The 57,671-nt window shown below is 71.0% G+C and carries 47 protein-coding genes and 1 riboswitch (1 of these 48 running past the window's edge); of the genes, 16 read left to right on the top strand and 31 right to left on the bottom strand.

The window, feature by feature from the left end:
- The 4 genes from ACWBNA_RS40360 to ACWBNA_RS40345 form a co-directional block, all read right to left on the bottom strand.
- On the bottom strand, positions 1 to 86 hold the beginning of the coding sequence (locus ACWBNA_RS40360) for a hypothetical protein (RefSeq protein ID WP_482709534.1). It extends 847 nt beyond the left edge of the window; only the first 86 of its 933 coding nucleotides appear in the window; the start codon lies at positions 84 to 86; its stop codon lies beyond the left edge, outside the window.
- A gap of 13 nt (positions 87 to 99) precedes the next feature.
- Positions 100 to 396: a DUF4193 domain-containing protein gene (locus ACWBNA_RS40355; protein ID WP_005481602.1), complete on the bottom strand. Its 297-nt coding sequence runs from the start codon at positions 394 to 396 to the stop codon at positions 100 to 102.
- Positions 397 to 801: 405 nt separating this feature from the next.
- Positions 802 to 2,034 carry a sensor histidine kinase gene (locus ACWBNA_RS40350; RefSeq protein WP_482709533.1) on the bottom strand — a complete coding sequence of 411 codons (1,233 nt, stop codon included), beginning with the start codon at positions 2,032 to 2,034 and terminating at the stop codon, positions 802 to 804.
- 6 nt (positions 2,035 to 2,040) lie between these two features.
- Positions 2,041 to 2,694: a response regulator transcription factor gene (locus tag ACWBNA_RS40345; protein WP_007385219.1), complete on the bottom strand. Its 654-nt coding sequence runs from the start codon at positions 2,692 to 2,694 to the stop codon at positions 2,041 to 2,043.
- A 417-nt stretch (positions 2,695 to 3,111) separates the two neighbouring features.
- On the opposite strand from ACWBNA_RS40345, the gene ACWBNA_RS40340 reads away from it, so the two are divergent.
- On the top strand, positions 3,112 to 3,285 hold the full coding sequence (locus ACWBNA_RS40340) for a hypothetical protein (protein WP_403958224.1): 174 nt from the start codon (positions 3,112 to 3,114) through the stop codon (positions 3,283 to 3,285).
- A 97-nt stretch (positions 3,286 to 3,382) separates the two neighbouring features.
- Here the strand turns inward: ACWBNA_RS40340 and ACWBNA_RS40335 are convergent, their stop codons facing one another.
- Together ACWBNA_RS40335 and ACWBNA_RS40330 are read right to left on the bottom strand one after the other, a co-directional pair.
- Positions 3,383 to 4,198 carry an inositol monophosphatase family protein gene (locus ACWBNA_RS40335; protein WP_482709532.1) on the bottom strand — a complete coding sequence of 272 codons (816 nt, stop codon included), beginning with the start codon at positions 4,196 to 4,198 and terminating at the stop codon, positions 3,383 to 3,385.
- Positions 4,199 to 4,206: 8 nt separating this feature from the next.
- Entirely contained in the window at positions 4,207 to 5,334 is a 1,128-nt protein-coding gene (locus ACWBNA_RS40330) for a ferrochelatase (protein ID WP_482709531.1), read from the bottom strand.
- Between the two features lie 213 nt (positions 5,335 to 5,547).
- On the opposite strand from ACWBNA_RS40330, the gene ACWBNA_RS40325 reads away from it, so the two are divergent.
- From ACWBNA_RS40325 to sepH, 3 genes are all read left to right on the top strand, one after another.
- The gene (locus ACWBNA_RS40325) at positions 5,548 to 6,786 is read left to right on the top strand and encodes an MFS transporter (RefSeq protein ID WP_482709530.1); all 1,239 of its coding nucleotides are present in this window, start codon (positions 5,548 to 5,550) and stop codon (positions 6,784 to 6,786) included.
- Entirely contained in the window at positions 6,746 to 8,065 is a 1,320-nt protein-coding gene (locus ACWBNA_RS40320) for a D-arabinono-1,4-lactone oxidase (RefSeq protein ID WP_482709529.1), read from the top strand. Before ACWBNA_RS40325 ends, ACWBNA_RS40320 begins: the two co-directional genes overlap by 41 nt.
- Positions 8,066 to 8,514: 449 nt before the next feature.
- Positions 8,515 to 9,570, top strand: a complete 1,056-nt coding sequence (sepH, locus tag ACWBNA_RS40315; protein ID WP_482709528.1) for a septation protein SepH — start codon at positions 8,515 to 8,517, stop codon at positions 9,568 to 9,570.
- 73 nt (positions 9,571 to 9,643) lie between these two features.
- Here sepH and ACWBNA_RS40310 read toward each other — a convergent pair whose 3' ends face one another.
- Positions 9,644 to 10,495 carry a sulfurtransferase gene (locus tag ACWBNA_RS40310; RefSeq protein ID WP_482709527.1) on the bottom strand — a complete coding sequence of 284 codons (852 nt, stop codon included), beginning with the start codon at positions 10,493 to 10,495 and terminating at the stop codon, positions 9,644 to 9,646.
- A gap of 297 nt (positions 10,496 to 10,792) precedes the next feature.
- Between ACWBNA_RS40310 and ACWBNA_RS40305 the strand changes: the two genes are divergently transcribed.
- Complete coding sequence (locus ACWBNA_RS40305) at positions 10,793 to 11,596, top strand: VOC family protein (RefSeq protein ID WP_482709526.1); 804 nt, start codon at positions 10,793 to 10,795, stop codon at positions 11,594 to 11,596.
- A 132-nt stretch (positions 11,597 to 11,728) separates the two neighbouring features.
- Here the strand turns inward: ACWBNA_RS40305 and ACWBNA_RS40300 are convergent, their stop codons facing one another.
- The 4 genes from ACWBNA_RS40300 to ACWBNA_RS40285 form a co-directional block, all read right to left on the bottom strand.
- Positions 11,729 to 12,379 carry a thymidine kinase gene (locus ACWBNA_RS40300; protein ID WP_482709525.1) on the bottom strand — a complete coding sequence of 217 codons (651 nt, stop codon included), beginning with the start codon at positions 12,377 to 12,379 and terminating at the stop codon, positions 11,729 to 11,731.
- A gap of 48 nt (positions 12,380 to 12,427) precedes the next feature.
- Positions 12,428 to 13,630 (bottom strand): alkaline phosphatase family protein, encoded by a 1,203-nt coding sequence (locus ACWBNA_RS40295; RefSeq protein WP_482709524.1) that lies wholly within the window; start codon positions 13,628 to 13,630, stop codon positions 12,428 to 12,430.
- Entirely contained in the window at positions 13,630 to 14,217 is a 588-nt protein-coding gene (locus ACWBNA_RS40290; RefSeq protein WP_482709523.1) for a DUF5998 family protein, read from the bottom strand. The genes ACWBNA_RS40295 and ACWBNA_RS40290 overlap by 1 nt, the downstream gene beginning before the upstream one ends.
- An 81-nt stretch (positions 14,218 to 14,298) precedes the next feature.
- The gene (locus ACWBNA_RS40285) at positions 14,299 to 17,145 is read right to left on the bottom strand and encodes a bifunctional acetate--CoA ligase family protein/GNAT family N-acetyltransferase (RefSeq protein ID WP_482709522.1); all 2,847 of its coding nucleotides are present in this window, start codon (positions 17,143 to 17,145) and stop codon (positions 14,299 to 14,301) included.
- A 178-nt stretch (positions 17,146 to 17,323) separates the two neighbouring features.
- Between ACWBNA_RS40285 and ACWBNA_RS40280 the strand changes: the two genes are divergently transcribed.
- Positions 17,324 to 17,605, top strand: coding sequence for an HPr family phosphocarrier protein (locus ACWBNA_RS40280; protein WP_053749171.1), 282 nt, complete (start codon positions 17,324 to 17,326; stop codon positions 17,603 to 17,605).
- A gap of 126 nt (positions 17,606 to 17,731) precedes the next feature.
- On the opposite strand, the gene ACWBNA_RS40275 is transcribed toward ACWBNA_RS40280, so the two are convergent.
- The 4 genes from ACWBNA_RS40275 to ACWBNA_RS40260 form a co-directional block, all read right to left on the bottom strand.
- Positions 17,732 to 18,427, bottom strand: a complete 696-nt coding sequence (locus ACWBNA_RS40275; protein WP_482709521.1) for a GntR family transcriptional regulator — start codon at positions 18,425 to 18,427, stop codon at positions 17,732 to 17,734.
- Positions 18,428 to 18,707: 280 nt separating this feature from the next.
- Positions 18,708 to 19,472: a M23 family metallopeptidase gene (locus tag ACWBNA_RS40270; RefSeq protein ID WP_482709520.1), complete on the bottom strand. Its 765-nt coding sequence runs from the start codon at positions 19,470 to 19,472 to the stop codon at positions 18,708 to 18,710.
- Between the two features lie 13 nt (positions 19,473 to 19,485).
- A riboswitch (cyclic di-AMP (ydaO/yuaA leader) is annotated at positions 19,486 to 19,652 on the bottom strand.
- Between the two features lie 215 nt (positions 19,653 to 19,867).
- Positions 19,868 to 21,256, bottom strand: a complete 1,389-nt coding sequence (locus ACWBNA_RS40265; RefSeq protein WP_482709519.1) for a M16 family metallopeptidase — start codon at positions 21,254 to 21,256, stop codon at positions 19,868 to 19,870.
- The gene (locus ACWBNA_RS40260) at positions 21,253 to 22,602 is read right to left on the bottom strand and encodes a M16 family metallopeptidase (RefSeq protein WP_482709518.1); all 1,350 of its coding nucleotides are present in this window, start codon (positions 22,600 to 22,602) and stop codon (positions 21,253 to 21,255) included. The genes ACWBNA_RS40265 and ACWBNA_RS40260 overlap by 4 nt, the downstream gene beginning before the upstream one ends.
- Before the next feature lie 388 nt (positions 22,603 to 22,990).
- On the opposite strand from ACWBNA_RS40260, the gene ACWBNA_RS40255 reads away from it, so the two are divergent.
- Complete coding sequence (locus tag ACWBNA_RS40255; protein ID WP_482709517.1) at positions 22,991 to 25,447, top strand: DNA gyrase/topoisomerase IV subunit A; 2,457 nt, start codon at positions 22,991 to 22,993, stop codon at positions 25,445 to 25,447.
- On the opposite strand, the gene ACWBNA_RS40250 is transcribed toward ACWBNA_RS40255, so the two are convergent.
- Positions 25,444 to 26,475: a CobW family GTP-binding protein gene (locus ACWBNA_RS40250; protein WP_482709551.1), complete on the bottom strand. Its 1,032-nt coding sequence runs from the start codon at positions 26,473 to 26,475 to the stop codon at positions 25,444 to 25,446. The genes ACWBNA_RS40255 and ACWBNA_RS40250 overlap by 4 nt on opposite strands.
- Positions 26,476 to 26,933: 458 nt before the next feature.
- On the opposite strand from ACWBNA_RS40250, the gene ACWBNA_RS40245 reads away from it, so the two are divergent.
- On the top strand, positions 26,934 to 27,434 hold the full coding sequence (locus ACWBNA_RS40245) for a DUF6082 family protein (protein ID WP_482709516.1): 501 nt from the start codon (positions 26,934 to 26,936) through the stop codon (positions 27,432 to 27,434).
- Positions 27,435 to 27,653: 219 nt separating this feature from the next.
- Positions 27,654 to 27,893 carry a hypothetical protein gene (locus ACWBNA_RS40240; protein ID WP_482709515.1) on the top strand — a complete coding sequence of 80 codons (240 nt, stop codon included), beginning with the start codon at positions 27,654 to 27,656 and terminating at the stop codon, positions 27,891 to 27,893.
- 49 nt (positions 27,894 to 27,942) lie between these two features.
- On the opposite strand, the gene ACWBNA_RS40235 is transcribed toward ACWBNA_RS40240, so the two are convergent.
- Positions 27,943 to 29,103: a citrate synthase/methylcitrate synthase gene (locus tag ACWBNA_RS40235; RefSeq protein ID WP_482709514.1), complete on the bottom strand. Its 1,161-nt coding sequence runs from the start codon at positions 29,101 to 29,103 to the stop codon at positions 27,943 to 27,945.
- A gap of 122 nt (positions 29,104 to 29,225) precedes the next feature.
- Here ACWBNA_RS40235 and ACWBNA_RS40230 point away from each other — a divergent pair, with 122 nt between their 5' ends.
- From ACWBNA_RS40230 to ACWBNA_RS40215, 4 genes are all read left to right on the top strand, one after another.
- Positions 29,226 to 30,482, top strand: coding sequence for a citrate synthase (locus ACWBNA_RS40230; protein ID WP_482709513.1), 1,257 nt, complete (start codon positions 29,226 to 29,228; stop codon positions 30,480 to 30,482).
- A gap of 53 nt (positions 30,483 to 30,535) precedes the next feature.
- Positions 30,536 to 31,480: a sucrase ferredoxin gene (locus tag ACWBNA_RS40225; RefSeq protein WP_482709512.1), complete on the top strand. Its 945-nt coding sequence runs from the start codon at positions 30,536 to 30,538 to the stop codon at positions 31,478 to 31,480.
- A gap of 126 nt (positions 31,481 to 31,606) precedes the next feature.
- Entirely contained in the window at positions 31,607 to 33,277 is a 1,671-nt protein-coding gene (locus tag ACWBNA_RS40220) for an ATP-binding protein (protein ID WP_482709511.1), read from the top strand.
- Positions 33,274 to 33,954, top strand: a complete 681-nt coding sequence (locus ACWBNA_RS40215) for a response regulator (RefSeq protein WP_482709510.1) — start codon at positions 33,274 to 33,276, stop codon at positions 33,952 to 33,954. The genes ACWBNA_RS40220 and ACWBNA_RS40215 overlap by 4 nt, the downstream gene beginning before the upstream one ends.
- 137 nt (positions 33,955 to 34,091) lie before the next feature.
- Here the strand turns inward: ACWBNA_RS40215 and ACWBNA_RS40210 are convergent, their stop codons facing one another.
- The 6 genes from ACWBNA_RS40210 to ACWBNA_RS40185 all read right to left on the bottom strand — a co-directional run bounded on the left by ACWBNA_RS40210 (position 34,092) and on the right by ACWBNA_RS40185 (position 41,387).
- Entirely contained in the window at positions 34,092 to 35,684 is a 1,593-nt protein-coding gene (locus ACWBNA_RS40210) for a solute symporter family protein (protein ID WP_482709509.1), read from the bottom strand.
- Positions 35,681 to 36,238, bottom strand: coding sequence for a DUF485 domain-containing protein (locus ACWBNA_RS40205; RefSeq protein ID WP_482709508.1), 558 nt, complete (start codon positions 36,236 to 36,238; stop codon positions 35,681 to 35,683). Before ACWBNA_RS40205 ends, ACWBNA_RS40210 begins: the two co-directional genes overlap by 4 nt.
- Positions 36,239 to 36,307: 69 nt before the next feature.
- The gene (locus tag ACWBNA_RS40200; RefSeq protein ID WP_482709507.1) at positions 36,308 to 36,991 is read right to left on the bottom strand and encodes a response regulator; all 684 of its coding nucleotides are present in this window, start codon (positions 36,989 to 36,991) and stop codon (positions 36,308 to 36,310) included.
- Complete coding sequence (locus tag ACWBNA_RS40195; RefSeq protein WP_482709506.1) at positions 36,988 to 38,139, bottom strand: sensor histidine kinase; 1,152 nt, start codon at positions 38,137 to 38,139, stop codon at positions 36,988 to 36,990. Before ACWBNA_RS40195 ends, ACWBNA_RS40200 begins: the two co-directional genes overlap by 4 nt.
- A complete protein-coding gene (locus ACWBNA_RS40190; protein WP_482709505.1) occupies positions 38,136 to 38,660 on the bottom strand; it encodes a DUF1453 domain-containing protein in 525 nt (174 codons plus the stop codon). Before ACWBNA_RS40190 ends, ACWBNA_RS40195 begins: the two co-directional genes overlap by 4 nt.
- 606 nt (positions 38,661 to 39,266) lie before the next feature.
- Positions 39,267 to 41,387, bottom strand: coding sequence for a DNA gyrase/topoisomerase IV subunit B (locus tag ACWBNA_RS40185; RefSeq protein WP_482709504.1), 2,121 nt, complete (start codon positions 41,385 to 41,387; stop codon positions 39,267 to 39,269).
- Between the two features lie 440 nt (positions 41,388 to 41,827).
- Between ACWBNA_RS40185 and ACWBNA_RS40180 the strand changes: the two genes are divergently transcribed.
- Complete coding sequence (locus ACWBNA_RS40180; RefSeq protein ID WP_388360222.1) at positions 41,828 to 42,058, top strand: DUF7455 domain-containing protein; 231 nt, start codon at positions 41,828 to 41,830, stop codon at positions 42,056 to 42,058.
- A 111-nt stretch (positions 42,059 to 42,169) separates the two neighbouring features.
- Here ACWBNA_RS40180 and ACWBNA_RS40175 read toward each other — a convergent pair whose 3' ends face one another.
- The 7 genes from ACWBNA_RS40175 to ACWBNA_RS40145 form a co-directional block, all read right to left on the bottom strand.
- A complete protein-coding gene (locus ACWBNA_RS40175) occupies positions 42,170 to 43,027 on the bottom strand; it encodes a serine protease (protein WP_482709503.1) in 858 nt (285 codons plus the stop codon).
- 121 nt (positions 43,028 to 43,148) lie between these two features.
- The gene (locus ACWBNA_RS40170) at positions 43,149 to 44,684 is read right to left on the bottom strand and encodes an RNA polymerase sigma factor (RefSeq protein WP_482709502.1); all 1,536 of its coding nucleotides are present in this window, start codon (positions 44,682 to 44,684) and stop codon (positions 43,149 to 43,151) included.
- A 430-nt stretch (positions 44,685 to 45,114) separates the two neighbouring features.
- On the bottom strand, positions 45,115 to 46,002 hold the full coding sequence (locus tag ACWBNA_RS40165; protein ID WP_482709501.1) for a FadR/GntR family transcriptional regulator: 888 nt from the start codon (positions 46,000 to 46,002) through the stop codon (positions 45,115 to 45,117).
- Positions 46,003 to 46,164: 162 nt separating this feature from the next.
- A complete protein-coding gene (locus tag ACWBNA_RS40160) occupies positions 46,165 to 48,030 on the bottom strand; it encodes an ABC transporter ATP-binding protein (RefSeq protein ID WP_482709500.1) in 1,866 nt (621 codons plus the stop codon).
- A gap of 168 nt (positions 48,031 to 48,198) precedes the next feature.
- Positions 48,199 to 48,957: an NUDIX hydrolase gene (locus ACWBNA_RS40155; protein WP_482709499.1), complete on the bottom strand. Its 759-nt coding sequence runs from the start codon at positions 48,955 to 48,957 to the stop codon at positions 48,199 to 48,201.
- Positions 48,958 to 49,086: 129 nt separating this feature from the next.
- The gene (locus ACWBNA_RS40150; protein WP_482709549.1) at positions 49,087 to 51,006 is read right to left on the bottom strand and encodes a glycogen debranching N-terminal domain-containing protein; all 1,920 of its coding nucleotides are present in this window, start codon (positions 51,004 to 51,006) and stop codon (positions 49,087 to 49,089) included.
- Positions 51,007 to 51,863: 857 nt separating this feature from the next.
- On the bottom strand, positions 51,864 to 53,621 hold the full coding sequence (locus ACWBNA_RS40145) for a DUF4192 domain-containing protein (protein ID WP_482709498.1): 1,758 nt from the start codon (positions 53,619 to 53,621) through the stop codon (positions 51,864 to 51,866).
- A 166-nt stretch (positions 53,622 to 53,787) separates the two neighbouring features.
- Between ACWBNA_RS40145 and ACWBNA_RS40140 the strand changes: the two genes are divergently transcribed.
- The gene (locus ACWBNA_RS40140) at positions 53,788 to 55,959 is read left to right on the top strand and encodes a RecQ family ATP-dependent DNA helicase (RefSeq protein ID WP_482709497.1); all 2,172 of its coding nucleotides are present in this window, start codon (positions 53,788 to 53,790) and stop codon (positions 55,957 to 55,959) included.
- Positions 55,960 to 56,241: 282 nt separating this feature from the next.
- Positions 56,242 to 56,877 carry a hypothetical protein gene (locus tag ACWBNA_RS40135; RefSeq protein ID WP_482709496.1) on the top strand — a complete coding sequence of 212 codons (636 nt, stop codon included), beginning with the start codon at positions 56,242 to 56,244 and terminating at the stop codon, positions 56,875 to 56,877.
- A gap of 291 nt (positions 56,878 to 57,168) precedes the next feature.
- Here the strand turns inward: ACWBNA_RS40135 and ACWBNA_RS40130 are convergent, their stop codons facing one another.
- Positions 57,169 to 57,645: a hypothetical protein gene (locus ACWBNA_RS40130; protein ID WP_482709548.1), complete on the bottom strand. Its 477-nt coding sequence runs from the start codon at positions 57,643 to 57,645 to the stop codon at positions 57,169 to 57,171.
- Positions 57,646 to 57,671: the final 26 nt, after the last annotated feature.

Genomic DNA, 57,671 nt, shown 5'->3' with positions numbered 1-57,671 from the left:
CGCGCGCCGAGCCGCCCTTCGGACGGCTCCTGGTCCGCTCCCGGCAGGCGGAAGCGGCGCTTCCGAGGAGGGGTCGAGCCAGTCACGGCCGACCCGCCCTCAGTCGCAGTCGCGGCAGATCGGCTGACCGTTCTTCTCGCGGGCCAGCTGGCTGCGGTGGTGCACCAGGAAGCAGCTCATGCAAGTGAACTCGTCCTGCTGCTTGGGGAGGACCCGGACGGCGAGTTCCTCGTTCGAGAGGTCGGCGCCGGGCAGTTCGAGGCCTTCTGCGGCCTCGAACTCGTCGACGTCCACTGCGGACGTCGACTTGTCGTTCCTCCGCGCCTTCAGTTCTTCAAGGCTGTCCGAGTCGACGTCGTCGTCGGTCTTGCGTGGGGTGTCGTAGTCGGTTGCCATGTCGCTCTCCCCCTCTGGGTGTCTTCGGTGTCTCCAGCGCACGTAACGCGTGAGAGGCCGGACTTGTGCCCGACCCGAGGCGGAGATTTTGCCTCACATCAAGGTCTGTTACTCAATCGACACCCAACCGGACTCCTCTTGAGTGATCGGGTTGGATGGCGATCGGGACCGTACACGGTCCGAATCCCGCACTTCAAAGGCGTCTCACCGTGTACTTCCCGTGATCAAGACCCCTGAAAACCCGGATTTTCCCGGCTTTCCGACAGGTCACATGATCACTGAGAGTAGATGGCCGGTAATTCTCCCTTGTGATCGATCACACACGGAGTTGTCCGGAAGGCGGCCAGAAAATTCCGCGCAAAGCGAACAAGCCCGTGTATCGGATCGTGTGCGGGGGCCATGATCTCAGACCGGAAGGGTCACTCGCATCACGAGGCCACCTCCTTCACGCGGCTGTGCCGAGATATGGCCGCCGTGCGCGCGAGCCACGGAACGGACGATGGACAGACCGAGTCCGACGCCCTTGTCGCTGCCCGTGCGCTCCGTACGCAGCCGCCGGAACGGCTCGAAGAGGTTGTCGATCTCGTACGCCGGCACCACCGGGCCCGTGTTGGACACCACGAGCACCGCCTGGCCGTGCAGGACCTCCGTCGTCACCTCGACCCAGCCGCCCTCCGGCACGTTGTACCGCACGGCGTTCTGCACGAGGTTCAGGGCGATCCGCTCCAGCAGCACGCCGTTGCCCTGGACGACCGCGGGCTTCTGCTCGCCGCGGATCACCACGCCCTTGGCCTCCGCCTCGCCGTTCACCTGGTCGACCGCCTGCTCGGCCACCTCGGCGAGGTCCACCGGCTTGCGCTCGACGATCTGGTTGTCGCTTCGGGCGAGCAGCAGCAGCCCCTCGACGAGCTGCTCGCTGCGCTCGTTGGTGGCCAGCAGTGTCTTGCCGAGCTGCTGGAGCTCCATCGGCGCGTTCGGGTCCGAGAGGTGCACCTCGAGAAGCGTGCGGTTGATCGCGAGCGGTGTTCTCAGCTCGTGCGAGGCATTGCCGACGAAGCGCTGCTGGGCCGTGAAGGCGCGCTGCAGCCGCTCCAGCATGTCGTCGAAGGTGTCCGCCAGTTCCTTCAGCTCGTCGTCCGGGCCGTCCAGCTCGATACGGCGGGACAGGTCCGAGCCGGCCACCGCGCGCGCGGTGCGGGTGATCCGGCCGAGCGGCGCCAGGACCCGGCCCGCCATGGCGTAGCCGAAGGCGAAGGCGATGATCGCGAGGCCGAGCAGGGCCAGCAGGGAGCGGCTGAGCAGGTTGTCCAGGGCGTGCTGGCGCTGTTCGTTGACGCACTCGCTCATCGCGCTGTTGAACACGTCGGGCGAGGCGCTGGAAGGCAGGTCACAGACCTGACTGGTGACCTTTCCCTCGGTGATCTTGAAGGGCAGGTCACCTGCGACGTTCAGCGCCTGCGCGGCGAGCAGATAGATGATCGACAGCAGCAGGATGCCGGCGATCAGGAACATCCCGCCGTACAGCAGCGTGAGCCTTATCCGGATGGTGGGGCGCAGCCACGGGAAGGGCGGCTCCGGTTTCCGGGGGTCCCAGGTGGGCTTCGGGGGCGCCTGGGGAGGCGCGGGAGCGGCGGCCACGGCCGGTCAGATCCGGTAGCCGGAGCCGGGGACGGTCACGATGACGGGCGGCTCCCCGAGCTTGCGGCGCAGGGTCATGACGGTGACCCGCACGACGTTGGTGAACGGGTCGGTGTTCTCGTCCCACGCCTTCTCCAGGAGCTGCTCGGCCGAGACGACCGCGCCCTCGCTGCGCATCAGCACCTCCAGGACGGCGAACTCCTTGGGGGCCAGCTGGACTTCCTTGCCGTCGCGGAAGACCTCACGGCGGTTCGGGTCGAGCTTGATCCCGGCACGCTCCAGGACGGGCGGCAGGGGCACGCTGGTACGCCGGCCGAGGGCACGCACGCGTGCCGTCAGCTCGCTGAACGCGAAGGGCTTGGGCAGGTAGTCGTCGGCGCCGATCTCCAGGCCCTCGACACGGTCGCTGACGTCGCCGGACGCGGTGAGCATCAGCACGCGGGTGGGCATGCCGAGTTCGACGATCTTGCGGCAGACGTCGTCGCCGTGCACGAGGGGGAGGTCACGGTCGAGGACGACCACGTCGTAGTCGTTCACGCCGATGCGTTCCAGGGCGGCCGCACCGTCGTACACGACGTCGACGGCCATGGCCTCCCGGCGCAGTCCGGTGGCCACCGCATCGGCGAGCAGTTGCTCGTCCTCGACGACGAGTACGCGCACGTCGCTTGTCCTTCCTGTGTCCACCCGCGTAGCGCCTTTGAGGCATGCGGGCAGGGGGCTTGGTGAGTGTGTGGACCTCCATCCTGCCCTTTTCGGTCATAAGTCGGCGGTAAGGCGGGTGAGCACGGTCTGAAGGACAGGTATGAGGCCGGGGAATGCGGGATTTTCTCGTCGGGTTGAGGTTTCCGTGGAAGGGAGCGGGGGGAGGACGGCTTTACACCCCGCGATCACGCTCTGCATGTGCCGTAGCACCATGCGGCACGCCGCGATCCGCTTTCCGCAGAGTGGGCGTGGGTGTCCGGCACCGTCGCCGCCCAGCACCGGGCAGCGCTGGGCACCTACAGGAGACGTGATCGCCCCTTCCGAACGGCACACCCCCGTGCCATCGACCCACGACCCAGGACGAGGGGGCGCAGCATGGACGCTTTCACCGCAGGACTTCTGCAGCGCATAAGGGCGACCGAGTCCGACCTGACGCGGGCTCGCGACGAGGGCGACGACTTCCTCGCCGAGGTGGAACAGGCCGAGCTCGACGACCTGCGCCGCCTCGCCGCCGAACACGGTGTGGAGGTCGGCGCGTCACGCGTCTGATCAGCTCGTTTCGCACGACGCAGCGGGCCCCGGCGAATCCAGCGCCGGGGCCCGCTCCGTTGTCCGGGGAGCGAGCTCCCGGCCCGTCGCGGGCGCCTCAGTCGTGCCAGGCGCCGAAGTCCTCCAGGAGGCGCTGGAGGGGCTCGAAGACGCCCGGGGTGGCCGCGACCGTCAGAGCGTGTGCGGGGCGCTCTCCGGGGCGTCCACCGGTCAGGGCGCCCGCCTCCCGGGCGATCAGGTCGCCGGCGGCGAGGTCCCAGGGGTGGAGGCCTCGTTCGTAGTAGCCGTCGAGGCGGCCGGCGGCGAGGTCGCACAGGTCGACGGCTGCCGAGCCGCCGCGGCGGATGTCGCGCAGCAGCGGGATGAGTTTGCGGGCGACCTCGGCCTGATGGACGCGGACGTCGGTGACGTAGTTGAAGCCCGTCGAGACCAGGGCCTGTTCCAGGGACGGCGCGGGGCGGCAGGCCAGCTCGCGCTCGCCGTCCCAGGCGCCCCTCGCCCAGGCTCCGCCGCCGCGTACCGCGTGGTACGTCTCGCCGCGCATCGGGGCCGCGACGACCCCGACGACGGTCTCGCCGTCCTGCTCGGCGGCGATGGAGACGGCCCAAGTGGGCAGCCCGTACAGGTAGTTGACCGTGCCGTCGAGCGGGTCGATCACCCAGCGGACGCCGCTCGTGCCCTCGCTGGAAGCGCCCTCCTCGCCGAGGAAGCCGTCGTTCGGGCGGTGCTCGGAGATCAGGTCCGTGATCAGCTTCTCCGCCGCGATGTCCATCTCGGTGACCACGTCGATGGGGCTGGACTTGGTGGCGGCGACCGCCAGGTCGGCCGGGCGGCCGTCCCTCAGCAGCGCGCCGGCCCGGCGGGCGGCCTCCTCGGCGAGTGCGAGCAGTTCCGGGTACAGGGGGTCGGTCACGGCGCTCCTCACGCGTAGGGGCTGTCGGCGCCCGCGGCGGCGGGGCGGGGGGCGCGGGCCGGGCAGCAGCCCACCGGGCAGAGGTTGTGGTGGGCACCGAGCGCTCCCAGGGCGCACGGCGTGACCTCCTGCCCGCGCTCGACGGCGGCCCGCTCCAGGACCAGGTCACGGATCGCGGCGGCGAACCGCGGGTCGGCGCCGACGGTGGCCGAGCGGCGCACCGGCAGGCCCAGCTCCTCGCCCTTGGCCTTGGCCTCCGTGTCGAGGTCGTACAGGACCTCCATGTGGTCGGAGACGAAGCCGATGGGAGCGATGACGACCCCCGGGGCCCCGGCCGCGTGCCGCTCCTCCAGGTGGTCGCAGATGTCGGGCTCCAGCCACGGGATGTGCGGGGCACCGGAGCGGGACTGGTAGACGAGCCGCCAGGGGTGGTCGACGCCGGTCCGCTCGCGGACGGCGTCGGCGATGAGCTGGGCGACGTCCAGGTGCTGCCTGACGTACGCGCCGCCGTCGCCCTGCTCCTCGACCGGCCCGGAGGTGTCGGCGGAGACGGTCGGGATCGAGTGGGTCGAGAAGGCGATGTGGGCGCCGTCCCTGACGTCCTCGGGAAGATCGGCGAGGGACTGGAGGACGCCGTCGATCATGGGCTCGAGGAAGCCCGGGTGGTTGAAGTAGTGCCGCAGCTTGTCGATCTTCGGCAGGTCCAGGCCCTCGGCCTCCAGGGCGGCGAGCGACTCGGCGAGGTTCTCCCGGTACTGGCGGCAGCCCGAGTAGGAGGCGTAGGCGCTGGTGGCGAGGACCAGGATGCGGCGGCGACCGTCGGCGACCATCTCGCGCAGGGTGTCCGTGAGGTAGGGGGCCCAGTTGCGGTTGCCCCAGTGGATCGGCAGGTCGAGGCCGTGCTCCGCGAAGTCCTTGCGCAGGGCGTCCAGCAGGGCGCGGTTCTGGTCGTTGATCGGACTGACCCCGCCGAACCGGAAGTAGTGCTGACCCACTTCCTTCAGACGTTCCTTGGGGATACCGCGCCCCCGCGTCACGTTCTCCAGGAACGGGACCACGTCGTCGGGTCCCTCGGGGCCGCCGAACGAGAGCAGGAGCAGGGCGTCGTAGGGGGTGGCATCGAGCGCGTCTGGCATGTGTCGAATCCTGCCACCCGGTATCCGCCGAGGTGCGTTAGGGTGCCCTAACTCGTAAGCTGTATCAGCTGGCTTCGCGCCTTACTGAGCCGCCGCAATGAGCGCCTCACCTCCACGCCTCGCCTCCACGTTGCACTGTCACGCCTCAGACCTTCACGCCTCACACCCTCACGCCCCACCGAGCCGACCCGCTCCCGCCCGACCGGAGACCCCGTGCCCAGCCCCTACCGCGCTCTGTTCGCCGCCCCCGGCTCCAAGGGGTTCTCGGCCGCCGGTCTCCTCGGCCGTATGCCGTTGTCGATGATGGGCATCGGCGTGGTCACGATGGTCTCCCAGCTCACCGGGCGCTACGGCCTGGCCGGCGCGCTGTCGGCGACCATCGCGCTCGCCGCCGCGGTGGCGGGCCCGCAGGTCTCGCGGCTGGTGGACCAGTACGGGCAGCGGCGGGTGCTGCGTCCGGCGACCGCGATCGCGCTCGTCGCGGCGGCCGGGCTGCTGTTCGCCGCGCACTACGAGTGGCCGGACTGGACGCTGTACGTGTTCAGCGCCGGCATCGGCTGCGTACCGAGCATCGGCGCGATGATCCGGGCACGGTGGGCGGCCCTGTACCGGGACACTCCACAGCTGCACACGGCGTACTCGTTCGAGTCCGTGATCGACGAGGTCTGCTTCATCTTCGGGCCGATCATCTCCATCGGGCTGTCCACGGTCTGGTTCCCGGAGGCCGGGCCGCTGCTCGCCGCCTGCTTCCTGGCGGCCGGCGTCTTCTGGCTGACCGCCCAGCGCGCCACCGAACCGGCCCCGCATCCGCGCGCGCACCAGGGCGGCGGCACGGCGATGCGCGCCCCCGGTCTCCAGGTCCTGGTGGGCACGTTCGTGGCGACCGGCGCGATCTTCGGGGCGGTCGACGTGGTCACCGTGGCCTTCGCAGACGAGCAGGGCCACAAGGGCGCCGCGAGCGTCGTCCTCGCGCTGTACGCGGCGGGCTCCTGTCTCGCGGGGCTGGTGTTCGGACTGTTGCGCTTCGCCGGGGCGCCGGAACCTCGCTGGTTGCTGGGCGTCTGCGCGATGGCCGTGAGTATGATCCCCCTCCTACTGGTCGGAAACTTGCCGTTTCTGGCCGTGGCGCTGTTCGTAGCGGGCCTGTCCATCGCTCCCACGATGATCACGACGATGTCCCTGATCGAACAGCACGTACCACGCGCGCAACTGACCGAGGGCATGACCTGGGTGAGCACCGGGCTCGCGGTCGGGGTCGCGCTCGGCTCCTCGGTGGCCGGCTGGGTGATCGACGCCGCCGGTGCGCGGGCCGGGTACGGGGTTCCGGCCGTGTCCGGGGCCGTCGCGGTCGCGGTCGGTTTCCTCGGGTACCGCCGGCTCAGCAGGCCGGTTCCGCATCGGGGAGGCACCGTTGAGCAGCACAGCGAGCGGGAAGAACGGCACGTGGCGTAACTGGGGAGGTAACGTCGCCGCCCGCCCCACGCGGGAGGTCACGCCCGCCTCCGTCGGGGAACTGTCCGAGGCCGTGCGCAGGGCGGCCGAGGACGGCCTGAGGGTGAAGGCCGTCGGCACCGGGCACTCCTTCACGTCGATCGCCGCCACCGACGGTGTGTTGATCCGCCCTCAACTGTTGACCGGTATCCGCAACATCGACCGGGACGCCATGACGGTCACGGTCGAGGCCGGTACCCCGCTCAAGAGGCTCAACGTGGCCCTGGCCCGCGAGGGCCTGTCGCTCACCAACATGGGCGACATCATGGAGCAGACGGTCTCCGGGGCCACCAGCACCGGCACCCACGGCACCGGCCGCGAGTCGGCCTCGATCGCCGCCCAGATCAAGGCCCTGGAGCTGGTCACCGCGGACGGGTCGGTGCTCGCCTGCTCCGAGAAGGAGAACCCCGAGGTCTTCGCGGCCGCCCGAATAGGGCTGGGCGCGCTCGGCATCGTCACCGCGATCACCTTCGCCGTGGAGCCGGTCTTCCTGCTCACGGCCCGCGAGGAACCGATGCCCTTCGACCGGGTCGTCGCCGAGTTCGACGAACTGTGGGCCGAGAACGAGCACTTCGAGTTCTACTGGTTCCCGCACACCGGCAGCACCAACACCAAGCGCAACAACCGCAGCGCGGGCCCGGAGCAGCCGGTGGGGCAGCTCGCGGGCTGGTTCGAGGACGAGTTCCTCTCCAACGGCGTCTTCCAGGCCGCCCAGTGGATCGGCCGCGCGGCGCCCGCCACGATCCCGACGATCGCGCAGATCTCCAGCAAGGCCCTGTCGGCGCGGACGTACACCGACATCCCCTACAAGGTCTTCACCTCCCCGCGCCGGGTGCGCTTCGTGGAGATGGAGTACGCCGTCCCGCGCGCGTCCGTGACCGAGGCACTGCGCGAACTGAAGGCGATGGTCGACCGGTCCGGTCTGCGGGTCAGCTTCCCGGTCGAGGTGCGCACCGCGCCGGCCGACGACATCACGCTGTCCACGGCGTCGGAGCGCGACAGTGCGTACATCGCCGTCCACATGGTCAAGGGGACGCCCTACCAGGCCTACTTCACCGCCGCGGAACGGATCCTGACCGCGTACGAGGGCCGGCCGCACTGGGGCAAGGTGCACACGCGGGACGCCGAGTACTTCGCGGGGGTCTACCCCCGCTTCGGCGAGTTCACCGCGCTGCGGGACCGGCTGGATCCCGAGCGCCGGTTCCAGAACGACTACCTGCGGCGGGTGTTGGGGTCGTAGCCAAAACCGGGGGCACGGCCGCCCGAGAAGGGGACGTACGACCGAAAGCGATACGTTCCCTTTCTGGTGATTGCGTGAAGTACGCCACGTCCAAGATCCGGAAAACCGCGCCACGGCGGCCAAGTACCGTCCTCCGTCAGAAGTTCGACAGCGCGCCAATCCACGCACGTGGCCCGAATGGAGTACTGTTGCGAGCCCTGGGTCAGGTCTCCCGCCTGGGCGTCCGTGGCCTTCAAGGACCGTCGGGAGGGGGCCAGTTGCACAGGGTGACGGAGTTGGTCACTTAGCGTTGCGAATTGGTAACCGTGCCATAACGGCGGTCCCGGGCCAGTGCCCGACACGCCGGGCAACTCGGCAAGGTTGTGGCAGGCTGCACCCGGGCAGGCCACACTCGACTAGCGGAAGCAGCGACGCACGTGACGTCGGCAGGCACCACCCGGGAGGTCCCCATGCCCGAACTGCGTGTCGTGGCCGTCTCGAATGACGGCACACGGCTGGTGCTGAAGGCTGCGGACAGCACGGAGTACACGCTTCCGATTGACGAGCGTCTGCGCGCCGCTGTTCGCGGCGACCGTCCCCGCCTCGGCCAGATCGAGATCGAGGTGGAGAGCCATCTCCGCCCCCGTGACATCCAGGCACGTATACGTGCCGGTGCGACCGCGGAAGAGGTCGCCCAGATGGCCGGCATCCCCGTCGATCGCGTACGGCGCTTCGAGGGTCCCGTACTGGCCGAGCGCGCGTTCATGGCCGAGCGCGCCCGGAAGACTCCGGTCCGCCGCCCCGGCGAGAACGCGGGCCCGCAGCTTGGCGAGGCCGTCCAGGAGCGGCTGACCCTGCGCGGCGCCGAGAAGGACAGCGTCCAGTGGGACTCGTGGCGCCGCGACGACGGCACCTGGGAAGTCCTGTTGGTCTACCTGGTGGCGGGCGAACCGCACTCGGCGAGCTGGACGTACGACCCGCCCCGGCGGCTCGTCCAGGCCGTCGACGAGGAGGCGCGCTCGCTGATCGGCGAGTCCGACGACCTCGCCGCCTCGCCGGAGCCCAGCTTTCCCTTCGTACCGCGCATCGCACGGCTGCCGCGCGACCGTCCGCTGGACCGCGCCCTCGACCGGGAGCGGCCGAGCCTGCCGGCGCCGCCCGAGCCCGCCGAGGAGGGCACGGGCGCGACGGCGAGTGCGAGCGAAAGAGACTCGCTGACCAGCCTGTTGGAGGCGGTACCGAGCTTCCGGGGCGACCTGGTGGTCCCGGAGCGCCCGTCGGAGGACCCCGAGGCGGAGGAGCCCGCCCCGGAGCCCGACAGCGAGGAGCCCCCGGCCCCCGCGGCCTCGGCCGGGTCCGCCTACGCGGACGTCCTCATGCCCCGTTCCGTCGGCAGCCACCGCGACCGTCTCATCGGCTCCACCGACCGCCAGGCCGAGGCGGACGGCGTCCGCCCGGGGCGCCGGGCGGCGGTCCCGAGCTGGGACGAGATCGTGTTCGGGACGCGACGCAAGAAGCAGGAGTAGTCGGCCGTACGACATGCCGTACGACATCGGGAGGGACCCGCGCCGGTCGGTGCGGGTCCCTCCCGTCGTACGCCTACTGCGGATCGGGCCCCACGGCGACCGGGCGCGACGGGTCCGACGACCACTGCGACCAGGAACCGACGTAGAGCGCGGCCGGGATGCCCGCCACCGCCAGGGCCAGTACCTGGTGCGCGGCGGAGACGCCGGAACCGCAGTAGACGCCGACCTGCGAACTCTCGGTGGCGCCCAGGGCCTTGAAGCGCTCGGTCAACTCCGCTGCGGGCAGGAAGCGTCCGTCCGTCGCCACGTTGTCCGTGGTGGGCGCGGAGACGGCGCCCGGGATGTGCCCGCCGACGCGGTCGATCGGCTCGACGTCACCCCGGTAGCGCTCGCCCGCCCGCGCGTCCAGCAGGACGCCGGAACGCGCCAGCGCCGCCGCGCCGTCCGCGTCGAGCAGGCCCCGCGCGCCCGGCTCCGGGCGGAAGTCCCCCACGGCCGGCTCGGGCGTCTCCACCGACAGCTCACCCTCCCAGGCCGGCAACCCGCCGTCGAGGACTCGCACGTTCGGGTGACCCGTCCAGCGCAGGAGCCACCAGGCCCGAGCCGCCGCCCAGCCCTGTCCGCCGTCGTACACGACCACCGGCGTCCCGGACGAGACACCCGCCTCGCGCATGGCGGTGCCGAACGCGGCGAGGTCGGGCAGCGGGTGTCGGCCTCCGGTGCCGGGGGTGCCGGCGAGCTCCCGGTCCAGGTCGACGTAGACGGCGCCGGGGATGTGTCCGGCCGCGTACTCGGCTCGGCCGTCGAAGGAGGGCTCTCCCGCCGCCTTGGCCAGGCTCAGCTGCCAGCGGACGTCGAGGAGGACCGGCGGGCTGCCGACCGCCAGGTCGCTCGCGAGTTCGGATGCGGAGATGATGGCGTTCATGGCCACCATCCTCGCGCACGGGGTGGCCGCATCGTTCATGTCCGGCTACTCTGCTCGGCCGGACAGACCCGGTCACGAGGCGTACGGGATCGGGCACATGCTGTACACGCGATCGCCCCCCCGTCGGTCATCGCGCGGAACCGCCGAGGGACCGCGCGCCGGGCATTTACCGGTCACGGGCCGGCACCCGGCGGCGCGCCCGAAGGACGTGGCACCACGGCGGGTGCGAGCATCGGCACGGGGGTCCGTCAGAGCGGAAGCGACACGGCCCCGCGAGGGGCCGAGGAGAGAGTGACGATGACCGAGGCACGGGGGTCGTCCGGCCCGAACGGCGAGGCACACGCCCGACACGCGCCCGGCGCGCCCTGCTGGGTGAGCCTGATGGTGCACGGGATGGCGGCGACGCAGGAGTTCTACGGCTCGCTGTTCGGCTGGGAGTTCCAGCCGGGTCCGCAACAGCTCGGTCCCTACGTCCGGGCACTGCTCGACGGGCACGAGGTGGCCGGCATCGGCCAACTGTCGCCCGATCGCCACCTTCCGATCGCCTGGACGCCCTACCTCGCCTCGGACGACGTGGACCTGACGGCGGAAACGGTACGCCTGTGCGGCGGCACGGTCGGAGTGGGACCGCTGACCGCGGGTGACGCCGGGCGGCTGGTGATCGGTTCCGACCCGGCGGGCGCGGTCTTCGGCGTGTGGCAGGCGTCGGCCCACCTCGGCACGTCCATCGCCGGGGTGCCGGGCACCCCGGCGTGGCACGAGTTGCTCACCTTCGAGTCCACGAGCGTCGCCAAGTTCTACGAGACGGTGTTCGGTTACGAGGAGGAGCCGGTGGTGTCCGCCGACTTCGACTACGTCACCCTGCACATCGCCGGCCGCCCCGTCGCCGGCATCCACGGCGTGGGCAGCGCCCTGCCCCGCGACCGGGGGCCGCACTGGACGACGTACTTCGAGGTCGCCGACACGGACGACGCGGCCGCCCTCGTGACGGACCTGGGCGGCCACGTCCTCAAACCACCGCACGACAGCGAGCACGGGAGGGTGGCCACCGTGACCGATCCCGAGGGGGCGTGGCTTTCCCTCATCCAGAGCCCGCGCTGAGACGGGTGGCCAAGGCCGGGGCACGCCCAAGCATCCGGTAACGGGCGTACCGCTGCCCGGTCAGCGGCATGGCCAGTACCCGCAGGAGCCTGAGGAGCAGCCGGTGTCCGAGGTGGGGGGTCCGCTGAATGGTCAGCCGGAGGTGACGGGCAGGACGTCCGGCGAGAGCACGCCGGCCCGCGCGGACGCGCTCGTCATCCGGCGTCGGTGGTGGCGTCGGCACAGGACCTCGTAACCGACCTCCGCGGCGGGGTGGTTCACATCACCGACGACGACCTGCTCACCTTCCACCACCATCTCGTCGCCGAGCGTGCGGGCGTTGTGCGTGGCACGCGCACCGCACCAGCACAGCGCCTCGACCTGGAGCGCCTCTATCCGGTCCGCCAGCTCGATCAATCGCTGCGAACCCGGGAAGAGTTTGGTGCGGAAGTCGGTGGTGATACCGAAAGCGAAGACGTCCAGGTTCAAGTCGTCCACGACCCGCGCCAGTTGGTCGATCTGCTCCTGCGAAAGGAACTGGGTCTCGTCCACGATCAGATAGTCGACCTTGCTGCCCTGCGACAGCCGGTCCACGACATAGGCATAGAGATCCATCCCCGGCACCGCCTCGACCGCGTCGGTTTCCAGGCCGAGTCGTGAGGAGAGCTTCCCCTCCCCCGCACGGTCGTCCCGGGTGAAGATCAGACCCTGCAGTCCCCTTGCCGAGCGGTTGTGCTCGATCTGGAGAGCCAGCGTGGACTTCCCGCAGTCCATCGTTCCGGAGAAGAACACCAGCTCGGGCATGGCGAGTCGAGCACCTTTCAGCACAGGGGAACAGGGGCGGATGAAACGTCAGGAGCGTACTTCGAGCAGCGGGACCAGCTGCTCGGCAGGGGTCATCGAACCGTGGTTGCCGACCATCGCCGACTCCTTGGGCTCCCGCTGCGAGGCGACGATGAGCACGTCGTCGCGGGCGGCCGCGACCACGTCGCCGAGCCGGCCGTACACCCGCTGCTCGACCTGGTCGGGCCGGCCGAACCAGCCCGCCGCGATCGCCTCGTCCCGGGAGGCGACCCAGAACTGCTCGCCGAGGACCTCGCGCCAGCAGGTCAGGACGTCGTTCTCGGCGCCCGGCACCGCGTAGACGTGGCGGGCGCGGCCCTCGCCGCCCAGCAGGGCGACCCCGGCGCGCAGCTCCCAGTCCTCGTCGAAGTCGATGCGATGCTGCTCGTCGAAGGGGACGTCGATCATGCCGTGGTCGGCGGTGACGTAGAGCGCGGTGCGCGGCGGCAGCTGCTCGGAGAGCCGCTGGACCAGCCGGTCGACGTACATGAGCTGGCCGCGCCAGTTGTCCGAGTCGATGCCGAAGCGGTGACCGGCGCCGTCGAGTTCGGCGTAGTACGTGTAGACCAGGGCGCGGTCGGCGGCGGCCAGCTGCTCGGCCGCGAGATCCATCCGGTCCTCGCCGGACAGCCGCCCGTGGAACGTTCCTCCACTGAGCGCGACCTTGGTCAGCGGGGTGCTCTCGAAGGTCGGGGACGACACCTGGGCGGCGTGCACACCCGCCTCGTGGGCCAGCTGGAAGACCGTGGGGTACGGCTGCCAGACCTTCGGCGAGGTCCAGGGCTGCCAGCGCAGCTGGTTCATCAGCTCGCCGGTGTCCGGATTGCGCACCGTGTAGCCGGGCAGGCCGTGGGCGCCGGGCGGACGGCCGGTGCCCACGGAGGCGAGGGAGGTGGCCGTGGTGGCGGGAAAGCCGGTGGTGAGGGGCCGGCCGGTGCCACCGCGGGAGCTGGCGAGGAGCGCGGTCATGAAGGGCGCCTCGTCCGGGTGCGCCCTGAGCTGTTCCCAGCCGAGCCCGTCGATCAGGAACACGCAGTTCCGGTCGGCGGGGGTGAGCTCCGGGATGGCCGCGGTGAGGCCCGGTACGGCCATGCCTGCGGCCAGCGTAGGTAGCAGGTCGGCGAGGGAGCCGGTGCCGTACTCAGGGGCGGGCGCGGAGTCGGGGGCGAGCGGCTGTGGGTGGTGGTCCCAGTCCGAGGCGGGCTGTGCCATCAGCGGGTGACGTCCGCGGTCGCTTCGGAGATGGCCTGCGCGAAGACGAGCGCCTGGCGCACGGTCTCCGGGCCGTCCCCGGCCTCGCTCACGCGCAGGCTCAGGTCGTCGGCCGTCGAGCTGCCGGTGTAGCCGTGGTCGGCCTCGCAGTTGGGGTCGCCGCAGGCGGCGGGCTCCAGGTCGAGACGGGAGACGGCGCCCCAGCCGATCGTCAGCACGACCTCCCGGGGCGGCGTGCCCGGCACGTACTGTTCCGGGTTGGCGACCACGCGGCTGATCACGACCGACGAGATCCGGCCGAGCTTCACGGATTCGGTGGAGGTGGTGGCGTAGGGCGTCGGCGAGGTGGTGTCCGCCGTCTGCTCGTCGGTGTGGCTGACGATGAAGCGGGTCTCGGTGAGGACGAGGACGGTGACATGCCGCCGCACCTCGTTCTGGTCGAACGTCGTCTCCTGGTGGACCAGGTACGACCGGATGGTGTCGCCGCCCACGGCGGCCTCCACCGCCTCGGCCACGAGGGCCGGGTAGTAGCCGCTGCGTTCGATCGCCGCTCGCAGCCCCTGGGTCGTCGTACTGGTCTTGGCCATGACGTCCATCCTACGGGGAGCCACTGACTGCGAGGCACGCTCGCGGCGGTCTCCGTCGGTCCCGGTACGCCTCGCCACGTCTCAGTACGCCGGAAGCGTCCTCGGGCCGAGGTCGTCGCGGGCCGGCGGCGGCGCCAGCCGCACCGAGGCGCCGAGGACGCTCAGCCCGCGCGTGGCGACGACGACCGGCTCCAGGGTGACCGCGACGACCTCCGGATGGTCGTCCACCAGCCGCGAGACGCGCAGCAGCAGCTCCTCCAGGGCCGGGGTGTCGACGGGGGCCGACCCCCGCCAGCCGAACAGGAGCGGCGCCGTCCGGATCGACCGGACCAGCGAGGTCGCCTCCCGGTCGGTGACCGGAACCAGCCGGTGCGCCATGTCCCCGAGCAGCTGGGAGGCGGCTCCGGCGAGCCCGAACGACAAGACGGCGCCCGCCGCCGGGTCGATCACGGCCCTGACAACGGTGTCGACTCCGCGGGGCGCCATTCCCTGCACGACCGGCCGCAGCTCCTCCGGCGTCCCGAACATCTCGGTCAACTCGGCGTAGGCGCGGCGCAGTTGCTCCTCGTCCGTGAGATCCAGGCGTACGCCGCCCAGGTCGGCGCGGTGGCGCAGGTGCGGGGCGGTGGCCTTGAGGGCGACCGGATAGCCGAGGGTGCGGGCGGCGGCGACGGCGTCCTCGGCGGTGGGCGCGGACAGCGCGCGGTGGACGTGCAGGCCGTACTTCCCGAGCAGCTCGCAGGTCGCTTCGGTACCGAGGGTGAGCCCCTGTCCGCGCGCGAGGAGCCCTCCGATGAGCTCGGCGGCCCCCTTCTCGTCGATGTCCTCGTACTCGGGCACCTTGCCGGGCTCGGCTGCGTCCCGCCGCCACTGGGCGTACTTGACCGCTTCCCCGAGGGCGCGGACGGCGCGTTCGGCCGCGGGGTAGGCGGGGATGAGGCGGGAGCAGTTCTCGGGAGCCGGCGCGTCGTCCGCCGCCTTCGCGGCCAGTCGGTCCAGCGCGCGGAACGGGTGGTCGCGGCCGACGGCGCCGGACGCCGGCGAGCTCGCCCGGGGTGCGGTGCTCGCCGCGGCCGACAACGCCTCCGCCAGCCCTCCGAGCTCCACGTGCACCACCATGACCGGCTTCCCGGGCACCCGCTCCGCTGCCGATCGCAACGCCTCCGCCAACGCCGCGTCGCCGGGATACCCCTCCTGCACCGTCGGTATCGCGGTGACCACGACGGCGTCGCACGCGTCGTCCGCCAACGCCCGGGACAGCGCCCCGTGGAAGGCCTCCGGCGACGCCCCTGTCGTCAGGTCCAGCGGCGGCAACGGCCTGAGCCCCTCGGCGAGGCAGGCGTCGTACGTCAGCAGCCCCAGCGACTCGGAGTTTCCGAGGATCGCCACCCGTGCCCCCGCGGGCAGCGGCTGGCGCGCGAGCAGCAGCCCCACATCGACCAGCTCGGTGATCGTGTCGACCCGGATCACCCCGGCCTGCCGCAGCAGCGCGGACACGGTGGCGTGCGGCAACCGCGTCGCCCGTACGGCATGCCCCTGCGGAGCCGCTCCCCCGTGCCGCGCCCCCTGCACCACGACCAGCGGTTTCGCGGCCGCCGTACGCCGTGCGAGCCGCGTGAACTTGCGCGGGTTGCCGATGGACTCCAGGTACATCAGCGCCACGTCGGTGTCGGGGTCGTCGTACCAGTACTGAAGGACGTCGTTGCCGGAGACGTCCGCCCGGTTGCCGGACGACACGAACGTCGACACGCCGGTGACGCCGGTGACCCCGCCCCCGCGCCGGTGCAGTCGGGACAGCAGGGCGATGCCGATCGCGCCGGACTGGGAGAACAGTCCGATCCGGCCCGGCCGGGGCATCTCGGGGGCCAGCGAGGCGTTCAGTCGTACGTCGGTGGACGTGTTGATGATTCCGAACGCGTTCGGCCCGATGATCCGCATGCCGTACGCGCGCGCGTGCCGGACCAGTTCACGCTGCCGCTCGCGCCCTTCCGGCCCGCTCTCGGCGTACCCGGCGGAGAGCACGACCAGCCCCTGCACGCCGTGCCTGCCGCATTCCTCGACGACCTCGGGGACCTGTTCCGCGGGAACGGCGACGACCACGAGGTCGACGGGCCCGTCGATGTCCCGGACCGACCGGTGCGCGGGCACCCCGGCGAGTTCCTTGTGCCCCTCGGGGAGTGCCTTGTTCACGGCGTGCAGCCGGCCGGTGAAGCCCGCGTCCCTGATGTTGTCGAGAACGCTGCGGCCCACGCCTCCGGGCGTGCGGCCGACCCCGACCACGGCGACGGACCCGGGCATCAGCAGCCGCTGCACGGACCGCGCCTCGGCGCGCTGTTCGCGCGCGTACTGCACGGCGAGCGAGCGGTCCGTCGGCTCCAGGTCGAACTCCAGGCGGACGACGCCGTCCTCGAAGCTGCGCTTCTGGGTGTACCCGGCGTCCCGGAACACCTTGATCATCTTGTTGTTGGCGGGCAGCACCTCGGCGGCGAAGCGGCGGATGCCCCGCTCACGCGCGACGGCCCCGATGTGCTCGAGGAGGGCGGAGGCGACTCCGCGCCCCTGGTGGGCGTCCTGGACGAGGAAGGCGACCTCGGCCTCGTCGGCCGGGGCGGCGGCGGGCATGCCATCGGCGCCGATGCGGTCGTAGCGTACGGTGGCGATGAACTCGCCGCCGATGGTGGCCGCGAGTCCCACCCGGTCCACAAAGTCGTGGTGCGTGAAGCGGTGGACGTCCTTGGCGGACAGACGAGGGTAGGGCGCGAAGAAGCGGTAGTACTTCGACTCGTCCGACACCTGCTCGTAGAAGCTGACGAGGCGATCGGCGTCATCGACGGTGATGGGCCGGACGCGCGCGGTCCCACCGTCGCGCAGCACCACGTCGGCTTCCCAGTGGGCGGGGTACTCGTGCCGGTCCGACGAGGTCTGCATGGGCCCCAGAGTACGGCTCGCGTACGACAACGGCGCGAGGCAGTCTGTGGAGGACGTCAGCCGGACCGAGGCCGCGGTCCGACGACACACCGGGGCGGGACGAAGGACCGCTCCGGGCATGCTTCACGATATGGGAAACTGGTCTAGACAACCCTGATACACCGAAGGGCAGCATCACATGGCTGAGCGCCGCGTCAACGTCGGCTGGGCCGAGGGTCTCCACGCCCGCCCCGCTTCCATCTTCGTCCGGGCCGCCACGGCCGCAGGCATCCCGGTGACGATCTCCAAGGCCGACGGCAACCCCGTCAACGCGGCCTCCATGCTGGCCGTCCTCGGCCTGGGCGCCCAGGGGGGCGAGGAGATCGTCCTCGCCTCCGACGCCGAGGGCGCGGACGTGGCCCTCGACCGTCTGGCGAAGCTGGTCTCCGAGGGTCTCGAGGAACTTCCCGAGACTGTCTGAGCATCCGAATAAAGGTTGCACCGAAGGGCTCGTCCGAATTATCGGGCGAGCCCTTCGCATTTCCCTCTCACGGGCAGCAGAAATAATCCCCCGCGAATTATCTCCCCTTTGTATACGGCCCTCGTGTTAATGCCGCAGGCCCGTCATGTTTACGGGATGTTGCGAGTTCCTCACACGGTCCGGCCGCTCCCCGCCGCCGGTGAATCGCAGCCGGTGCGCCGCCGTCGCGCGCTCCGTGTGCAGCGCCGTGAGCGCCCGCGCACGTTCGCTGTCGCCGCGCGCCACCGCGTCCACGATCGCGCCGTGCTCCGCCCACGACTCGACGGGGTTGGCCGGCGCCTCCACGACGTACATCCAGGCGATCTTGTGGCGCAGCTGGGTCAGCATCGAGGTCATCGCGGCACTGCCGGAGGCCTGTGCGAGCGTCTCGTGGAACCAGCTCCCCAGGGAGCGCAGATCCTCGCTGTTGCCCCGCCTGGACCGCTCCTGGCCCAGCCGCACCAGGCCGCGCAGCACCTTGAGATGGGCCTCGGTGCGCCGCTGGGCGGCCCGCGAGGCGCCGAGCGGCTCCAGGAGCATGCGCATCTCCAGCAGGTCGGCACCCTCCTGCTCGGTGGGTTCCGCGACGCACGCGCCCGCGTGCCGCCGGGTCACCACGAAGCCCTCCGCCTCCAGCGTGCGCAGGGCCTCCCGGACGGGGACGCGCGAGACGCCGTAGCGGCGCGCGAGCAGTTCCTCGGTGAGCCGGCTGCCGCGCTCGTAGACACCCGCGACGATGTCGTCCCGGATCGCCGTGCATACCGAGTGCGCCGGAATACGCATGACCGACCTCCGCTTTAATCCCCGTGAAACGTCGACGATTGACGTGTGTTCAGTGACTCTATTGCAATCAGCGGGAATTTCCGACGGCGGGCCGGAATCCATGGATATTTTTTGGACAGACGGCCGTCTGAAACACCGAAAGCCCCGGCTCGGGGAGCCGGGGCTTCGGGATGCGGGACCGTGGATCGTCAGACGTTCACGGGGGCGGGCGTCAGGCGTTGACGAGCGCGGGCGCCAGACGTTGACCAGTGCGGGCGCCAGACGTTGACCAGCACGGGCGTCACACGTTCACGCCGTGCGAGCGGAGGTAGGCGACGGGGTCCATGTCCGAGCCGTACTCCGGGCTCGTGCGGGCCTCGAAGTGCAGGTGCGGCCCGGTGACGTTGCCGGTGGCGCCGGAGAGGCCTATCTGCCGGCCCGGGGTGACCGTCTGACCGACGGAGACCGCGATGGACGACAGGTGGCCGTACTGGGTGTAGGTGCCGTCGTTCATCTTGATCACGACGTTGTTGCCGTACGACCCGCCCCAACCCGCCTCGACGACCGTGCCGGAGCCGACCGCGTGGACGGAGGTGCCGCTCGCGGCGTGGAAGTCGACGCCGGTGTGGCTGCCGGAGGACCAGACGCCGCCGCCGGCCTTGTAGCCGGTCGAGATGTACGAGCCGGAGATCGGGGCGACGTAGGAGTTGAGGAGCTTGCGCTCGGCCTCGCGGGCGGCCCGCTCCTTCGCCTCGCGCGCCTTCGTGGCCTCGGCGACCGCCTGCTTGCGCGCGGCCTCCTCGGCCTTGCGCTGCGCCTCCGCCTCTTCGGCGGCCTGCTTCTGGGCGGTGGCCTGGGCGTCGATCTGGTCGGCGACCGAGTCGCCGATGGTGATGACGGGGGTGAGACCGGTCTGCTCGACGGCCGGTTCGGCGGCGAGCGCCGGGGCGGCGAGGGTGCCGATGACGCCGGTGGTGGCGAGCGCCGCGACGCCGGCGGCCCGGGCGGTGGTGCGCTTCATCCGGCTGGGACGCCGGTGCTTCCCGGTGGCGCAGGTGAACGCCATGTGGTGGCTGGTCCTTTCCTTCCTTCTCGCCTACCGGGTTAGCTGACGGGTTCGGAGCAGGAAGGTCTCCTACGGACCCCCTCGCGGTGTGCGCGGGCGTCCGATTCACCCCAGGGACTTATGGTTTGGGTCCCCGGCTCCCCAGGCTCGCGCCATGCGGGGACTCGGCGATGACTGTCCGGTGCCGCGGCTGCGGCGCACTGCCTGACGAACAGCCCGCATGACGCTAAGCGCGGCAACTTTCAATCCCCAAACGGATCACGGCTTTTGTAGCGCATGCCACAGGGCAGACAGGCAACCTCTCCCTCAATTCGGACATCCAGGGGCCCCGGTGACTCTGGAGTCACCGGGGCCCCTGGACGCGCGCGTGCGTCCGCTGCGCCGCGCGCTCGCGGCTACTCCGCCGAAACGACGGTGACTTCGCCGACGCCGAGGGCCTGAACGGGATCCTTGATCTGCGCCGCGTCCCCGACGAGGACGGTCACCAGCCGGTCGACCGGGAAGGCGCTCACGACCGCGGCGGTGGCCTCGACGGTGCCCGTCGCGGCGAGCTGCTGGTACAGCGTCGCCTGGAAGTCGTCCGGCAGGTGCTGCTCGACCTGTTCGGCCAGCGTGCTCGCCACCGCCGCCGCCGTCTCGTACTTCAGCGGGGCCACCCCGACGAGGTTCTGCACGGCGACGTCGCGCTCGGCGTCGGTGAGCCCCTCGGCGGCGAGGGTGCGCAGCACCGTCCACAGGTCGTCGAGGGCGGGGCCGGTGTTCGGGGTGTCGACGGAGCCGCTGATGGCGAGCATCGCGGCACCCGTACCGTCCGGAGCGGAGCGCATGACCTGCCCGAACGCCCGCACGCCGTAGGTGTAGCCCTTCTCCTCGCGCAGGACGCGGTCCAGGCGGGAGGTGAGGGTGCCGCCCAGGCAGTACGTGCCGAGCACCTGGGCGGGCCATACGCGGTCGTGCCGGTCGGGACCGATACGGCCGATGAGCAGCTGCGTCTGGACGGCGCCGGGGCGGTCCACGATGACGACCCGGCCGGCGTCGTCGGCGGTCACCGGCGGCACGGGGCGGGGCTCGGCCGAGGAGCCGGTCCAGGAACCGAGGGTGTCCCCGAGCAGCGCGTCGAGGTCGATACCGGTGAGGTCGCCGACGACCACGACGGTGGCGGTGGCGGGGCGGACGTGCTTCTCGTAGAAGCCGCGTACGGCCGCGGAGTCGATGTTCTCGACCGTCTCCTCGCTGCCCTGGCGCGGGCGCGACATGCGCGAGGTCGCCGGGAAGAGCTCCTTGGAGAGCTCCTTGGCGGCCCGCCGGGACGGGTTGGCCAGCTCGTGCGGGATCTCGTCGAGGCGGTTGCGCACCAGCCGCTCGACCTCGCTGTCCGCGAACGCGGGCGCCCTGAGTGCGTCCGAGAGCAGGCCCAGGGCCTTCGCCAGACGCGAGACCGGGACTTCGAGGGAGAGCCGTACGCCGGGGTGGTCGGCGTGCGAGTCGAGGGTGGCGCCGCAGCGCTCCAGCTCGGCGGCGAAATCCTCGGCGGAGTGCTTGTCGGTGCCCTCGGAGAAGGCCCGCGCCATGATCGTGGCGACACCGTCCAGGCCGGCCGGTTCGGCGTCCAGGGGGGCGTCCAGGATCACCTCGACGGCGACGACCTGCTGGCCCGGGCGGTGGCAGCGCAGCACCGTCAGGCCGTTGTCGAGCGTCCCGCGCTGGGGCGCCGGGAAGGCCCAGGGCTTGGCGTCGCCCGCCTGGGGCTGGGGGTGGAATTCCATCGTGGCGAGCTCGGTCACCGGGCCGCCTCCTCGTTCTCGTCCTGGTCGGCGGGGGCTTCGGCGGCGATCGGCTCGTAGACGAGCACCGCGCGATTGTCGGGGCGCAGGCGGGCCTTGGCGACCTCCTGGACCTCTTCGGCCGTCACGTCCAGCACGCGCTGTACGGCGGTCAGGGCAAGCTGCGGGTCGCCGAACAGGACGGCGTAGCGGCACAGTTCGTCGGCGCGGCCCGCGACCGTGCCGAGCCGGTCCAGCCACTCGCGCTCCAACTGGGCCTGGGCCCGCTCCATCTCCTCGGCCGTGGGGCCCGCCTCGGCGAACCGGGTGAGCTCCTCGTCGATGGCGGCCTCGATGACCGGCACCTCGACGTCACCGGAGGTCTTCACGTCCAGCCAGCCCAGGGAGGGCGCTCCGGCCAACCGCAGCAGGCCGAAGCCGGCCGCCACCGCCGTACGGTCACGCCGTACGAGCCGGTTGTAGATGCGGGACGATTCGCCGCCGCCGAGGACGGTGAGCGCCAGGTCGGCCGCGTCGCACGCGCGCGTGCCGTCCTCCGGGAGCCGGTAGGCGGCCATCAACGCGCGCGCGGGGACCTCTTCCTCCACGACCTCACGCAGCTGTTCACCGATGACGTCGGGCAGCGAGCCGTCGCGGGGCACGGGCTTGCCGTCGTGCGGTGCGATGGACCCGAAGTACTTCTCGATCCAGGCGAGCGTCTGCTCCGGGTCGATGTCGCCGACGACCGACAGGACGGCGTTGCCCGGCGCGTAGTACGTGCGGAAGAACGCGCGCGCGTCCTCCAGGGTGGCCGCGTCCAGGTCGGCCATCGAGCCGATCGGGGTGTGGTGGTAGGGGTGGCCCTCCGGGTAGGCGAGGGCGGTCAGCTTCTCGAACGCCGTGCCGTAGGGGACGTTGTCGTAGCGCTGCCGACGCTCGTTCTTGACGACGTCGCGCTGGTTCTCCATCGACTCGTCGTCGAGGGCGGCCAGCAGCGAGCCCATGCGGTCGGCCTCCAGCCAGAGGGCGAGCTCCAGCTGGTGGGCGGGCATGGTCTCGAAGTAGTTGGTGCGCTCGAAGCTGGTGGTGCCGTTGAGCGAGCCGCCGGCGCCCTGGACCAGCTCGAAGTGGCCGTTGCCCTTGACCTGGCCGGAGCCCTGGAACATGAGGTGCTCGAAAAGGTGAGCAAGGCCGGTACGACCCTTGACTTCGTGGCGCGAGCCGACGTCGTACCAGAGGCACACCGCCGCGACCGGGGTCAGATGGTCCTCCGAGAGCACCACGCGCAGCCCGTTGGCCAGGCGGTGCTCGGTCGCTGTCAGGCCGCCGGAGCCTGCCTGTGCTGTGGCCGTGTGACCCATGGGCATGTACGTCCCTTCGATCGCGGTCGCGGTCGCTGAAACCGCGGATTTCCTGCCGGTCCTGCCACTGTATGCAAGCGTGCGGACAGTCGGCGAAGTTCCCGGACGACGTACGCCGTCAGCGAGATCGCGTAGCCTGCGGGCAATCGCGGTCAGGCGCCCGCCCCTCCTGGGCCGGGCGGCCGGCAGTGGGCCCCGGCCCGCGCTGTCAGTGCCGCGGTCCACAATGGTCGCGTCAGATCCCGTTCACGCTTCAGCACGAGTGAGCCGAAGGGACGCGTCGATGTCGAGAGGTAAAGCGCGCACAGGCCCGCAGGGCTGAGCACGGCCGGGCCCCTCGACACCGACCCAGCGCCCCCAGGCGAACTACCAGAAACAGGAGGAGCCGGCAGCGATGGCCCGCCGCAGCACGAAGACCCCGCCGCCCGACGACTCGTACGAGGAGAAGATCCTCGACATCGACGTCGTCGACGAGATGCAGGGCTCCTTCCTCGAGTACGCGTACTCGGTCATCTACTCCCGCGCCCTGCCGGACGCCCGTGACGGCCTCAAGCCGGTGCACCGCCGCATCGTCTACCAGATGAACGAGATGGGCCTGCGCCCCGACCGCGGCTATGTGAAGTGCGCCCGTGTCGTCGGCGAGGTCATGGGCAAGCTGCACCCGCACGGTGACGCGTCGATCTACGACGCCCTGGTGCGCATGGCCCAGCCCTTCTCGATGCGCGTCCCGCTGGTCGACGGCCACGGCAACTTCGGCTCGCTCGGCAATGACGACCCGCCGGCGGCCATGCGGTACACCGAGTGCCGCCAGGCCGAGGCGACGAGCCTGATGACCGAGTCGATCGACGAGGACACGGTCGACTTCAACCCCAACTACGACGGCCAGGAGCAGGAGCCGGTGGCCCTGCCCGCCGCCTTCCCGAACCTCCTGGTGAACGGCGCCTCGGGCATCGCGGTCGGCATGGCCACGAACATGCCGCCGCACAACCTGGCCGAGGTCATCGCGGCCGCCCGCCACCTGATCCGCTATCCGAACGCGGACCTCGAGGCCCTGATGCGACACGTCCCGGGCCCCGACCTGCCCACCGGCGGCCGGATCGTCGGCCTCTCCGGCATCCGGGACGCGTACGAGACGGGCCGCGGCACCTTCAAGATCCGCGCCACGGTGGCCGTGGACAACGTGACGGCCCGCCGCAAGGGCCTGATCGTCACCGAACTGCCCTTCACGGTCGGTCCCGAGAAGGTCATCGCCAAGATCAAGGACCTGGTCGGCTCGAAGAAGCTCCAGGGCATCGCCGACGTCAAGGACCTCACCGACCGCGCGCACGGCCTGCGCCTGGTCATCGAGATCAAGAACGGCTTCGTGCCGGAGGCGGTCCTGGAGCAGCTCTACAAGCTGACGCCCATGGAGGAGTCCTTCGGCGTCAACAATGTGGCGCTGGTGGACGGCCAGCCCCTCACCCTCGGCCTCAAGGAGCTCCTGGAGGTCTACCTCGACCACCGCTTCGAGGTCGTGCGCCGCCGCAGCGAGTTCCGCCGCACCAAGAAGCGCGACCGTCTGCACCTGGTCGAGGGCCTGCTCACCGCGCTGATCGACATCGACGAGGTCATCCGCCTCATCCGCTCCAGCGACAACTCCGCGCAGGCCAAGCAGCGCCTCATGGAGCGCTTCTCGCTGAGCGAGATCCAGACGCAGTACATCCTGGACACGCCGCTGCGCCGCCTCACCAGGTTCGACCGCATCGAGCTGGAGTCGGAGAAGGAGCGGCTGAACGCGGAGATCGCGGAGCTGACCCGGATCCTCGACTCGGACTCCGAGCTGCGCAAGCTGGTCTCCGCCGAACTGGCCGCGGTGTCGAAGAAGTTCGGCACCGAGCGGCGTACGGTCCTGCTGGAGTCGGCGGGTGCCCCGGCGGCCGCCGTGCCGCTCCAGGTGGCCGACGATCCCTGCCGCGTGCTCCTGTCCTCCACGGCCCTGCTGGCCCGCACGGCGAACGGCGAGCCGTTCCCGGAGGACGCCGACGCCCGGCGCACCAAGCACGACGTGATCGTCTCGGCGGTGCCGGCCACCGCGCGCGGTGAGGTGGGCGTGGTCACGTCCACCGGACGCCTGCTCCGGGTGAACGTCGTCGACCTGCCGCAGCTCCCGGACACCGCGTCCGCACCGAACCTCTCGGGTGGCGCCCCGGTCGCGGAGTTCGTTCCTCTGGAGGGCGAGGAGACGGTGGTCTGTCTGACCACGCTCGACGAGTCCTCCCCCGGTCTGGCGATCGGCACCGCCCAGGGCGTCGTCAAGCGCGTGGTCCCGGACTATCCGACCAACAGGGGCGAGCTGGAGGTCATCACACTCAAGGAGGGCGACCGGATCGTCGGCGCGGTGGAGTTGCGCACCGGCGAGGAGGACCTGGTCTTCATCACGGACGACGCGCAGCTGCTGCGGTACCAGGCATCCCAGGTCCGCCCCCAGGGCCGCCCGGCCGGTGGCATGACGGGCATCAAGCTCACCGAGGGCGCGAAGGTGATCTCCTTCACGGCCGTTGACCCCGCAGCGGAAGCGGTGGTGTTCACTGTCGCGGGCTCACGGGGCACGCTGGACGACTCCGTCCAGACGACGGCCAAGCTGACCCCGTTCGACCAGTACCCGCGCAAGGGCCGCGCCACCGGCGGCGTCCGCTGTCAGCGTTTCCTGAAGGGCGAGGACTGCCTGTCCCTGGCATGGGCGGGCCCCGTCCCGGCGAAGGCGGCCCAGAAGAACGGCACCCCGGCCGACCTCCCGGAGATGGACCCGCGCCGTGACGGTTCGGGCGTGTCCCTGCCCAAGACGGTGTCGGTGGTGGCAGGACCGGTCTAGGCCCCGTCCGGGGTCTCTTCCTCCGGCTCCCGTACGTAGCGCAGAACGCCCCACATGCCGTGCTCGTCGGCGTGTGGGGCGTCGCTCTTGCACGCCTCCAGCTCCTTGCCGAGAGCGGGCGCGTCGATGCCGGAGCCGATGAGCACGAGCTGGGTGAGGCGAGCGTCTGCGGGCGCCCAGGGCTCCGGGTAGAAGCGCAGGAACCGCCCGACGGCATGCACGCCGTAACGGTTCGCGAAGTCGTTCGGCCCGAAGTCGACGTAGCCCTTGATCCGGTACAGCCCCTCGGGCCTGCTGTCGAGGAACTGCATCAACCGACGCGGGTCGAGGGGCACTTCGCTGGCGAAGGCCACACTGTCGTAGCCGTTGTGCAGGTGCTGGCCGTGACTGTCCGGCTCGGTGTGATCGTGCAGGTCGTCGAAGGACAACTGGCCGAGGCGCTCCTCACCGGGCCGGCAGTCGAAGAGGAACTCGGGGTCGATGCGGCCGTAGTGGGCGGGCACAACGGCGGCCCGGTGGACGAGGGACCGGACCAGCCCGAGGACCCGCTCGCCGTCGGCGGCCCGGTCGAGCTTGTTGACGACGACGAGGTCGGCGAGGCCGAGGTGCCGGTCGATCTCGGGATGCCGCGCGCGGGTGTCGTCGAACTCGGCGGCGTCCACGACCTCGACCAGCCCGCCGTAGACGATCCCCGGATGCTCACTGGCGAGCACCATGCGCACGAGTTCCTGGGGTTCGGCGAGGCCGCTGGCCTCGATCACGATGACGTCGATGCCGAGCGAGGGCCGCGCGAGCCGCTCCAGGTATTCGTCCAGCTCACTGGCGTCGACGGCGCAGCACAGACACCCGTTGCCGAGGGAGACCGTGGAGTCGCCGAGGGCTCCGGCGACGGCCATCGCGTCGATCTCGATGGCCCCGAAGTCGTTGACGACGGCGCCGATCCGGCTGCCTCCGCTGCGGTGGAGGAGGTGGTTGAGCAGGGTGGTCTTGCCCGAGCCGAGGAATCCGGCAAGCACGACGACCGGGATCTGACGCGCCCCCGGGCTCGCCTGCGGGCTCGGACTCGGATGCGCGCCTGCGTTCGTCTGCGGGCTCGGCTGGCTCAACGTGCGACCCTTCTCTCACCAAAGCGCGCACCGGCTCGCGGCCCGGCGCACGTACGAGGATTGAATGCCGACCCAGGATACGAGCCGGAAGAATCCCCCCGAAGTGAACGATTGTTAGCAGCTCTTGCGGGGCAGACGTTGGGGAAGGCGCTGGACTGTGCGACCCTCGCTTCCCTCCGTGCGCCTCCTCTCCGCCTCCCCGCCGATCAGAGCCGCTCGGCATTCTGGGAGGCGGCAAGCGCCGCCCTCCGCTCGCCGGTCCCCTCCAGTCGACCCGCACTCCGACGACCGGCGGACGGCCGCCTGATTCGGGGGTTGACATGGCCACACGGAAGCGTGGAACCCGGGGGTTCCCTACCCCCCTGGCAGTAGGCCTGGGCTTGGTTACGGGAGCTCTCGCCGCCCTGGCCGCACAACACCGCACGCTCCAATCGCTGCGCGTTCGGCTCGACCACCTGGAGGAACAGGTGGCCCACAGCCAGCTTCACACCAACCTGGCCAACCAGCAGCACCTGCACTGGGAGCTGCTGAGCAAGGCGATCGACAGCCCGGAACTGGCCGAGGTGCTGGACATCTTCGAGGCGCCCGCGTCGCAGCAGAAACGACGGCAGTACCTCTTCGCCAACGCGCTCTACACGAACCTGTACTTCTACTACCGGATCGGCAATCTCAGCCGTGACGAGTTCTTCGGGCGGGTGCGGGGTCTGTTGCAGAACCCCGTCGTCAGGGAGTACTGGTTCGCGACGCGAGGCCAACGGGCCACACTCCCCGAGGGCTCGGACGAGGCCGAACTGGGGCGCATGGTCGACGACCTGCTACGTCAATTGGACGAGGCGGACGTCGACGAATGGTGGGTGGTCGGTGAGCCGCCCGGTGAGTAGCGGCGTCGGGCCGAAGAAATCACACGCACGGGCCATAACGAACAGGTCAAATCTCCAGTTGACCCACACGCCACTGGGAGACTCACGCCTGATCGCGTGAGCGACCCCACAAGCGTCACTCACGCCGCCGGAAGACGAGTGCACCCCACAAGGCTGCTTTCGTACGCCGCAGCCGTCGTGTGCACACGTTCTTCAGCCGTGGACCAGAGGGAATCAACAGTGAGTCAGATCATCCGTCGGATCGGTGTACCTCCATGCGACAGGGGGAGCACAGGGGGAGGCAACTGCCCGGACATCTTCGAATTGGCCGACGGAAGTTTCGCCGTCATCGGCAGGGACGCCACGGATTCCCTCGACCCCGACCTCCCCTCCGACGCCTCGCGCGCGGACTACGAGCGCATCGTGGTCATCACCCGCGAAACACTGATCCGCGCCAAGGCGGACATTCCTGACGCCTGAGCACAACTCCCGGGTCCGGCACCGCATCGGTGCCGGACCCCCGGTGTTTTCAGGCGGGCACCGCCGCCGGAGCCTCCGGCCCCACATACCGCGCCACCGGCCTGATGATCTTCGAGTCCGCCGCCTGTTCCAGGATGTTCGCGCTCCAGCCCACCACCCGGGCAGCCGCGAACGTCGGCGTGAACATCTCGCGTGGCAGGCCGCACAGTTCCATGACCACGCCCGCGTAGAACTCGACGTTGGTGTGCAGTTCCCGGCCCGGCTTCAGTTCGGCGAGGATCCGCTCGACGTGGCGTTCGACCTCGACGGCGAAGTCGACGCGCGGACCGCCGAACCGCTGGGCGACCTCACGGAGCATCCGGGAACGGGGATCCTCCGTGCGGTAGATCGCATGGCCGAAGCCCATGATGCGGTCACCGGCCAGCACCCGCTCGCGAATCCAGGAGTCGATGCGGTCGGGAGTGCCGATCGCATCCAGGGTGTCCAGCGCACGGCTGGGCGCACCTCCGTGCAACGGGCCGGACAACGCCCCCACCGCGCCCACGAGACACGCCGCCACGTCGGCACCGGTCGACGCGATGACGCGGGCCGTGAAGGTTGACGCATTGAATCCGTGATCAATGGTGGAAATCAAGTACTGCTCGACTGCCCGGGCCGTCTCCCGCTCCGGCTCCGAACCCGTCAGCATGTAGAGGTAGTTCGCCGCGTAGGACAGGTCGTCGCGAGGCTCCACGGGGTCGAGCCCCGCTCCCAGCCGGTGCAGCGCGGTCAGCAGCGTCGGTACGGCCGCCGCCGCGACAATGGCGTCCTGGCGGCGCCGGTCCGCATCGAGGTCGTACACGGGACGGAAGCCCTTCGCCGCGCCGAGCAGCGACAGCGCGGTGCGCATGCCGGCGAGGGGACCGGAGCCCGCGCCGGCTGCGGCGATGGCGGGCAGCGCCGCCCGCACCCGGCCGGGCAGCCGCCGCAGTGCGGCGGTCTCGGCGGCGAAGGCGGCGCCGCGTTCGGCGTCCGGGAGTTCGCCGTGGACCAGCAGATGCCAGACGTCCTCGAAGCTGCGGTTATGCGCGAGTTCGACGGCCGAGTACTGGCGGTAGTGGTAGAAGCCCTCGAACCCCCGCACGTCCCCGACCTCGGTGTTGGTGACCACGACGCCCGCGAGTCCTCGCGGTACGTCGACCAGAGTGCCTGCGGACCTGTTGACGGACATGATTCCTCCCTCGACTTGATTCGACTGTCTATGATTGACTGATTTCCTGTCAATGTTGATTGAATCAATACAAGTGAATCAACATGCGATCAACAGACCGGCTCCGGATACGGTGACCTCCTATGCGCGATCAAGAACCCCTCCCCGGCCCCGCCGGACAGCGGCTGAGCACCAAGGAGGCCGCTGAGCTGCTGGGCGTGAAGCCCGAGACCGTGTACGCCTACGTCAGTCGCGGCCAGCTCACCAGTCGCCGCGTCCACGGCGGCCGGGGCAGCACCTTCGACGCCAAGGAGGTGGAGGCGCTCGCCCGGCGCAACAGGCGGGAAAGCGGCGGCAGTCCGAGCTCCGGAGGCGAGCTGTCCGTACGGACGCGCATCACGTTGATCGACACTGATCGCTACTACTTCCGGGGCGTCGACGCGACCGAACTGGCCGCCCGGCACTCCTACGAAGAGGTCGCCGAGTGGCTGTGGACCGGTCGGATGCGGCCCGGCGCCACCTTCACGGCTCCCGAGGCCGCCGTCGCCGTGGCCCGCCGTGCCGTGGCCGCGCTGCCCGAACACGCCGCTCCCACCGACCGGTTGCGGGTCGCGGCGATCGCCGCCTCGACCGCGGATCCGCTGCGCTTCGACCTCTCCGAGGAGGCCGTGCTCGGCACCGCGCGCGTTCTCATCCCCACATTGGTCGCCGCCCTGCCGCCGGTCCTCCACGGCCCGCGCGACGGCGGCCCCCTCGCCCACCGCCTGTGGACGCGACTCAGCGGCCGGTCCGCCGACGAGGCCTCGCTACGCGCCCTCGACACCGCGCTCGCCCTGCTCGTCGACCACGACCTCGCCGCCTCGACCCTCGCCGTGCGCGTCGCCGCGTCGGCCCGCGCACACGCCTACGCGGCCGTCTCCGCCGGGCTCGGCGTGATCGAGGGCCCTTTGCACGGCGCGGCCAGCGGGCTCGCCCACAGGCTGCTGCTCGACGTGCTCGACCAGGGCAGCGCGGCCCCCGTGATCGCGGACGAACTGCGGGCCGGCCGCCGCATCCCGGGGCTCGGCCATCGCCTCTACCCCGGCGAGGACCCACGCGCGCGTGCCCTGTTCGACCTCCTGGAGCAGATCCCCAAGGCCGAGCCCGCCCTCGCCGCGGCCCGCGACATCGTGGCCACCACCGCCCGCCACGCTCCGCTGCACGCCAACATCGACCTGGCCCTCGCCGTCCTCACCGCCTCCTCGGGCATGCCGGCCGCGGCGGGCGAGACGATCTTCGCCGTGGCCCGTACGGCGGGCTGGATCGCCCACGCCCTGGAGGAGTACGGGGAACGCCCCCTGCGCATGCGCCCGAGCGGTCACTACGTCGGCCCGAGGCCGCCGCAGCCCTGCCCGGAGTAGGACACAGGCCCGTCCGGAAGTCGCCTGCCTCAAGTCAGGTTAGGCTCACCTGCGTGAGTACGTGTTCAACCGCGTCCCAGGAGCTCGACGAGCCCATCTCCGGGACCGCGGCCACGGCGAGGACCTGGCTGCTGCTGGAACAGCCCGGCCCCTGGGGTGCCAAGGCGCTCACTTCGAGCCACCTGGACCCCGCGCTAGGCCGCGCCCTGGAGGCCGCCGCGCAGGGCACGGACGTACGCGTCGCGCTGATCCGCCGCCCCGGACGCCACGCCGACAGCGGCACACCCACCGCACGTCACGTGTATGCCGCGCACACCCTGCCAGGGAACGCGTGGCTGCGCTCCGCCACCACCTGCGATCCGCGCCGGCTGCTCGACCTCGACTTCGCCGCGCTCGGCAGGGGCGACCACAGCAGCTTCGACGCGGCGCTCGACGGGCGTCCCCACACCGGCGACCCGCTCGCGCTCGTCTGCACCAACGGCAAGCGCGACCGCTGCTGCGCCCTCCTGGGGCGCCCGCTCGCCGCCGAGCTGGCCGCGTCCGGCGTCGAGGGCACCTGGGAGGTCACCCATCTGGGTGGTCATCGCTTCTCGCCGACGCTGCTCGTCCTGCCGTACGGATACGCCTACGGCCGGGCGCAGGCCCATGCCGTGAAGGAGATCCTGCACAGCGCCCAGGAGGGGCGGATCGTCGTGGCGGGGTGCCGCGGGAACTCGGCGTGGGAGCGGCCCGGCCAAGCGGCCGAGCTGGCCGTGCGCACGGCCATCGGCGAGTACGCGGCGAGCGCCCTCGCGGTCGTCCGTACGGAGGGCGCAGCGCCGCGCTGGGAGGTGACCGTCGCGCACGCCGACGGCCGCCGCTGGCGTGTCCTCGTGGCCCAGGGCGCGTCCCTTCCGCCCCGCGCGGAAAGCTGCGGGGCCTCGGTCCTCGGCTCGCCCGCGCTGATGGACGTGGTGGCGGTGCGCGAGCTGACGGGGGCGACGGCGCTCGCGAGCTGAGGGCTCACTCGTCCTTGCGGAGCCCTCTCCGACGAAACGAGCCGTCCGGGCATCTCACATATTGATCAAGTAATCCATGCCACATCCCCTGCGGCAGCTGAGGCACACCCACGTACCGTCATGGGTATGAGCCGCACTCCCCCCGCCCGACGCCTGCGCCTCGGCCTGCCGCGGCGCGTGTTCTCGCAGGTGCTGCTGATGCAGCTGGCGATCGCCGCGGGAGTCGCGGTGCTCGCGACCGGACTGTTCCTCGCCCCCCTCAGCAACCAGCTGGACGACCAGGCGATGCGCCGGGCCCTCGCGATCGCGCAGACCACCGCCGCCGAGCCGCGGATCGCGGAAGAGGTCAAGAACACGCCTCCGACGGCCGGCGGGCCGGTCCAGAGGGCGGCGGAACGGATCCGCGAGACGACCAGGGCCGAGTACGTCGTGGTGATGGACTGGCGGGGCGTGCGCTGGTCGCACCCCACCCCCGACCAGGTCGGCAGGACCGTCTCGACCGACCCCGGCCAGGCTCTCGCCGGCAAGGAGGTCATGGAGATCGACAGCGGCACCCTGGGTCGCTCAGCCCGCGGCAAGGTGCCACTGCGCGACAGCGACGGCGACATCGTCGGCGCGGTCTCGGTCGGCATCGCGTACGACAGCGTGCGGGCGCGGCTGATCCACGCGATCCCGGGCCTGTTCGCGTACGCCGGTGGTGCCCTGGCCGTGGGTGCACTGGCCGCCTGGCTGATCTCCCGCCGGGTCCACCGGCAGACCCGGGACCTGGCCTTCTCGGACATCTCGGGGCTGCTCGCGGAACGCGAGGCCATGCTGCACGGCATCCGGGAGGGCGTCGTCGCCCTGGACCGCGCCGGCCGCGTCCGCCTGCTCAACGACGAGGCGCAGCGGCTGCTCGGCATCGGGGAGGAGTCCGTCGGCCGCTCCCCCGACGAGGCGCTCGGGGCGGGCCGTACGGCCGACGTCCTCGCGGGCCGGGTGACGGGCACCGACCTCCTCACTGTGCGCGGCCAGCGCGTGCTGGTCGCCAACCGCATGCCCACCGACGACGGCGGCGCCGTCGCCACCCTGCGCGACCGCACCGAACTGGAGCAGCTCGGCCGGGAACTCGACTCCACGCAGGGGCTCATCGATGCCCTGCGCGCCCAGGACCACGAGCACGCCAACCGCATGCACACGCTCCTGGGACTGCTAGAACTGGAGATGTACGACGACGCCGTGGAGTTCGTCGGCGAGGTCGTCGGCGACCACCGTGCCACCGCCGAACAGGTCACCGAGAAGATCCAGGACCCCCTGCTCGCCGCCCTGCTGGTGGGCAAGGCGACCGTCGCGGCCGAGCGCGGTGTCGCCCTGTGGGTCTCGGACCGGACCCGGCTGCCGGACCGGCTGGTCGACCCCGGTGGGCTGGTCACGATCCTCGGCAACCTGGTCGACAACGCGCTGGACGCCGCCGCGGGCACGCCGCACGCGCGCGTGGAGGTCGAACTGCGCGCGGAGGGGTGTACCGCCGTCCTCAGAGTGCGGGACACCGGCCCCGGAGTCCCGGTGGAGCACCGCGAGTTGGTCTTCACGGAGGGCTGGTCGACGAAGAAGCCGCCGGCCCACCGCAACCGCGGTATCGGACTCTCCCTGGTGCGCAGGCTCGCCGAGCGCCAAGGTGGCAGCGTCGCGGTCGGCGAGGCGGGCGGCGGGGGCGCGGAGTTCACGGTCGTCCTGCCGGACGCCCTGGCCGATCCGGAACCGGCCCTCACCGCGCCGCAAGCCCCGCAGTCCGCCACCGAGGAGGAATCACGATGATCGAGGTCCTGGTCGTGGACGACGACATCCGGGTCGCGCGGGTCAACGCCGCCTACGTGGAGAAAGTGCCGGGCTTCCATGTGGCCGGCGAGGCGCACAGTGCGGCTCAGGCGCTGCACCAGTTGGAGACGCTGCCCCGCGTGGACCTGATCCTTCTGGACCACTACCTGCCCGACGAGACGGGTCTCACCGTCGTCCAGGAGATGCGCCGGCGCGGCCACCAGAGCGACGTGATCATGGTGACGGCGGCGCGGGACGTCTCGACCGTGCAGGCCGCGATGCGGCAGGGCGCGCTGCAGTACCTGGTCAAGCCGTTCGCCTTCGCCGGCCTGCGGGCCAAGCTGGAAGCGTACGCGCACCTGCGCCGCACCCTCGACGGCGGCGGCGAGGCGGAGCAGGCCGAGGTGGACCGCATCTTCGGCGCCCTGTCCGCACCGTCGGAGCCCGGACTGCCCAAGGGCCACTCCCCCACCACCGCGGAACTCGTCCGCCGCTCCCTCATGAACGCGGAAGGCCCTCTGTCCGCCCAGGAGATCGCCGAACGCACCGGAGTGAGCCGCCAGACCGCCCAGCGCTATCTGAAGCTCCTGGAACGCACGGGACGGGCCAGACTCACCCTCAAGTACGGCGACGCGGGCCGCCCGGAACACCGTTACGTGTGGGCGACCCGCGCCTGAGGACACGGCCGTGGGAACGGGGGAAGGGACCGTGCCCGCCGCTACATACGGATGCGGGCCTCGGAGATGTCAGCCTGGGGCCGAGCAGTCCTTCCGCCGCTGAAGCCCATGCCGTACGACGATGCAGGCGCCGCGCCCTACACGGCCCCCGCCCCCGTCAGAGACCGCACCTCGGTCTCCGCATGCTTGGCCTCGTCGGGCAGTTCCGCGGAGGTGACCGTGCCGAGCCAGCCCGCGACGAAGCCCAGGGGGATCGAGACGAGGCCGGGGTTCTGCAGGGGGAAGTACTGGAAGTCGGCGCCGGGGAACAGTGATTCGGGGCTGCCCGACACCACAGGCGACAGCAGCACGAGCACGACGGCCGGGATCAGCCCGCCATAGACGGCCCACACGGCACCGCGGGTGGTGAAGCCGCGCCAGAACAGCGAGTAGAGCAGCACCGGCAGGTTGGCGGACGCGGCGACGGCGAAGGCGAGCCCCACGAGGAAGGCCACATTGAGATCGCGCGCCAGCAGGCCGAGGGCGATCGCGGCCACCCCGATACCGACGGCGGCGGCGCGGGCGACGGCCACCTCGCTGCGCGGCTTGGCCCTCCGGCGCCGCAGCGAGGCGTACAGGTCATGGGCGACGGACGCGGAGGAGGCGAGCGTGATCCCGGCGACCACGGCGAGGATCGTGGCGAAGGCGACGGCGGCGACGGTCGCGAATAGAACCGTTCCTCCGGTGGAGTCCGCGCCGCCGCCCAGGTCGAGTGCCAGCAGTGGGACCGCCGTGTTCCCGGCCGCGTTCGATCCCCGCACCGCGTCCGGCCCCACGATCGCCGCCGCGCCGAATCCCAGGACGATCGTCATCAGGTAGAAGCCGCCGATGAGCCCGATCGACCACACGACCGAACGCCGGGCGGCCCGCGCGGTGGGCACGGTGTAGAAGCGGGACAGGATGTGCGGCAGCCCGGCGGTGCCGAGCACCAGCGCGAGTCCCAGACTGATGAAGTCGAGGCGGGCGGTCCAGTCCCCGCCGTACTTCAGGCCGGGTGCCAGGAACGATGCACCGTGACCGCTGCGCTCCGCCGCCGTGAGCAGAAGCCGGTCGAAGTCGCCATGGAACCGCACCAGGACGAGCACCGTGAGCGTGATGGTGCCGCCGAGCAGCAGGACCGCCTTGACGATCTGGATCCAGGTGGTGGCCCGCATCCCTCCGAACGACACATAGATCACCATGAGGGCACCGACCCCGATGACCGTCCAGGTCTGCGCCGCCCCGCTGGTGCCCCCGAGCAGCAGCGCCACCAGGCTGCCCGCTCCGACCATCTGCGCCACCAGATACAGGACGGACACGGTGACCGAGGAGGTCCCCGCCGCGATCCGCACGGGACGCTCGGTCATCCGCGCCGCAACCACGTCGGCAAGCGTGAAGCGCCCGCAGTTGCGCACGAGTTCCGCGACGAGGAACAGCACCACGAGCCAGGCCACCAGGAAGCCCACCGAGTACAGCAGCCCGTCGTAGCCATAGAGGGCGATGAGTCCGGAGATGCCGAGGAAGGACGCGGCCGACATGTAGTCGCCCGCGATGGCAAAACCATTCTCCATCGGAGAGAACAACCGGCCGCCCGCATAGAACTCCTCCGCCGAACCGTGGCGGTGACGGCTCACCCACGTCGTGATCCCCAGTGTCACGGCGACGAAGGCGCTGAACAGAAGCAATGCCAGCGTCTGATGGTTCCCCGTCACGACACACCGCCCCGGATGCCGCGCGTCAGTTCCTGGGTGTCCCACCGCAGTTCGAGCGCGGCCCGGTCCCGGCGCAGCCGCGCGTGCCGCGCGTACGCCCAGGTGAACAGGAAGGTGGTGAGGAACTGTCCCAGCCCCGCCAGCATCGCCACGTTCACAGCGCCCGCCACAGGGCGTGCCATCAGCCCGGGCGCCGTCGTCGCGGTCACCACATAGGCGACGTACCAGGTGAAGAACACGGCGACCCCGGGCACCACGAACCTCCGGTACCGACTGCGCACCTCCTGGAAGGCCGCGCTGCGCTGAACTTCCAGATACACCTCGGCCGCGGCGACAGCCGGCGCCTCGTGCTCCCGCGAAGCCGACGACGCCGCGGTCACGGGCGCGGCCCCACCCGACTCGCCCCAGCCAGAGGCCAGTGCGTCGTACCAGGGGTCGTCGTACCTCACCTGTGCGGGCCCCTCGGCGAGCACCGGATCATGACCGTCGTGGTTGTCGACCGAACTCTCGGCACCACCGCCGCCTCCGCGGGGGCGACCGTTGCTTGACTGCATGCCCAAGGATGGACAGAACGGGAAGATCTCCGACTCTTCTTCCCCGCGCTCTTCACCCCATCAGGTGACTCACCCCGTCGGTGGTCGTACAAGCCCCTTCCCGTACGCGTAACGCACCGCCTGCGCTCGGTCCTTCAGTCCGGTCTTGGCGAAGAGGTTGTTGATGTGGGTCTTCACCGTCGCCGTGGAGACGTGCAACCGGCGGGCGATCTCCTGATTGCTGAGCCCCTCGGCGATCAGCACCAGCACCTCGGTCTCCCGCGTGGTGAGCCCGTCCGGCACCTCGGTCGGCGCCGCCGACGCCGGCTCGGGCTCGGACAGCCGCTCCAGAAGCCGCCGTTGGATGCTCGGCGACAGCCCCGCCTCTCCGGACAGCACACTCCGCACGGCCCGCACGATCTCGTCACCCCCCGCATCCTTGGTCAGATATCCCCGCGCCCCCGCTCTCAGCGCCGGGAACAGCGACTCGTCGTCCGCGTACGTCGTGAGCACCACGACCTGCGTCCCGGGATGTTCCGCCCGAATCCGACGGGTCGCCTCCACCCCGTCGCAGCGGGGCATGCGCAGATCCATCAGCACCACATCCGGGCCGAGTTCGGCCACGAGTTTCACCGCCTCGTCCCCGTCTCCCGCGGCTCCCACGACCTCGATGCCGGGCAGCAGCCCCAGCAACATCACGATGCCCTCACGGACCACGGTCTGGTCGTCCACGACCACGACCCGCGCGGCCCTCTCCCCGGCCCCCTCCGTCATACGGGCACCTGCAACGTCACCACGAACCCCTCCCTGTCCGGCCCTGCGTCCAGCGAGCCGCCCAGCAGCTCGGCACGCTCCCGCATGCCCAGAAGACCGTACCCGGCACCGGTCGCGGCGAGTTCGCCGGGCGAACCGCCCGAGTCCCGCACAACGAGCTTCACTTGGTGCTCGCCGTACTCGAGTCTCACCTGCACCTTCGCCCCGGGCGCATGCTTGCGGACGTTGGTCAGGGCCTCCTGCGCGACCCTGCGCACGGCCTGTGACGCCTCGGCCGGCAGCGGTCTGCGCTCACCCGAAATGGTGGTCTCGGCACCGTCGGCCGTACCGACGATCTGGGTCAGGAACTCTTCCACCGGGGTCAGTTCGCCGCGCAGCGCCGACAACGCCTGCCTTGTCTCGGCCAGTCCGTCGCGGGCCATTCCCCGTGCCGCCACCACCCGCTCGAGGATCTGCTCCCGGTCGGCGCCTCCCTCGATCAGCAGCCGGGCCGCCTCCAGGTGCACGAGCTGCGCCGAGAGGCTGTGGGCCAGCACGTCATGGATCTCCCGTGCGATACGCGCCCGCTCCGCGAGTGCCGCCGACTCCGCCTCCGCCGCACGCGCCGCACGCTCCTGGGCGAGCAGCCGCTGCGCGCTGCCGCGTGCCTCGGCGTCCAGGCGCAACACGTATCCGGCGAGGGCGAGCCCCGCTGTCGTGACCGCGGTCGTCAGCCAGGCGTCGTCATTGACCGCGGCGTATGACGTGAGGGCGACCGCCGTGACCGGCAGTGCCGCCGCGAGGGGCAGTCGCTCCAGCGCGGTGACGGCACACCCGCACCACAGAACCAGGGCGGGAACCCTGAAGTCCGCGCTCTGGGCCGCCACCGCGATCCCCAGGAGCAGGGTGGTGAGGGCCAGGGAAGGCCGGAGTCGGTGCGCGAGGGTGGTGCGATAGAGGGCCCAGGCGACGAACGCTGCCAGCAGCACTGCCGCCGCGGCTCCGAGCGCCCCCCAGCCGTGCACCTGGCTGCTCGTGAAGATGCCCCACAGAAGCATGCCCAGCACCAAGGCCCGGACCACCCACCCGAGCAGGCGCCGAGGAGCCGTGGTTGCTCCCCGCCCGAGTGCCTCCCGGGAGGGCCAGCGCGTCCAGGCGTTCTCCGTCACACACGCTCCTTCCATGCGGGCGGGGACATGCGGTCACCGTACGCCGTGGCGGACACGGCGGCCGGGCCCAGGCAACGGGCCCGCCAGGCGAGAACTCCGAAGCGGACCAGAAGTGTGGCCGCCAGGGCGAGCAGCAGGGCGGAGGAGTCCTGATGGACGCCGAACGCCGCACCGAGAGCGAAGAGGCCGACCCGCAGTCCGATGCCGACCCCCCAGACCGCTCCGCTTGCCTTGGTGCTCCTGCACCACACCGCGCCGTCCGGCTCCGCCCATATTCGGGTGGTCCACGCCCAGCCCGCTCCGATGGCGAGACCGGTGACCAATTCGGCGGCGAGCAGGGCGATCGATGCCGTGTGGTGATGACGGTCCACCATGTGCGGGTCGCGGAGCACCACGACGGCCAGGGCCGCGGGCAGGAGCCACCACCGTCTGCCGGTGTCGATGCGACTGGCGCGGAACTGTCGGACGACCACCAGGACGATCACGGCCACGATCACCAACGCATCGACGATCCCGGACATCTGAGCCTCCGCAGCGAGAAGGAGCACGGCCGGCAGCGAGCGCTGCCGACGCCTTCGACGCTACGCAAAGCCGCAGGTCGGCAGATCGGAGCGAGGGTGGATCATGGGTGGATCCCCGACGACCGTCGGCCTCCACCCCCGGGTGGAGACGCGGTCTGCGACGCACCCGCGGAAATCTCACGCTCGGCGCACTCGTGCGCCCGCCGAACTCACGCGGCGACGCGGGCCGATGCGACCCATACAGCCGCGGACGTCGACCCCCGTCACCTGCCACCGCACGGAGCGCGCCGGCCGACAAGCCTCGGCCTCGAACCGGGACGGGCGCTCAGCCCCGTCCCGCACCGGCCCGCCCCGAGTCGCGCGCCTCGATGCACGCGCATGGCCCGATCCGCATGCCCGGCCCGGGCCAGTCGCACCTCGGCCACCCCGGCCCAGCCGCAGTCTCGGCCACCCAGCCACCCGGCCCAGCTGCACCCGGCGCAGCTCAGACCTCCCCGACTCAGCTGCACCCCGCGCACCTCAGACCACCGCGGCCCAGCCACCGCACCCGCCCACGCCTCGGCCCGAACCGGCCCCATTGGCACCGGCCCGAGCCCAGCGCAGCGGCTACGCGTCGATGCGCGACCGGTCCAGCGTCGCAGCCGAGCTGGAGATGAACTCCTTGCGGGGTGCCACGTCATTGCCCATCAGCAGGTCGAAGACCTGCTCGGCGGAGTCCAGGTCGGAGAGGTTGATCCGACGCAGGGTGCGGTGACGTGGGTCCATGGTCGTCTCGGCCAGCTGGTCGGCGTCCATCTCACCGAGGCCCTTGTACCGCTGGATGGAGTCCTTGTACCGGACCCCCTTGCTCTGGAACTCCAGGAGCTTGTCCCGCAGCTCACGGTCCGAATACGTGTAGACGTATTTGTCCTGGCCCTTCTTGGGCTGGATCAGCTCGACGCGGTGCAGCGGCGGCACCGCGGCAAACACCCGACCCGCCTCGACCATGGGCCGCATATAGCGGTGGAACAGGGTCAGCAGCAGGGTCCGGATGTGGGAGCCGTCCACATCGGCGTCGGTCATCATGATGATCTTGCCGTAGCGGGCCGCGTCGATGTCGAACGTGCGTCCCGAACCCGCTCCTATGACCTGGATGATCGCGCCGCACTCGGCGTTCTTGAGCATGTCGGTGACGGACGACTTCTGGACGTTGAGGATCTTTCCGCGGATCGGCAGCAGCGCCTGGAACTCGGAGTTCCGTGCGAGCTTGGCGGTGCCGAGTGCGGAGTCTCCCTCAACGATGAACAGCTCGCTGCGCTCGACGTCGTCGCTGCGGCAGTCGGCGAGCTTGGCGGGCAGCGAGGAGGACTCCAGAGCCGTCTTCCGGCGCTGTGCGTCCTTGTGCTGACGTGCGGCGATCCTCGTGCGGGCGGCGGCGACAGCCTTCTCCATGACGACACGGGCCTGGGCCGCGGCGTCCCGCTTCGTGGAGGTGAGGAATGCCTTGAGCTCCTTGGTGATCACGGTGTTCACGATGCGACGCGCCGCCGAGGTGCCGAGGACCTCCTTGGTCTGCCCTTCGAACTGAGGTTCGGCGAGACGGACGGTGACGACCGCGGTGAGTCCTTCGAGGGCGTCGTCCTTGACGATGTCGTCCTCGGCCACGCGCAGCAGCTTCTTGGTGCGGAGCACTTCGTTCATCGTCTTGACGACGGCCTGCTCGAAGCCCGCGATGTGAGTGCCGCCCTTGGGCGTGGCGATGATGTTGACGAACGACTTCAGGTTCGTGTCGTAACCGGTCCCCCAGCGCAGCGCGACGTCCACGCCGAGCTCACGGGTGACTTCGGTCGGCGTCATCTGGCCGTGGTCGTCCAGGACCGGGACGGTCTCCTTGAAGGTGCCCTGACCGGAGAAGCGGAGGACGTCGCAGACCGGCTTGTCGGTGGCCAGGTACTCGCAGAACTCGCTGATACCGCCGTCGAAGCGGAAGGACTCCTCGCCCTTGCTGCCGCCCTCGCCGAGTCCGTACTCGTCACGGACGACGATGGTCAGGCCGGGGACCAGGAACGCGGTCTGACGTGCGCGCTGGTGGAGGTTCTCCAGGGAGAGCTTGGCGTCTTTGAGGAAGATCTGGCGGTCCGCCCAGTACCGCACGCGTGTGCCGGTGCGGTTCCTGGGGATCTTCTTGCCCTTGCGCAGACCACCCGTCTCGAACTTGGCGTCCGGGCCCATGGCGGCGAAGGCTCCGGGGACGCCGCGCCGGAAGCTGATGGCGTGGGTGTGGCCACTGCGGTCCACCTCCACGTCCAGCCGCGCGGACAGGGCGTTCACCACGGAGGCGCCCACGCCGTGCAGACCGCCGGAGGCGGCGTACGAGCCGCCGCCGAACTTGCCGCCGGCGTGCAGCTTGGTCATGACGACCTCGACACCGGAGAGGCCGGTCTTGGGCTCCACGTCGACCGGGATGCCCCGGCCGTTGTCGCGGACCTCCACCGAGCCGTCGTCGTGGAGGATCACGTCGATGTGGTCGCAGTACCCCCCTAGGGCCTCGTCGACGGCATTGTCGATGATCTCCCACAGGCAGTGCATCAGTCCACGGCTATCGGTGGAGCCGATATACATGCCCGGGCGCTTGCGCACTGCCTCGAGCCCCTCAAGGACGAGCAGGTGCCGCGCGGTGTAGTTGGAACCGTCCCGGTCTGCTCCTGCCAGCAGAGCTGTGGATGGCACGGACGTTTCGGCGGTCACGCGGTTCGCTCCTCGCTGAATTTCAGGTGGGGCCCTTCTGGGTAAGGGCGCGGCTTGGGTTGCCGCTCAGAGGGTACCGAGGCCTGGTAGAGCCGATGTAACGCCACCCTCTTCTAAACTCACCCTAGTCCACGGTCGTATGCATGTTCGATCCCTCGATTGAGTGAAGTACATATCACGTTCCCTTCGGGGCATGAACCATTTAGGCTCCGGGCACGTCCTCATGAACAACCGGCAACCCAGCCGGGAGGACCGACCCCCGACCGACAGCGCGAACCCGTAAGCATCGAAGACACGCAATACGGCACATTCGCCGCCAACCGGCAGCAGACAGCCGCCCCGGAGAGATTTTTCGAGGAAAAGCCCCGAGCGGGAACGTTTTCGGGCTGGTTGGATGTTGACCCTGGTACGACAGCTCGTCGAGCTAGAGAAGAGGCGACGTGACTACTGTTCTGACCCCCGCGAGCCCGATGACGGCCGCTGACCGCTGCGACCGCTGCGGAGCCCAGGCGTACGTGCGCGTCGTCCTGCTCAGCGGCGGAGAACTGCTCTTCTGCGCCCACCACGGTCGCAAGTTCGAGCCGGAACTCAAGAAGATCGCCGCTGAGATACAGGACGAGACGGAGCGGCTCACGGCCGTTCCTGCATCCGCCTCGGAAGAAGAGCGCTGACACTCGCGTTCCACGACGAGCCAGCACCGGCACAGACCGGCCAAGGGCGGCCGCTCCTGCTCTGCAGGGGTAGCCGCCCTTGCTAGTACCCGTCGAGCCCTTCAGCCGCCGTCAGGCGCCCGCATGCGGCATGTCCGAGCCGCCACCCCGGGCCAGCGCCCGCACTACGTCGGACACACGCGTGTAGACCCCAGGGCTGCCCGCGCGACCGCAGCCGCTCCCCCAGGACACGAGCCCGATCAGCTTCCCCCGGGCGACCAGCGGCCCTCCGCTGTCTCCCTGACAGGCGTCCCGGCCTCCCTCCTCCTCCCCGGCGCACAGCATGGTGCCGGCGAGGTACCTACCGTCGGCGCTGCCCGGATACGCCCTTTCACACAGCGCGTCGGGCAGCACGCGCAGGCGTGCCGCCCGCAGGCTCCGCGCATAACCCCCCGCACCCGTGACATCTCCCCAGCCGTACACCGTGGCGTCCGTCCCCGGTAGGTACGCCGGATCACCGGCAGCCGCCATCCCCAGCCCCGAGCCCTGCGGCAGCGGCTCGGCGAGGCTGAGCACAGCGAAATCCCCCGCGTTGCTCCCTTCGTCGTAGTCCGGATTCACCCAGGTGTCCTGCACCCGGATCTCCTGGCCCTGATCCGAGAGCAGGTCCGTACGGCCCGCGATCACCTTGAGGTCGCGGACGCGGTCCGGCGGGTCGCCGAGGACGTCCTCCCCCAGGCAGTGGGCCGCGGTGAGCACAGTGGTCCGGCCGATCGCCACACCGCCGCAGAACTGCCCCGCCCGCGTACCCCCGAACCGGTCACGACTGGACAGCGCCACCGTCCAGGGGCTTTCGGACACGTCGACCGGGAAACCGCCGACGACGATGCTGTCGGCGGCCACGGGGGCGGTGGACATCAGTGGTATGGCTGCCGCGGCGGCCGCCAGAACCAGCGGCCGGGCCAGCGCCCGAGCAATGCGAGACCGCATGCCTGCTCCTTACTCCGGGGTGGTGATCGGACACCCAGAGTCACGCAGAGCACCACGACCCGCAGCACGAAGGCCCGGCTCCCCTCAGGGATCCGGGCCTTCGATGTGGTACGGACGGGGCCTAGTCGAGGTAGTCGCGCAGCACCTGGGACCGCGACGGGTGGCGCAGCTTCGACATGGTCTTGGACTCGATCTGACGGATGCGCTCGCGCGTGACGCCGTACACCTTGCCGATCTCGTCGAGGGTCTTCGGCTGACCGTCGGTGAGACCGAAGCGCATGGAGACGACGCCCGCCTCGCGCTCGGACAGGGTGTCCAGGACGGAGTGCAGCTGCTCCTGCAGGAGCGTGAAGCTGACCGCGTCGGCCGGGACGACGGCCTCGGAGTCCTCGATGAGGTCGCCGAACTCGCTGTCACCGTCCTCGCCCAGCGGGGTGTGCAGCGAGATGGGCTCACGGCCGTACTTCTGGACCTCGATGACCTTCTCGGGGGTCATGTCGAGTTCCTTGGCCAGCTCCTCCGGGGTGGGCTCGCGGCCCAGGTCCTGGAGCATCTGGCGCTGCACGCGCGCGAGCTTGTTGATGACCTCGACCATGTGCACCGGGATGCGGATGGTGCGGGCCTGGTCGGCCATCGCGCGGGTGATCGCCTGACGGATCCACCAGGTGGCATACGTGGAGAACTTGTAGCCCTTGGTGTAGTCGAACTTCTCGACCGCGCGGATGAGACCGAGGTTGCCCTCCTGGATGAGGTCCAGGAAGAGCATGCCGCGGCCGGTGTAGCGCTTGGCCAGGGAGACCACCAGGCGGAGGTTGGCCTCCAGGAGGTGGTTCTTGGCGCGGCGGCCGTCCTCGGCGATGATCTCGAGTTCGCGCTTGAGCTTCGGGGCGAGCTTGTCGGCGTTGGCCAGCTTGTCCTCGGCGAACAGACCGGCCTCGATGCGCTTGGCGAGCTCGACCTCCTGCTCGGCGTTGAGCAGCGGGACCTTGCCGATCTGCTTGAGGTAGTCCTTGACGGGGTCGGCGGTGGCACCGGCCACGGCGACCTGCTGGGCCGGCGCGTCGTCCTCGTCGTCGTCGGAGAGGACGAAGCCCTTGTTCTCGGCCCCCTCCTCTTCCTCTTCACCGGGCTTGACGTCCTCGACGACCTCGTCCTCGACGACCTCGGCGTCATCCTTGCCGGCGGTCGTCTTCTTGGCCGTCGTCTTCTTGGCCACGGTCTTCTTCGCGGCCGCCTTCTTGGCGGTCGTCGTCTTCTTGGCGGCGGCCTTCTTCACGCCCGCCTCGTCCTCGACGGCGGGCTCGGCGACGGGTGCCGCCGGCGTGGCGGTGGCGGTGGCCTTCTTGGCGGTCACCGTCTTCGCCGCGACCGTCTTGGTGGCGGTGCGCTTGGCCGGACTCTTCGCTGCGACGCTCTTTCGGGTGCGCTTGGGCTCCGCGGCACTGACCATCAGCGTCACACCCTCTTCCTCGAGGATCTGGTTGAGGCTGCGCAGTACGTTCTTCCACTGAGTGGCCGGAATCTGGTCAGCTTCGAAGGCCCGACGCACGTCATCGCCGGCGATCTGCCCCTCAGCCTTTCCCCGCTCAATGAGCGCCATGACAGAGACGGACTCGGCGATCTCCGGCGGGAGCGTACGGGATGTGCTGGCCGACACGAACAACCTCTCGGAACGTTGGAAAACGGCTTCCGGCCCCGTCCATGATGGACAGGAGCCGACCACCGGCCTTGGGGATGGGCCGACGGCGCGGGCGGGGGCCGGGAAGATGCACAGCGCCTTGAACGGCGTCCGTATTCCCTCCGCGGCTGTCACCTCTTAGGTCATCGCGCTGTCCGCCCGAGCGTTACGCCCAATCTGCGTGGCCCGAGTCACACCCCGTAAGCGTTCATAAACGGTCAGACAAGTACAGATGAGGTCAGTCGCAGTCCCGGCCTGGGGGTTCCGGCGCACTCACCGCCACGTCGCACCGTCGGACCCCGCAGGATTCCCTGAGGATCCTGCGGGGTCCGACGGGAGACGGTTCGGCGGCCGGGCGATGCCACAGGAGGAGGGGGGCATCGCCGACCGCGCCGCCTGCGGTGCGCGGTCAGTGCTCGCGCGGCGCGGGCACCACGCGCTCCACCTCGGGGTGGACGGTGAGAAGTTGGCGCATGGCCGCCTCGGCTGCCGCGCCGTCGCCGGTGGCGAGGGCGCCGGCGATCCGGCCGTGGTGCGCCAGCGAGGTCTCGGTCGGCCGGTCACAGCCTGCAATCGGGCCACCGGAGACCTGAAGGGCGGCCGACACGATCCCGGAGAGGTGCTCCAGCATGCGGTTGCCCGCGAGCTGGATGAGCAGGGAGTGGAACTCGGCGTCGGCGCGGGAGAAAGTGAGCACATCGCCCTGACCCATGGCGTGACCCATGATCTCGACCATGTCGGCGAGCCGCTGCTGGACGTCCTCGCGCCCGTGCCCGGCGGCGAGGCGGGCGGCGAGCGGCTCGATCGTCCAGCGCAGCTCGCTCAGCTCGCGGCGCTGGTCGTCGCGCTGCGGCCCGTAGGCACGCCACTCGATGATGTCGGGATCCAGGAGGTTCCAGTCGCTGACGGGGCGCACGCGCGTGCCCACGTTCGGGCGGGCGCTGACCAGGCCCTTGGCCTCCAGGACGCGGAGCGACTCGCGGACGACGGTGCGGGAGACCTCGAATCGCTGGCCGATCTCCTCGGGGACCAGCGGACGGTCGGCGCCCAGGTCACCGGAAACGATCATCTGGCCAAGCTGTTGAACGAGTTGGCCGTGCAGCCCGCGCCCGCGGTTGCCTGCGGCGCGTCGGCTCATACGGCCCAGCTCCGGGTCCGCGCCGTCCCAGGAGGGGATGCCGACGCGGTCGGGGCCCGACGCCTCGGCGTAGGGGTAGCGGTCGAGTTCGCCCGGGCCGGCGAGACCGGAGTCTGCGGAGCGGGCGGCGGTCATCATGGTGTGCGCAAGGGTACTCACGGATCCTTTGTCGGCGTCGTCTCCAACTCCCTTGAGGTCTTTGGTGAAAAGCACACGAAAGGGTGATCGCTCACCCCGTCGCAATTGACGCCTTATCGGAAAGAAATGGGCGCACCCCGGGGAGTTGTGTGCAGGGGGGAACCGATGCGGCGCGGACGGTCGTCATCGGACCCTGCTACGCAGGGTCGTGAGCAGATATGCGCAGAGCAGAGCGGTCACCGACAATGCCAGCGCCCCACCGACCGGTTGGACGAGCACGCGCACAGCCGCCGACAGATAGCGCTCTCCACCGAAGGGCCATTGCGACATAAACACCTCGCGCAGCCGCGTGGAGAATCCGGCCGCCGCCCGCACGGACGCCCCCTCCAAGGCCTTGTGTACGAGCGGTACACCGAGAACCGGAACGGCGACCACCGCGGCGAGCCCGGCCGTGGTGGACCGGAAGACTCCCGCGGCCAGCACACCGGCCCAGGCGCACCCGACCACGAACCCGATCCAACTGACGCCCAGTGACAACCAGTCGGCTGGAACCTCGGTGAGCTCCCGTCCGTAGACGAGGTAGAGCACTTCTGCGTCGCAGCCCACCGTGAGCAGGGCCAGCAGCAGCGCGGTGACCGCGGCGACCACGAGTTTCGCGGCGAGCAGCCCCAGACGGCGGGGCACCGTGCCGCGGTCCGCCGCCAGGGCGGGGTGGCGGAACTCGTCACCGAAGGCGAGCGCCCCGAGCAGCCCCGCGCCGAGTGCCGCGGGCGGCAGCGGCAGTTCCCGCGGCCACGCGGCCAGCAGACGCGGCTGCGGGGTGTGTCCGATACGTGCCAGGAGTACAGCGGTGAGAGCGGAGGTGACGAGGACACCGGCGCCTGTGAGGAACCCCGTACCGACCCCGGCGGCGCGGCGCAGTTCGTAGCGCAGTGGCCGCATAGGGCTGGGCGCGGGTCGGACGGAGATCGGAGGCGGTAGGGGGGACAGGGGGGCGCCGGTTGTGACGGCGTCGACGGGGCGAGTCGCGACTGGGGGAGGTCCTTCTCCGTCGCTCGTAGTGGGTGTTCCCGATGGACCGGACGCCTGGGATGGGCCGGATCCCCCCTCAGCACCCTCTGACGGTGTCCCGTCGAGTACGCATCTCTCCACCGAGTGGGCAGGCAGCGCACCCGGGCCCATGTCACCGATCTCGTGGGCGAGTTGGTGTACCAGGACGCCGTGCCGGAAGGCGGTCTCCCCCACCTCGGCACACGTACTGCCGTACACGGACAGACGGTTGCCGCCCTCCCGTACGACTTCTACGGAGCGCTGGGCGGTGCGGGCCTCCTTGCTGAGCAGGGAGGCGAGGCGGGCGGCGTGGGGGCTGCGGACGGCGACCCGGGGGCGCAGCCGGGTGCGGGCGAAGTCCGCCGCGTCCTGGTCGGCGACGAGTCTGCCCCCGTCGAGCGTGACCACCTGGTCGGCGGCGCGCGCCGCCTCCTTGGGATCGGCCGTGGTGAACAGAACCGTCCCGCCCTGCGTGACGTGCGCCCGCAGCATGCCGTACAGCCACTGGTTCTCGCGGGCGGAGAGGCCGTCGGCGGGGTTGTCCAGCAGGAGGGTGTGCGGGTCGGGGAGCAGGGCGCAGGCCAGGCCGAGACGACGGTCCATGCCACGCGAAAGAGTGCTGAGCCGTTCGTCCCGCAGGCTGACGAGACCGACCACCTCGAGGACTTCGTCGGCACGCCGGACCGGGACGCCCGCCGCGGCGCACAGCATGCGCAGGTGACCGCGCACGCTGCGGGCGGGATGGCCCGGCACGTCACCCATCAGCACGCCGACTTCGCGCGAGGGGTGCGCGATGCGGTGCAGGGGACGACCTCTGAAGTAGGTGACGCCGCGGCCCTGTTGGAGTTCGAGCATCAGCCTGAGCGCCGTCGTCTTGCCCGCGCCCGCCGCTCCGAGGAGCGCAGTGACACGGCCTGCGCGCGCTTCGAAGGAGACGTCGTCGACTGCGGGCGGAAGATCCTTGCGGGAGTTGCTGGTCAGTCCGAAGGCCTGGATCACCCGTAGCAAGATAGCGCGCTATGTCCGTTTTTCCGGGTACCGCAAGGCCCGCTGCGCAGCGGGCCGTCGGTCTGTCGGCCGCCCCGATCGGACCGCTGTCCGGCGGAACAGAGGCCACATCGCCGTCCCGTCAGGGCCGGTCGGCCGTTCAGGCCCCGCTCCGCGGTGTCACACCTCTGGGCGCAGCATCGGCGGGTTGAGGAGTGTGGCCCCGCCGGCGCGGAAGAGCTGAGCGGGGCGGCCGCCCTGGCGGGTGGTCGTACCGCCGGTGGGCACGAGGAAGCCCGGCGTGCCCGTCACCTTGCGGTGGAAGTTGCGCGGGTCGAGCGCGACGCCCCACACCGCCTCGTACACGCGGCGCAGCTCGCCGACGGTGAATTCGGGCGGGCAGAAGGCGGTGGCAAGGGACGAGTACTCGATCTTGGAGCGGGCTCGCTCCACGCCGTCCGCCAGAATCTGGGCATGGTCGAAGGCGAGCGGCGCGACGGGGTCGCCGTCACGGCCGTAACCGCCCTGCTGCAGCAGTTCCTCGACGGGCGCCCAGCGGGCGTTGCTCGCGTCGCCGCCCGCGCGCGGAGCGGGGAGATCGGGGGCGAGGGCGAGGTGGGCGACGCTGACCACGCGCATCCGGGGATCGCGTTTGGGATCGCCGTAGGTCGCGAGTTGTTCCAGGTGTGCGCCGTTGTCCTGGACGGGAACGGCCGGGTCGTGCGCGCTCAGTCCGGTCTCCTCCGCCAGCTCGCGCGCCGCGGCCTGTGCCAGATCCTCGTCGGCCCGTACGAAGCCGCCGGGAAGCGCCCAGCGCCCCTGGAACGGCGGCTCCCCCCTGCGCACCGTCATCGCGCACAGGGCATGGCGGCGCACGGTCAGCACGACCAGGTCCACGGTGACGGCGAAGGGCGGAAAGGCTGACGGGTCGTAGGGCATGCGGCGATCATAGTCGTCTGCTTGACGATAAACACTCCCTTCGTCGGCCGCACCGGCGGCTGGTCCGCTTCGGTCCGTGGGCGTCCAGGCTGTGCTCCCTGTCGTCGTCACCTGCCGTGTCGTACGAGGTCAAGTCCCGAGTTGGAGGCCGTCGGCCGCCTCCTCGACCATGGCGAGGCCGAGTCGGCTGACCCGCACGGAGAAGGGGGCGCCCGCGACCCGCAGCCCGGTCAGGCTGATCTCCCCGAGGGGCACGCTGCGCATCGGACGCAGCGTGATCGTCCCGGCCGGTGCGTCGGGGCGGATCCCGGCGAGGGTGGTCAGCAGGAGGACTCCGGCGGCCGATGCGGTCGCCGACGGGCGGCAGGCCGCCGGATGGGGAAGTGGCGCGCCTCCGTCCGTGCGCTGCTCCCCCGCGTACATCTCGGGAAGCCGGTGGCCGAATGCCTCGGCCGCCGCCAGTACGCCCCGCAACAGCGAACCGGCCTCCTTCTCGTAGCCCGCCGCGGCCAGACCGGCGACGGCGACGGCCGTCTCGTGCACCCTTACGGCACCGGCGCGATGGCCGAAGGGGTTGTATCCCACCTCCTTCGCCCCGAGTCCGCGCAGGCCCCAGCCGGAGTCCATGGCCGGGCTCCCGAACAGCCTGGCGAGCTGTTCGGTCTGCACCCGGTCGAGCAGCCCGGGTGCCTGCTCGCCTCCACCCAGCAGGCCGGTGTCGAGCAGATGGGCGGCCGTGGCGCCGAGCTGCGGAACGAGACGCCCGTCCGGGGCACGGGCGGTCGCCGGCCGGCCGCCGCCACGGTCGTCGAGCCAGAAGTCCCGGCGGAACGCGGTCCGCAGTTCCCGGGCCCACTGGCGCAGATCGGTCCCGCCCGGCCTGCCGCAGGAGTCGAGCAACTCGGCACCGAGCACTGCCGCGCGATGGGCGTGGGCCTGTGTCTCGCAGCGGGCAGGGCCGCCGGGCTGCGGGTCGCACAGATACGTCCCGTCGCCCACTGTCGCCCGCAGCCAGGTCAGGCACCGCTCGGCCGCCGGCAGCAGCTCCTGAGTCTCCGGCTCAGGGAGCCCCCAGCTTCTGGCCTCCGCGAGGAGGGCTGGGAAGAGCAGAGTGGCCTCCGTGCCCGTGCAGCCTGGCGGCAGATGCACCCCTGCGTCCCGCTTCGGTCCCGGGATCATGCCGGACCGCGGTCCGGCGGCGGCCTGGAGTTGGGTACGCGCCAGGGTGCGCAAGGTGCCGGCCGCGAGCCTGGTGCCGAGCGGCAGCGTCATCCGGGCCGCGGCGAGTGCCTCGGCCGGTGCCATCCCGCAGCGCCAGGGCGCTCCTGCCGCCAGGTGTGTGTCGGTGGGGTGTGCCGGGTCGCGCAGCAGGAGGGCTTGGAGGTCCTCGATGGCGGTGTGCAGCAGGGCCCGCACTCCGGGGTGGTCGCCTGTCGCCCGTGCGGTGGCCAGGGGGCTCGTCGCCGCACGCCCCACGGCCCTGACGGGTCCCGCGCCGTCGGGTCGTACCCGCAGTTCCACGCTCGCCGTGCCGCCTGGGGGCAGGTGGAACTCCCAGCGCAGCAGTCCTGCTGAGGCCAGGGCGTCGGCGGGCGGCGGATCGGCCGTGACCGATGCGCTCGCGCCGGCGCAGGACCAGCGCAGGCCTGAGTCGTGGACGCTGGCGGGCAGCTCGGGTCCCGCCCGTCCCGACGCGATCGCGCCCAGGTCGGCCAGGTCCGTGCCGAGGGCCACCTCCACCGGCAGACGAAGCGGGCGGAGGGCCGCGCTGTGGAGCGTGATGCGTTCGGTGCCGTCCGCGTGACGCGTGCGCTCAACCACGACGTCCGGGTCCGGTCCGGTGCCCGGGGAGGCGCCCACTGTCCCCACGAAGCGTGCGCGGTCCGCCGCGGTCGTCCGGGCCTGGACCGCGGACGGTTCTCGTCCGGCGACGCGAAGCTGGCAGCGGGAGAGCAAGCGTCGGCCCGCACGATAGAACCCCTCCAGGCCGTGGCCGGTCAGCTGCCCCTGATCCGAGGAGATGGCCAGCCCCGGGAGCGCTACGCAGATGAGGGTGGCGTGGGCCGGGGGAAGGCCGACTGACCGGCGAGGGGGCAGGGGCGCGGCTGGATTCGCGGGCGAGGTCGAGGGCTGAGCCGATGGCGGGTGGTTCCGTGGAGTGGGCGCGGCCGAGCGATCCGGGTGGGAGACGGTCGGGGGTGGAGCCCAGCGCCGCTGGTTTGTCGGCGGAGCGGGGCGTGGTGGCTGTGCTGTCGGCGGGGGCGGGCTCTGCTCCGAAGGCGCAGACGACCACCCTTGTGAACCCGTTCCTGGGGTCGGCCAGGGCCTGTCCTGCGTCAGGGACACAGACGCATGCCGGTCGGCATCCGCGCCTGAGCGCTGCCGCTCCTGCTCTTCGGATGCAGACGTGTCCGGGCCCGGCACCTGCGGCGGTGTGCTTGCGGTTCTGCTCCAGAGTGGCGAGGAACCGCCGGGAACGGAGTTGTCGTCGGTGGCGGAGGGCGGAGTCGGCTGGTGCATGGGGCGGCTTCCTCTGCGCTCTGTGGGCCTGGGTCGTGGTCGGCGCCGGGTGCGGGGCTCCTGGGGACAAGGGCGGTACGGCGGCACTCCTTCAGGCGTTCCGCCACTCAGGTGAACGGGACGGACATCTTCGGGGTCACGCCCGCGGCGAGGGAAGCCGACCGAATGGCGGCGAGGGCGAAGGCAGTGGATCCCTCGTCGGCCGAGCAGGAACCCGCCACCACCTCCGTGCCCCACCCGGCCTCGCTCCGCCCGCTCGCGCCCGGGACCGGCCTGGGCGGGGTTGCCCGCCACCCGGCGGCGGAGGACGTGCCACACCCGCGCGCCGCCCTCACTCAGCCGACATGCCAGGCCACCAAGTCGGTCGACGCCTCCCCTGCGGTCGTTCATACCTCCCCCTCTGCGGCGTCGTCTCCCGGCTGCGCGGCTGTGGGGCGGGAACCGCGGCGACGCGCGTTGTCCGGGCCGGTGGAGCGTGAGCGCGCGTTCTCCTTCCCCGAGGGCCGTGGACGTGTACCGCCGGTGCCCGGAGTACCAGGACGCGTAGCGCCCCTGGGCCGTGTGCGGGTGTGCGGCTCGTCCTCGTCCATCCGCGCCGGTCGTCCTCCCGCACCGGCGGAAGGAGAGCGGCCGTCGGAGCCACCGCCGGGCCGGGTCCGCCGCCGGCGGCGGGAAGCTGCCGCGGGCGCGGCCGCCGTACCAGGTCCGCCGGTACCCGACCCGTTCTGCACGGGAGCTTCCTCCGCTGAGCTCCTCTCCTGCTGCGTCGAGGCCCCACCAGCCCGTGGCACGTCTCCCTGCACCGGTGCCACGATGTCCCGCTGCTCCGGGGACTCGGCTCCGGTCTCGCCGCAGTCCCCCTCAGTCTTCGAACGGGCCCGCGCCCTGCGCCCCTCGCGTTCTGCTCGCAGACAGTGGCGGATGGACTCCGGGTCCAGGCCCTCGTTGCAGGCCTGGTGCAGGAGCCGGGCGAAGAGGTAGTCGGGATCGGCACCCAGGGCCATGGCCATGGCTTCCCGTGCCTCGATGTCGTCACCGGCCGACCAGGAGACCCAGCCGACGAGGGTGAGCGGGGCCGCCGCATGCTCGCCGTAAGACCCGACGCAACGGCGGGCCAAGGCTCGCCACAGACGCAGGGCCGGGCCGGCTTCGTGGCCCTCCATCCACTCGGCCGCGCGGTCGCGGGTCGAGCGGTCCTGAAGGCCGAGGATCAATGTGGCCGCTTCGTCGTGTCCGAGCATTTCGTCGTCACGCAGATCAGCCAGGAGGGTGCCGGAGACGGGCGGCGCTTCGGCGAACCGAATCATCACCCGCTCGGCGAGAGCCACCGTCTCCTCGGCCACGTCCGCGCGGCTCGCCTCGTCGAGCATCCTGGGGACCTGCGTCATGCTCGCGGCGTCCAGGGCGCTCTCCTGCTCCAGCGCGGCGGCGGTCTCCCAGGGCAGCAGCCTGGCCCGCAACTCGCGCAGAGTGCCGCGCACCTGAAGTCCGGCGTAGGTGGCCGCGGCAGCCAGCACGGACGTGCCGGGCAGCCCCATCGGCAACCCCGCGGGGGGACAGCATCCCTCACTCGGGCAGCAGTACGACCAGAAGCGGCCGTCGGAAATGCACAGCGCCTCGATCACGGGCACGTCGAGCCGGCCGCACTCCCTGCGCAGAAAGCCTGCGAGCTGGGCCAGCCGTCGCATGACCTGCTGCCCGGTCTCCCCCTTGGCGGGCTCCTGACACAGGTAGGCCACCATCTGCCCGGGTTTGGCGCCCCTGCGCTCGCTGCCCGTGATCAGACCGTGGGCCAGCTGCCGGGCCGCGGACTCCCAGTCGTCCTCGCTCGACGGAATGCCGAGCCGGGCGCGTCCACCGAACCGGCCCCGGCCGCCCCGGTCGTTGAGGGCGACCAGGACGATGCTGTCCTCGGGGCGGTAGCCGAGCAGGTACGGCAGGGCGTCGGCGAGTTCGGCCGGTGTGCGCAGCGTGAGCTGATGGTCGCCTCCGTGAGCGTCGTACGTCACGCACTCGACGTGTTCTCCGGCCGCGGCCGGGAGGCGCCCGTTGGCGGCGGCGCGGGCTTCGGGCCTCTCATATCCGTCTCGTCCACCGATGTCGCCGTTCTCGGAGGATCCTGTCGTTTCGCTGTGATTCGTCATGCGCAGACGATCTCGCGGATCACCACATTCCGCTTTCACCTGTGGATAAGTCCGATCAGGGACACGTCATTCTCGCTTCGCATGTCTGGTTGGACCTGCGAATGCGCCTGCCGGCTCGCCCCGGCCCGGAGCACCGCTGTCAGCGCCGTCCTGTTGTATGGGACGTATGACGCACACGAGCAACGCGGAATTGCGCGCGGCAGCCGATGCGGTCCTCACCCGACTCGTCGGGGACGGCACCGGGTCGGCCCGCCTGCGCGAAGACCAGTGGCGGGCGATCGAAGCCCTGGTGGCGGACAAGCGCCGGGCCCTCGTCGTGCAGCGCACGGGCTGGGGCAAGTCCGCGGTGTACTTCGTGGCGACCGCCCTGCTGCGCAAGCGCGGTGCGGGTCCCACCGTGATCGTCTCCCCGCTGCTCGCGCTCATGCGCAACCAGGTCGGCGCCGCCGCCCGTGCCGGCATCCAGGCGCGGACCATCAACTCCTCCAACACGGAGGAGTGGCAGACCGTCCAGGAAGAGGTCACCGCGGGCACGGTCGACGTGCTGCTGGTGAGCCCGGAGCGGCTCAACAACCCGGACTTCCGCGACAACGTCCTGCCCGAACTGGCCGCCGCCACCGGGCTCCTGGTCGTCGACGAGGCGCACTGCATCTCCGACTGGGGCCACGACTTCCGCCCCGACTACCGGCGGCTGCGCACCATGCTGGCCGACCTCCCGCCCGGCGTTCCGGTGCTCGCCACCACCGCCACCGCCAACGCACGGGTCACCGCGGACGTGGCCGAACAGCTGGGCACGGGCACGGGCTCGGACGCGTTGGTGCTGCGCGGCCCACTGGACCGCGAGAGCCTCAGTCTGGGCGTGCTCCAGCTGCCCGACGCGGCCCACCGACTGGCGTGGCTCGCCGATCACCTGGCCGACCTGCCGGGTTCCGGGATCATCTACACCCTCACGGTCGCCGCGGCCGAAGAGGTCACCGCCTTTCTGCGGCAGTGCGGTCACACGGTCGCTTCCTACACGGGCAAGACGGAGAACGCCGAGCGGCAGCAGGCCGAGGAGGCCCTCCTCGCGAACCAGGTCAAGGCGCTCGTGGCCACGTCCGCACTCGGCATGGGGTTCGACAAGCCCGACCTGGGCTTCGTCGTGCATCTCGGTTCCCCCTCCTCCCCCATCGCGTACTACCAGCAGGTCGGCCGTGCCGGGCGCGGCGTGGAGCACGCCGAGGTGCTCCTTCTGCCGGGCCGGGAGGACGAAGCGATCTGGGCCTACTTCGCCTCCGTCGCCTTTCCGCCCGAGGAAGCCGTCCGTCGCACCCTCGACGCCCTCGCGCAGGCGGACCGGCCCTTGTCCCTGCCCGCGCTCGAACCGCTCGTGGAACTGAACCGCACCCGCCTGGAGACCATGCTCAAGGTCCTCGACGTGGACGGCGCCGTCCACCGCGTCAAGGGCGGCTGGATCGCCACCGGCAGGCCTTGGTCGTACGACACCGAGCGGTACGCCTGGGTTGCCAAGCAACGCGGCACCGAGCAACAGGCCATGCGCGACTACGCCACCACGAGCGGCTGCCGCATGGAGTTCCTGAGGCAGCAGCTGGACGACGAGGAGGCGGCCCCCTGTGGTCGCTGCGACAACTGCGCCGGTCCCCGTTTCACGGTCGAGGTCTCCTCGAGCGCCCTGGACACCGCGGGCGGCTCCCTCACGCGCGCCGGTGTCGTGGTGGACCCCCGCAAAATGTGGCCGACCGGGCTCCCTGCCATCGGCGTCAACCTCAAGGGCCGTATCCCGCCCGGTGAACAAGCCACCCCGGGCCGGGCTTTGGGCCGCCTCTCCGACATCGGCTGGGGCAACCGGCTCCGCCCCCTGCTCGCGCCCCACACTCCGGACGCCCCCGCTCCCGACGACGTGATGAAGGCCGTCGTGACGGTACTGGCCGACTGGGCCAAGGCACCGGACGGCTGGGCGTCGGGCAAGCCGGACGCGCCGCCCCGTCCCGTCGGCGTGGTCACCATGCCCTCGCGCACGAAGCCGCAGCTGGTCCAGTCTCTCGGCGACAGAATCTCCGAGGTCGGCCGCCTGCCCCTCCTGGGGTCCCTGGCATACACGGACCACACGGCCGACCTGTCCCTGCCCCGCTCCAACAGTGCCCAACGCCTGCGCGCCCTCGAGGGGGCACTCGTCGTCCCTCCGCCGTTGCGCGAGGCACTTGATGCCGCGAACGGACCCGTGTTGCTTGTGGACGACGTGACCGAAAGCGGCTGGACCCTCGCGGTCGGCGCCCGCCTGCTCCTGCGGTCGGGTGCACAGGCGGTCTTGCCACTGGTCCTGGCGGTTCGCGGCTGAGCACGCGTCAGACATCGGAGACCGTTGCGGCGGCGTACGGACGTGTCGTGCTCGAACGTCCCGTGCGTCGCCTCCCGGAACACCGGGTAGGGATATAAGACGCTAACCTCTCGAAAAGGGTCGGTAGGCCCAATTGCTCGTTGCCGCAACCAAGTTCGACAGGAAGAATTGAACTCCGCTCCCCGCACGGCTCGTCCGTGACCAGGTAGGGCTCTGCTGCGGTGCGCGCTCCCCCGAATCCGACCCCGCCCGCAGTGTGGGCGCGTAGCCGAAGGGAGGACCGTGACCTTCGGATTCGCTCCGTCCTCAGCGGCGTCGACGTCGTCGCCTGCTGACCTGTCCGCCGCATCCGCCAATCCTCTGGCCCGCATGCTCGAACCCTCGGAGTGGGCCGCTGCCGGGATTCCTCTGCTGCGCAATCCCCGCGAGGTCGTCAGCGGGCTGCACACCCGGCATCTGCCCAAGCCGACGACCGCGATCGTGGCGGTCCTCGATGCCGACGAGCGGCTTCGCGCGAGCGCCTCGTTCACCCGCCGTCCGGCACCGGCTGACGGCTGGATGTCCCGCAACGTGCTGCTGTCCCAGCTGCGCCGGGTGATCCCGCACGACCTGCGGCGCCGCACACCGGTGCGCACCGCCGTGTTGCTCTACTGCCGTGAGGGGGACGCGCGTTGGACCGAGGAGGACGGCGCGTGGATGTGGGGACTGCGTGACGCCTGCACCCTGCACGGGCTGCGATGCGGGGCGTACATCACGCTGACCCGGGACGGCTGGCAGGTCCTCGGCGAGGGTCGAGGCGGGCGTCGCCCGAACGCGGACTCGGCACCGGAGCCATTCGCCACGTCCGAGGCGCCGCCCCCGCTGCCGCGCACGGGCGGCGCCGTCTCGGAAGTACTGCGCCGCGCTGCGGCCCGCTGACACCGGCCCAGCACCCGCACGCCGGCCGCCTGCATGCCGTACGCGTGCGGTCTCGTGGGCACACGCCGCACGCCGCCGAGCCCGTGCCACGGCACAAAGCACCGGCACGGCGAACAGCGCCGACCGCGTGGCTGACAGCAACGGCATACGTGCGCCCCGAAGTGCACCGGGTAAGGCAAGGCACAGCGCTGCCATACGGTTACCGGCACGACAAAGCAGCACACCGCGCAGGTGCCGCCGGGGCGGCACCTCCATCACCCCCGGCGCCCCGCCGGGGGTACCGGATGCGGCTCAGACGTCGGTGCCCAGAACCGAGTTGATCTGCTGCGGGTCACCGCAGACGATCAACAGGGCACCGGCCCGCGCGTGAGCGAGCGGCAGGGCGTCGGCGGCTGCCGAGCCGGGACCGCCGTTGACGGCGACCACGACCACGGGGCGCGATGCGGCGCGAGAAGCCACGGCGGCGTCTGTGTAGAAGACGTCGTCGGCCGCGTCGTGCTGCGCCCAGTAGGAGGCTTCACCGAAGGACAGTTCGTGGACGGCCCACGGGTGCTGTTCGCCGGTGGTGATCACCAGCACGTCACCGGGAGCGCGACCCGAGTCGAGCAGCAGGTCGACAGCTTCCTCGGCAGCGTCGAGCGCACCCTCGGCGGAGGCCGGGATCAGCTGGATCTGCGGAGTCACCGCGGCCGGAGCGGCGGCGACAGGGGCGGCGGGGCCCGACGTTCCGGGCTTCGCCACGGCCGCGGCGTGCGGCGTGCGTTGCACCGGCGGCGCGGGCCGCAACGGGCCAG

Source organism: Streptomyces sp. Q2, from assembly GCF_056820935.1.
The sequence above is the reverse complement of the archived record's forward strand: the minus strand, read 5'-3'. Positions and strand labels throughout refer to the sequence as shown.

Excerpts from the sequence above, each read along its gene's own strand:
- sepH (WP_482709528.1), top strand. The coding sequence starts at position 8,515 with ATGCCCGAACTGCGTGTCGTGGCCGTCTCGAATGACGGCACACGGCTG.
- ACWBNA_RS40155 (WP_482709499.1), bottom strand. The coding sequence starts at position 48,957 with ATGCCCTACGACCCGTCAGCCTTTCCGCCCTTCGCCGTCACCGTGGAC.
- ACWBNA_RS40275 (WP_482709521.1), bottom strand. The coding sequence starts at position 18,427 with ATGCGTATTCCGGCGCACTCGGTATGCACGGCGATCCGGGACGACATC.
- ACWBNA_RS40330 (WP_482709531.1), bottom strand. The coding sequence starts at position 5,334 with ATGCCAGACGCGCTCGATGCCACCCCCTACGACGCCCTGCTCCTGCTC.
- ACWBNA_RS40230 (WP_482709513.1), top strand. The coding sequence starts at position 29,226 with ATGCGCGATCAAGAACCCCTCCCCGGCCCCGCCGGACAGCGGCTGAGC.
- ACWBNA_RS40290 (WP_482709523.1), bottom strand. The coding sequence starts at position 14,217 with ATGGCCAAGACCAGTACGACGACCCAGGGGCTGCGAGCGGCGATCGAA.
- ACWBNA_RS40255 (WP_482709517.1), top strand. The coding sequence starts at position 22,991 with ATGGCCCGCCGCAGCACGAAGACCCCGCCGCCCGACGACTCGTACGAG.
- ACWBNA_RS40285 (WP_482709522.1), bottom strand. The coding sequence starts at position 17,145 with ATGCAGACCTCGTCGGACCGGCACGAGTACCCCGCCCACTGGGAAGCC.
- ACWBNA_RS40280 (WP_053749171.1), top strand. The coding sequence starts at position 17,324 with ATGGCTGAGCGCCGCGTCAACGTCGGCTGGGCCGAGGGTCTCCACGCC.
- ACWBNA_RS40305 (WP_482709526.1), top strand. The coding sequence starts at position 10,793 with ATGACCGAGGCACGGGGGTCGTCCGGCCCGAACGGCGAGGCACACGCC.
- ACWBNA_RS40205 (WP_482709508.1), bottom strand. The coding sequence starts at position 36,238 with ATGCAGTCAAGCAACGGTCGCCCCCGCGGAGGCGGCGGTGGTGCCGAG.
- ACWBNA_RS40355 (WP_005481602.1), bottom strand. The coding sequence starts at position 396 with ATGGCAACCGACTACGACACCCCACGCAAGACCGACGACGACGTCGAC.
- ACWBNA_RS40235 (WP_482709514.1), bottom strand. The coding sequence starts at position 29,103 with ATGTCCGTCAACAGGTCCGCAGGCACTCTGGTCGACGTACCGCGAGGA.
- ACWBNA_RS40260 (WP_482709518.1), bottom strand. The coding sequence starts at position 22,602 with ATGCCCATGGGTCACACGGCCACAGCACAGGCAGGCTCCGGCGGCCTG.
- ACWBNA_RS40310 (WP_482709527.1), bottom strand. The coding sequence starts at position 10,495 with ATGAACGCCATCATCTCCGCATCCGAACTCGCGAGCGACCTGGCGGTC.
- ACWBNA_RS40215 (WP_482709510.1), top strand. The coding sequence starts at position 33,274 with ATGATCGAGGTCCTGGTCGTGGACGACGACATCCGGGTCGCGCGGGTC.
- ACWBNA_RS40200 (WP_482709507.1), bottom strand. The coding sequence starts at position 36,991 with ATGACGGAGGGGGCCGGGGAGAGGGCCGCGCGGGTCGTGGTCGTGGAC.
- ACWBNA_RS40300 (WP_482709525.1), bottom strand. The coding sequence starts at position 12,379 with ATGCCCGAGCTGGTGTTCTTCTCCGGAACGATGGACTGCGGGAAGTCC.
- ACWBNA_RS40145 (WP_482709498.1), bottom strand. The coding sequence starts at position 53,621 with ATGACGAATCACAGCGAAACGACAGGATCCTCCGAGAACGGCGACATC.
- ACWBNA_RS40175 (WP_482709503.1), bottom strand. The coding sequence starts at position 43,027 with ATGCGGTCTCGCATTGCTCGGGCGCTGGCCCGGCCGCTGGTTCTGGCG.
- ACWBNA_RS40270 (WP_482709520.1), bottom strand. The coding sequence starts at position 19,472 with ATGGCGTTCACCTGCGCCACCGGGAAGCACCGGCGTCCCAGCCGGATG.
- ACWBNA_RS40140 (WP_482709497.1), top strand. The coding sequence starts at position 53,788 with ATGACGCACACGAGCAACGCGGAATTGCGCGCGGCAGCCGATGCGGTC.
- ACWBNA_RS40190 (WP_482709505.1), bottom strand. The coding sequence starts at position 38,660 with ATGTCCGGGATCGTCGATGCGTTGGTGATCGTGGCCGTGATCGTCCTG.
- ACWBNA_RS40340 (WP_403958224.1), top strand. The coding sequence starts at position 3,112 with ATGGACGCTTTCACCGCAGGACTTCTGCAGCGCATAAGGGCGACCGAG.
- ACWBNA_RS40220 (WP_482709511.1), top strand. The coding sequence starts at position 31,607 with ATGAGCCGCACTCCCCCCGCCCGACGCCTGCGCCTCGGCCTGCCGCGG.
- ACWBNA_RS40295 (WP_482709524.1), bottom strand. The coding sequence starts at position 13,630 with ATGGCACAGCCCGCCTCGGACTGGGACCACCACCCACAGCCGCTCGCC.